60 protein-coding genes and 2 tRNA genes are annotated in these 52873 nt (G+C 68.8%); 32 read left to right on the plus strand and 30 right to left on the minus strand.

What is annotated here, in order from left to right; translation table 11 throughout:
- Positions 1-566: 566 nt before the first annotated feature.
- From A33M_RS05270 to moaA, 13 genes are all read left to right on the plus strand, one after another.
- Positions 567-1169, plus strand: a complete 603-nt coding sequence (locus A33M_RS05270; protein WP_008384306.1) for a 4Fe-4S dicluster domain-containing protein — start codon at positions 567-569, stop codon at positions 1167-1169.
- Positions 1166-3184, plus strand: coding sequence for a hydrogenase 4 subunit B (gene hyfB, locus A33M_RS05275; RefSeq protein WP_008384308.1), 2019 nt, complete (start codon positions 1166-1168; stop codon positions 3182-3184). The genes A33M_RS05270 and hyfB overlap by 4 nt, the downstream gene beginning before the upstream one ends.
- A gap of 10 nt (positions 3185-3194) precedes the next feature.
- Positions 3195-4133 carry a respiratory chain complex I subunit 1 family protein gene (locus A33M_RS05280; protein ID WP_008384309.1) on the plus strand — a complete coding sequence of 313 codons (939 nt, stop codon included), beginning with the start codon at positions 3195-3197 and terminating at the stop codon, positions 4131-4133.
- Positions 4134-4150: 17 nt separating this feature from the next.
- The gene (locus A33M_RS05285; protein WP_008384310.1) at positions 4151-5590 is read left to right on the plus strand and encodes a hydrogenase 4 subunit D; all 1440 of its coding nucleotides are present in this window, start codon (positions 4151-4153) and stop codon (positions 5588-5590) included.
- Between the two features lie 10 nt (positions 5591-5600).
- The gene (gene hyfE / locus A33M_RS05290; RefSeq protein WP_008384311.1) at positions 5601-6254 is read left to right on the plus strand and encodes a hydrogenase 4 membrane subunit; all 654 of its coding nucleotides are present in this window, start codon (positions 5601-5603) and stop codon (positions 6252-6254) included.
- A gap of 5 nt (positions 6255-6259) precedes the next feature.
- Positions 6260-7819, plus strand: a complete 1560-nt coding sequence (locus tag A33M_RS05295) for a hydrogenase 4 subunit F (protein ID WP_040619434.1) — start codon at positions 6260-6262, stop codon at positions 7817-7819.
- A gap of 18 nt (positions 7820-7837) precedes the next feature.
- Positions 7838-9565: a hydrogenase large subunit gene (locus A33M_RS05300; RefSeq protein WP_008384313.1), complete on the plus strand. Its 1728-nt coding sequence runs from the start codon at positions 7838-7840 to the stop codon at positions 9563-9565.
- A gap of 13 nt (positions 9566-9578) precedes the next feature.
- Positions 9579-10127 (plus strand): formate hydrogenlyase complex iron-sulfur subunit, encoded by a 549-nt coding sequence (locus A33M_RS05305; RefSeq protein WP_008384314.1) that lies wholly within the window; start codon positions 9579-9581, stop codon positions 10125-10127.
- A gap of 56 nt (positions 10128-10183) precedes the next feature.
- Entirely contained in the window at positions 10184-10909 is a 726-nt protein-coding gene (locus tag A33M_RS05310; RefSeq protein WP_040619435.1) for an NADH-quinone oxidoreductase subunit B family protein, read from the plus strand.
- Entirely contained in the window at positions 10906-11316 is a 411-nt protein-coding gene (locus A33M_RS05315; RefSeq protein WP_008384316.1) for a formate hydrogenlyase maturation HycH family protein, read from the plus strand. Before A33M_RS05310 ends, A33M_RS05315 begins: the two co-directional genes overlap by 4 nt.
- Entirely contained in the window at positions 11313-11771 is a 459-nt protein-coding gene (hycI, locus tag A33M_RS05320) for a hydrogenase maturation peptidase HycI (protein WP_040619411.1), read from the plus strand. The genes A33M_RS05315 and hycI overlap by 4 nt, the downstream gene beginning before the upstream one ends.
- Before the next feature lie 87 nt (positions 11772-11858).
- On the plus strand, positions 11859-12776 hold the full coding sequence (locus A33M_RS05325; RefSeq protein WP_008384319.1) for a formate/nitrite transporter family protein: 918 nt from the start codon (positions 11859-11861) through the stop codon (positions 12774-12776).
- 77 nt (positions 12777-12853) lie between these two features.
- Complete coding sequence (gene moaA, locus A33M_RS05330; protein ID WP_008384321.1) at positions 12854-13876, plus strand: GTP 3',8-cyclase MoaA; 1023 nt, start codon at positions 12854-12856, stop codon at positions 13874-13876.
- A 373-nt stretch (positions 13877-14249) separates the two neighbouring features.
- Here moaA and fdhD read toward each other — a convergent pair whose 3' ends face one another.
- Both fdhD and A33M_RS25345 read right to left on the minus strand, forming a co-directional pair.
- On the minus strand, positions 14250-15107 hold the full coding sequence (fdhD, locus tag A33M_RS05335) for a formate dehydrogenase accessory sulfurtransferase FdhD (protein WP_008384324.1): 858 nt from the start codon (positions 15105-15107) through the stop codon (positions 14250-14252).
- Positions 15108-15201: 94 nt separating this feature from the next.
- Positions 15202-15519 (minus strand): hypothetical protein, encoded by a 318-nt coding sequence (locus A33M_RS25345; protein ID WP_443212575.1) that lies wholly within the window; start codon positions 15517-15519, stop codon positions 15202-15204.
- Between the two features lie 12 nt (positions 15520-15531).
- Between A33M_RS25345 and hypB the strand changes: the two genes are divergently transcribed.
- Entirely contained in the window at positions 15532-16218 is a 687-nt protein-coding gene (gene hypB, locus A33M_RS05340; RefSeq protein ID WP_443212577.1) for a hydrogenase nickel incorporation protein HypB, read from the plus strand.
- A gap of 52 nt (positions 16219-16270) precedes the next feature.
- Here the strand turns inward: hypB and A33M_RS05345 are convergent, their stop codons facing one another.
- The 6 genes from A33M_RS05345 to A33M_RS05370 all read right to left on the minus strand — a co-directional run bounded on the left by A33M_RS05345 (position 16271) and on the right by A33M_RS05370 (position 20362).
- On the minus strand, positions 16271-17086 hold the full coding sequence (locus A33M_RS05345) for a di-trans,poly-cis-decaprenylcistransferase (protein ID WP_008384328.1): 816 nt from the start codon (positions 17084-17086) through the stop codon (positions 16271-16273).
- A 77-nt stretch (positions 17087-17163) separates the two neighbouring features.
- A complete protein-coding gene (locus A33M_RS05350; protein WP_008384330.1) occupies positions 17164-17583 on the minus strand; it encodes a transcriptional regulator in 420 nt (139 codons plus the stop codon).
- Positions 17570-18193, minus strand: coding sequence for a hypothetical protein (locus A33M_RS05355; protein WP_008384331.1), 624 nt, complete (start codon positions 18191-18193; stop codon positions 17570-17572). Before A33M_RS05355 ends, A33M_RS05350 begins: the two co-directional genes overlap by 14 nt.
- A gap of 239 nt (positions 18194-18432) precedes the next feature.
- Positions 18433-18507 (minus strand) — tRNA-Val (locus A33M_RS05360).
- A 121-nt stretch (positions 18508-18628) separates the two neighbouring features.
- Positions 18629-19204 carry a hypothetical protein gene (locus tag A33M_RS05365; RefSeq protein WP_008384333.1) on the minus strand — a complete coding sequence of 192 codons (576 nt, stop codon included), beginning with the start codon at positions 19202-19204 and terminating at the stop codon, positions 18629-18631.
- Between the two features lie 333 nt (positions 19205-19537).
- Positions 19538-20362, minus strand: a complete 825-nt coding sequence (locus A33M_RS05370) for an HAD-IA family hydrolase (protein ID WP_202801798.1) — start codon at positions 20360-20362, stop codon at positions 19538-19540.
- Between the two features lie 168 nt (positions 20363-20530).
- Here A33M_RS05370 and rpiA point away from each other — a divergent pair, with 168 nt between their 5' ends.
- The 3 genes from rpiA to gor are packed head-to-tail and all read left to right on the plus strand — an operon-like array spanning position 20531 to position 23190.
- On the plus strand, positions 20531-21226 hold the full coding sequence (rpiA, locus tag A33M_RS05375; protein WP_040619446.1) for a ribose-5-phosphate isomerase RpiA: 696 nt from the start codon (positions 20531-20533) through the stop codon (positions 21224-21226).
- Between the two features lie 60 nt (positions 21227-21286).
- Positions 21287-21796, plus strand: coding sequence for a DUF2059 domain-containing protein (locus tag A33M_RS05380; protein WP_040619416.1), 510 nt, complete (start codon positions 21287-21289; stop codon positions 21794-21796).
- Positions 21793-23190 carry a glutathione-disulfide reductase gene (gor, locus tag A33M_RS05385; RefSeq protein ID WP_008384340.1) on the plus strand — a complete coding sequence of 466 codons (1398 nt, stop codon included), beginning with the start codon at positions 21793-21795 and terminating at the stop codon, positions 23188-23190. The genes A33M_RS05380 and gor overlap by 4 nt, the downstream gene beginning before the upstream one ends.
- Before the next feature lie 60 nt (positions 23191-23250).
- Here gor and A33M_RS23680 read toward each other — a convergent pair whose 3' ends face one another.
- Positions 23251-23439 carry a hypothetical protein gene (locus A33M_RS23680; RefSeq protein ID WP_008384342.1) on the minus strand — a complete coding sequence of 63 codons (189 nt, stop codon included), beginning with the start codon at positions 23437-23439 and terminating at the stop codon, positions 23251-23253.
- Here A33M_RS23680 and A33M_RS05390 point away from each other — a divergent pair.
- From A33M_RS05390 to A33M_RS05400, 3 genes are all read left to right on the plus strand, one after another.
- Positions 23438-23704 (plus strand): type II toxin-antitoxin system VapB family antitoxin, encoded by a 267-nt coding sequence (locus A33M_RS05390; protein ID WP_008384345.1) that lies wholly within the window; start codon positions 23438-23440, stop codon positions 23702-23704. The two genes, A33M_RS23680 and A33M_RS05390, sit on opposite strands and share 2 nt — an antisense overlap.
- Positions 23701-24123: a type II toxin-antitoxin system VapC family toxin gene (locus A33M_RS05395; RefSeq protein ID WP_008384346.1), complete on the plus strand. Its 423-nt coding sequence runs from the start codon at positions 23701-23703 to the stop codon at positions 24121-24123. Before A33M_RS05390 ends, A33M_RS05395 begins: the two co-directional genes overlap by 4 nt.
- Positions 24124-24333: 210 nt before the next feature.
- The gene (locus A33M_RS05400) at positions 24334-25722 is read left to right on the plus strand and encodes a class II 3-deoxy-7-phosphoheptulonate synthase (protein WP_008384349.1); all 1389 of its coding nucleotides are present in this window, start codon (positions 24334-24336) and stop codon (positions 25720-25722) included.
- 91 nt (positions 25723-25813) lie between these two features.
- Here A33M_RS05400 and A33M_RS23685 read toward each other — a convergent pair whose 3' ends face one another.
- Positions 25814-26374 carry a hypothetical protein gene (locus A33M_RS23685; protein ID WP_157223343.1) on the minus strand — a complete coding sequence of 187 codons (561 nt, stop codon included), beginning with the start codon at positions 26372-26374 and terminating at the stop codon, positions 25814-25816.
- Positions 26375-26444: 70 nt separating this feature from the next.
- On the opposite strand from A33M_RS23685, the gene A33M_RS23690 reads away from it, so the two are divergent.
- On the plus strand, positions 26445-27389 hold the full coding sequence (locus A33M_RS23690; RefSeq protein ID WP_157223344.1) for a hypothetical protein: 945 nt from the start codon (positions 26445-26447) through the stop codon (positions 27387-27389).
- Positions 27390-27563: 174 nt separating this feature from the next.
- Here the strand turns inward: A33M_RS23690 and A33M_RS05410 are convergent, their stop codons facing one another.
- Positions 27564-28034 carry an HU family DNA-binding protein gene (locus A33M_RS05410; RefSeq protein WP_337460000.1) on the minus strand — a complete coding sequence of 157 codons (471 nt, stop codon included), beginning with the start codon at positions 28032-28034 and terminating at the stop codon, positions 27564-27566.
- Positions 28035-28081: 47 nt separating this feature from the next.
- Between A33M_RS05410 and A33M_RS05415 the strand changes: the two genes are divergently transcribed.
- A tRNA-Asp gene (locus A33M_RS05415) sits at positions 28082-28158 on the plus strand.
- Between the two features lie 73 nt (positions 28159-28231).
- Here the strand turns inward: A33M_RS05415 and A33M_RS05420 are convergent.
- The 8 genes from A33M_RS05420 to A33M_RS05440 all read right to left on the minus strand — a co-directional run bounded on the left by A33M_RS05420 (position 28232) and on the right by A33M_RS05440 (position 32654).
- The gene (locus tag A33M_RS05420; protein ID WP_008384355.1) at positions 28232-29398 is read right to left on the minus strand and encodes a site-specific integrase; all 1167 of its coding nucleotides are present in this window, start codon (positions 29396-29398) and stop codon (positions 28232-28234) included.
- Entirely contained in the window at positions 29395-29676 is a 282-nt protein-coding gene (locus A33M_RS05425) for a hypothetical protein (protein ID WP_040619417.1), read from the minus strand. Before A33M_RS05425 ends, A33M_RS05420 begins: the two co-directional genes overlap by 4 nt.
- Before the next feature lie 258 nt (positions 29677-29934).
- A complete protein-coding gene (locus A33M_RS23695; RefSeq protein ID WP_157223345.1) occupies positions 29935-30141 on the minus strand; it encodes a hypothetical protein in 207 nt (68 codons plus the stop codon).
- On the minus strand, positions 30138-30563 hold the full coding sequence (locus A33M_RS05430; protein WP_040619418.1) for a hypothetical protein: 426 nt from the start codon (positions 30561-30563) through the stop codon (positions 30138-30140). Before A33M_RS05430 ends, A33M_RS23695 begins: the two co-directional genes overlap by 4 nt.
- Positions 30564-30951: 388 nt before the next feature.
- On the minus strand, positions 30952-31632 hold the full coding sequence (locus A33M_RS05435; RefSeq protein WP_157223346.1) for a hypothetical protein: 681 nt from the start codon (positions 31630-31632) through the stop codon (positions 30952-30954).
- An 88-nt stretch (positions 31633-31720) separates the two neighbouring features.
- Positions 31721-31867, minus strand: coding sequence for a hypothetical protein (locus A33M_RS23700; RefSeq protein ID WP_157223347.1), 147 nt, complete (start codon positions 31865-31867; stop codon positions 31721-31723).
- Complete coding sequence (locus tag A33M_RS23705; RefSeq protein WP_008384367.1) at positions 31864-32088, minus strand: hypothetical protein; 225 nt, start codon at positions 32086-32088, stop codon at positions 31864-31866. Before A33M_RS23705 ends, A33M_RS23700 begins: the two co-directional genes overlap by 4 nt.
- Positions 32085-32654 (minus strand): hypothetical protein, encoded by a 570-nt coding sequence (locus A33M_RS05440; RefSeq protein ID WP_157223348.1) that lies wholly within the window; start codon positions 32652-32654, stop codon positions 32085-32087. Before A33M_RS05440 ends, A33M_RS23705 begins: the two co-directional genes overlap by 4 nt.
- A 677-nt stretch (positions 32655-33331) precedes the next feature.
- Between A33M_RS05440 and A33M_RS25210 the strand changes: the two genes are divergently transcribed.
- The 5 genes from A33M_RS25210 (at position 33332) to A33M_RS05465 (ending at position 37187) form a co-directional block, all read left to right on the plus strand.
- A complete protein-coding gene (locus A33M_RS25210) occupies positions 33332-33454 on the plus strand; it encodes a hypothetical protein (protein ID WP_008384370.1) in 123 nt (40 codons plus the stop codon).
- A 414-nt stretch (positions 33455-33868) separates the two neighbouring features.
- Positions 33869-34486, plus strand: a complete 618-nt coding sequence (locus A33M_RS22765; RefSeq protein ID WP_083850322.1) for a BRCT domain-containing protein — start codon at positions 33869-33871, stop codon at positions 34484-34486.
- A 619-nt stretch (positions 34487-35105) separates the two neighbouring features.
- A complete protein-coding gene (locus A33M_RS23715; protein ID WP_040619425.1) occupies positions 35106-35822 on the plus strand; it encodes a hypothetical protein in 717 nt (238 codons plus the stop codon).
- Complete coding sequence (locus tag A33M_RS05460) at positions 35819-36427, plus strand: type II toxin-antitoxin system VapC family toxin (RefSeq protein ID WP_040619426.1); 609 nt, start codon at positions 35819-35821, stop codon at positions 36425-36427. The genes A33M_RS23715 and A33M_RS05460 overlap by 4 nt, the downstream gene beginning before the upstream one ends.
- A 538-nt stretch (positions 36428-36965) precedes the next feature.
- Complete coding sequence (locus A33M_RS05465) at positions 36966-37187, plus strand: hypothetical protein (RefSeq protein ID WP_008384375.1); 222 nt, start codon at positions 36966-36968, stop codon at positions 37185-37187.
- A 206-nt stretch (positions 37188-37393) separates the two neighbouring features.
- Here A33M_RS05465 and A33M_RS05470 read toward each other — a convergent pair whose 3' ends face one another.
- The 10 genes from A33M_RS05470 to A33M_RS05520 form a co-directional block, all read right to left on the minus strand.
- A complete protein-coding gene (locus tag A33M_RS05470) occupies positions 37394-37612 on the minus strand; it encodes a hypothetical protein (protein WP_008384378.1) in 219 nt (72 codons plus the stop codon).
- Between the two features lie 353 nt (positions 37613-37965).
- Positions 37966-38604 (minus strand): hypothetical protein, encoded by a 639-nt coding sequence (locus tag A33M_RS05475; RefSeq protein WP_008384379.1) that lies wholly within the window; start codon positions 38602-38604, stop codon positions 37966-37968.
- A gap of 151 nt (positions 38605-38755) precedes the next feature.
- A complete protein-coding gene (locus tag A33M_RS05480; protein ID WP_008384381.1) occupies positions 38756-39076 on the minus strand; it encodes a helix-turn-helix domain-containing protein in 321 nt (106 codons plus the stop codon).
- 11 nt (positions 39077-39087) lie between these two features.
- Positions 39088-41214 carry a phage terminase large subunit family protein gene (locus A33M_RS05485; protein ID WP_008384383.1) on the minus strand — a complete coding sequence of 709 codons (2127 nt, stop codon included), beginning with the start codon at positions 41212-41214 and terminating at the stop codon, positions 39088-39090.
- Entirely contained in the window at positions 41211-41813 is a 603-nt protein-coding gene (locus A33M_RS05490) for a hypothetical protein (RefSeq protein ID WP_008384385.1), read from the minus strand. Before A33M_RS05490 ends, A33M_RS05485 begins: the two co-directional genes overlap by 4 nt.
- Before the next feature lie 12 nt (positions 41814-41825).
- A complete protein-coding gene (locus tag A33M_RS23720; RefSeq protein ID WP_157223349.1) occupies positions 41826-43247 on the minus strand; it encodes a hypothetical protein in 1422 nt (473 codons plus the stop codon).
- Positions 43228-43581, minus strand: coding sequence for a hypothetical protein (locus tag A33M_RS22770; protein ID WP_083850324.1), 354 nt, complete (start codon positions 43579-43581; stop codon positions 43228-43230). The genes A33M_RS23720 and A33M_RS22770 overlap by 20 nt, the downstream gene beginning before the upstream one ends.
- 271 nt (positions 43582-43852) lie before the next feature.
- Positions 43853-44611, minus strand: a complete 759-nt coding sequence (locus A33M_RS05510; protein WP_040619431.1) for an ABC transporter ATP-binding protein — start codon at positions 44609-44611, stop codon at positions 43853-43855.
- A gap of 4 nt (positions 44612-44615) precedes the next feature.
- A complete protein-coding gene (locus A33M_RS05515; protein WP_202801799.1) occupies positions 44616-45422 on the minus strand; it encodes an ABC transporter permease in 807 nt (268 codons plus the stop codon).
- The gene (locus tag A33M_RS05520; RefSeq protein WP_008384391.1) at positions 45419-46444 is read right to left on the minus strand and encodes an ABC transporter substrate-binding protein; all 1026 of its coding nucleotides are present in this window, start codon (positions 46442-46444) and stop codon (positions 45419-45421) included. The genes A33M_RS05515 and A33M_RS05520 overlap by 4 nt, the downstream gene beginning before the upstream one ends.
- 220 nt (positions 46445-46664) lie before the next feature.
- On the opposite strand from A33M_RS05520, the gene A33M_RS05525 reads away from it, so the two are divergent.
- The 4 genes from A33M_RS05525 to A33M_RS05540 all read left to right on the plus strand — a co-directional run bounded on the left by A33M_RS05525 (position 46665) and on the right by A33M_RS05540 (position 49455).
- Positions 46665-47270 carry a riboflavin synthase gene (locus tag A33M_RS05525; RefSeq protein WP_008384394.1) on the plus strand — a complete coding sequence of 202 codons (606 nt, stop codon included), beginning with the start codon at positions 46665-46667 and terminating at the stop codon, positions 47268-47270.
- 67 nt (positions 47271-47337) lie between these two features.
- Positions 47338-47844 carry a 6,7-dimethyl-8-ribityllumazine synthase gene (gene ribH / locus A33M_RS05530; RefSeq protein WP_052026858.1) on the plus strand — a complete coding sequence of 169 codons (507 nt, stop codon included), beginning with the start codon at positions 47338-47340 and terminating at the stop codon, positions 47842-47844.
- Positions 47841-48350: a transcription antitermination factor NusB gene (nusB, locus tag A33M_RS05535; protein ID WP_008384398.1), complete on the plus strand. Its 510-nt coding sequence runs from the start codon at positions 47841-47843 to the stop codon at positions 48348-48350. The genes ribH and nusB overlap by 4 nt, the downstream gene beginning before the upstream one ends.
- A 289-nt stretch (positions 48351-48639) precedes the next feature.
- Positions 48640-49455, plus strand: a complete 816-nt coding sequence (locus A33M_RS05540) for a TetR/AcrR family transcriptional regulator (protein ID WP_008384399.1) — start codon at positions 48640-48642, stop codon at positions 49453-49455.
- A 101-nt stretch (positions 49456-49556) separates the two neighbouring features.
- Here A33M_RS05540 and phbB read toward each other — a convergent pair whose 3' ends face one another.
- Positions 49557-50291 carry an acetoacetyl-CoA reductase gene (phbB, locus tag A33M_RS05545; protein WP_008384401.1) on the minus strand — a complete coding sequence of 245 codons (735 nt, stop codon included), beginning with the start codon at positions 50289-50291 and terminating at the stop codon, positions 49557-49559.
- 501 nt (positions 50292-50792) lie between these two features.
- On the opposite strand from phbB, the gene A33M_RS05550 reads away from it, so the two are divergent.
- A complete protein-coding gene (locus A33M_RS05550; RefSeq protein WP_052026860.1) occupies positions 50793-52802 on the plus strand; it encodes a methyl-accepting chemotaxis protein in 2010 nt (669 codons plus the stop codon).
- Positions 52803-52873 lie beyond the last annotated feature (71 nt).

Raw genomic sequence — 52873 nt, forward strand, 5'->3', positions numbered from 1 at the left:
CCCGCGCGCGCGCGGCAGCCCATACGGCGGGGCGCACCGCGCGGGGCGCCGCCGCCGGGCTCGCACGCCGCCCGGACGGGCGACGGCGCTCGGTCGGGACAGGGCGGACAGGCCCGCCGCACCGCGCTTCCCGCTCGGGAGCGGGCGCAGGCGCACGCGCCGTCCGGCCGTCACCAGCCTTCGCATCTCGCATTCAAAGCGCACCTCGACCCGGTCAGGAGCAGCTCGGCCTGGTCCCTGATCGAGTTTGGTTATCGGTCAATCCAAAGAAGCTATTAGTATTGGCGGGTTTCCTGTGGGCGGAGACTGGAGCAAACCATAAGTCGGCTCCATTCGTATCAGTCCGTATTCCCTGAATTCGATTTCTGCAAATACAGTCGCGCCGCGTCACGAAGGGCGTGGATACGGACAAAGGCTCGATAATACGATCGATAGACTTGGCTTATTAAACCATTTCTATCGTGCGATCGGTTCCAGTTATCGCCGCCCGAGCCCGCCTCCCCGCCGACGCCCAGATCGACACCACGGTCCCGCCGCCCCCCGCGGCGGGTGTTGGAGAGAGGGACATGAACCGCTTCGTCATCGCGGAACCCGGACGATGCATCGGCTGCAACACCTGCATGGCGGCGTGCACTGCCGTGCATCGGGGGCAGGGCCTTCAGGCCCATCCGCGCCTGACGGTGACGCGCACGGCCGATGCCACCGCGCCGATCGTGTGTCGGCACTGCGAGGATGCGCCGTGCGCCCGGGTCTGCCCGGTCGACGCCATCACGCTTTCGGGCGACGCCGTGCTGCTCGACGAGAAGCTGTGCATCGGCTGCAAGATGTGCGCGCTCGCCTGCCCGTTCGGCGCCATCGCGCCGTCCGGCACGCCGATCACCGGCGTCGCCGGAACCGGCGTCGTCCACCCCACCCGCGCCGCCGCGCTCGACCCGCTGCTCGCCTGGGACATCGGCGTGAAGTCGGTCGCCGTGAAGTGCGACCTGTGCGGCTTCCAGGAGAGCGGCCCCGAATGCGTCCGCGTCTGTCCGACCACCGCGCTCGCGGTGGTGGACGGCGACACGCTGCGCCGCGTCGGTGACGACAAGCGCTTCGTCACGGCGGTCGTCGCCACCGTCACCGATCGGCCGCTGGCCGGTCGCTCGCTCGCCTCGGGAGAGACCGCATGACCACGCCCCTCGAGCTTCTGGCCCTGTCGGTCGCGCTGTCGGGCGTCGCGGCACTGGCCGGGCTTCTGCTCGCCCGCAACGAGACGCTGGCGATCTGGTCCGCCGGCCTCGGCGGGCTTCTCGCCGGCATCGCCGGCGTCGCTGCCGGCCTTCTCGCGCTCGGCACCGAGCCGTCGGTGTTCAACGTCGCCGGGCCGTACCCGTTCGCTCATTTCGTGCTGCGGCTCGATCCGCTCGCCGGCCTGATGGTGGCGGTGATCTCGTTCGTCTCCGCGGTCTCCTCGGTGTTCTCGCTCGCTTACGTGCGCGAGTATGCCGGCCGCGGCGTCGGCGCGATGGGCTTCTTCCTGAACCTGTTCGTCGGCTCGATGATGCTCGTCGTCGTCGCCGACAACGGCTTCTGGTTCCTCGTCTTCTTCGAGATGATGTCGCTCGCCTCCTACTTCGTCGTGATCTTCGATCAGGACGAGGAGGCGGTCTCCGCCGGCTTCGTCTACTTCCTGGTCGCGCACGCCGGCTCGGTCGCCATCATGGCGGCCTTCTATCTGATGGCGAACGTCGCCGGCAGCTTCGACTTCGCGGCCTTCCGCGCCGCGCATCCCTCGCCGCTGATCGCCTCGATCGTCTTCCTGCTCGGGCTCGGCGGCTTCGGCGCCAAGGCCGGCATGATCCCGCTGCACGTCTGGCTGCCGCGCGCGCATCCGGCGGCGCCCTCGCACGCCTCGGCGCTGATGTCGGGCGTGATGATCAAGATCGGCGTGTTCGGCATCGTCAAGGTCGGCATCGACCTGCTCGGCGGCGGCGTGCTGTGGTGGGGCGTGCTGGTGCTCGCGCTCGGCGCCGTCTCCTCGGTGCTGGGCGTGATCTACGCGCTCGCCGAGCACGACATCAAGAAGCTGCTCGCCTACCACTCGGTCGAGAACATCGGCATCATTTTGCTCGGCGTCGGCACCGGCATGATCGGTCTCGCCACCGAGCAGCCGCTGGTGGCGGTGCTCGGCCTGATGGCCGGCCTCTATCACCTGGTCAATCACGCGGTGTTCAAGGGCCTCCTCTTCCTGGGGGCGGGCTCGGTGATCTTCCGCATGCACACCAAGGACATGGAGGAGATGGGCGGGCTCGCGCGGACGATGCCGTGGACCTCGCTGTGCTTCCTGATCGGCGCGCTGGCGATCTCGGCGATCCCGCCGCTCAACGGCTTCGTCTCCGAGTGGTTCACCTATCAGGCGCTGTTCGCCGCCGCCCTCGACGGCACCTTCCTCGCAAAGCTCGCCACCCCGATCGCCGCCACCATGCTGGCGCTCACCGGCGCGCTCGCGGTGATGTGCTTCGTCAAGGCGTATGGCGTGATCTTCTCCGGTGCGCCGCGCAGCGAGCACGCCCGCCACGCCCGCGAGGTGCCGGCGCCGATGGTGATCGGCATGGTGATCCTGGCGATCGCCTGCGTCGGGCTCGGCCTCGCCGCGCCGGTGATCGCGCCGGTGATCGGCGGCATCGCCGCGGCGACGCTGCATGCGCCGGTCGCGGTGCTGGCCGACGGCGCGCTGGTGCTGCCGGGGGCGGGCGCCCGCACGGTGCTCTCGACGCCGTTGCTGGCGCTCATGCTGGTCGCGCTCGCCGCGCTGCCGATCGTGCTGATGGCGGTGTTCACCGGCGCTCGCCGGGGTGGCCGTCGCACCGCGGCCCCGTGGGCCTGCGGCTATCTCCCCGACGGCCACATGGCGGTCTCCGCCGGCAGTTTCGCCCAGCCGATCCGCATGTTCTTCCGTCCGCTCTATGCGGTGCGCAAGGACGTGGCGGTGGTGTCGACCGCGATCTCGCACCGCTTCGCGGCGCTGGTCGCCCAGACCCGGCGCAGCGAGCCGATGTTCGACCGCACGCTGGTCACCCCGGTGATCGAGGCGGTGACCGGCATCGGCCGCCGCACCCAGGTGCTGCAGAACGGCGATTTCCGCATCTACTGCCTCTACATCGTCGCGGCGCTGGTCGCCCTCCTGCTCGTGACCCTTCGCTAGGAGCCTCGTCGTGCCCAGCCTGAGCCAGTTTCTCCTCGCCGTTCTCCAGGCCGTGCTGTTCCTTGCGGCGGCACCGCTTCTGTCCGGCTTCATGCGCGTGATCCGCGCGAAGATGCACACCCGGCACGGGCCGGGCGTGCTGCAGGACTACCGCGACATCATCAAGCTGATGAAGCGGCAGGACCTGCGTCCGCCGGCGTCCGGCTTCGTGTTCCGGCTGGTGCCGGTGATCCTGCCGGCGACGCTGATGGTGATCGCCATGGGCATCCCGGTGGTCGGCCGCACCGCGCCGGTCACGGCCTTCTCCGACCTGATCACGGTGATCTATCTGTTCGCCCTGGTGCGGTTCTTCTTCTCGCTGTCCGGCCTCGACTCCGGCTCGTCCTTTGCCGGCATCGGCGCCAGCCGCGAGCTGACGCTCGGCGTGCTGGTCGAGCCGGTGATGTTGCTCTCGCTGATGGTCGCGGCGCTGCTCGCCGGCTCCACCGATCTCGGCGCGATCGGCACCGCGGTCGGCACCCTGCAGATGAGCTCGCTCGCCGCCACGGTGATGGCCGGCGTCGCCTTCGCCTTCGCCGTCTATGTCGAGCTCGGCAAGCTGCCCTACGACATGGCCGAGGCCGAGCAGGAGCTGCAGGAAGGCCCGCTCACCGAATATTCCGGGCCGTCGCTGGCGATGATCAAGGTGTCGCTCGCGCTCAAGCAGCTTCTGGTGGTCGCCTGGTTCATCGCGGTCTTTCTGCCGTTCGGCAAGGCGACCTCGATGGCGCCGCTCGCGCTCGCCGGCAGCTTCCTTCTGTTCGTTCTCGAGATGGTGGCGATCTTCGTCGTCGTCGGCATCGTCGAGAACAGCGTCGCCCGCACCCGCTTCCGCCTCACGCCGCGCCACTCCTGGCTCGGCGTCGGCATCGCGTCGCTCGCCTTCGTCTTCTATCTCGCCGGCTTGTGAGCGACAGGAGAATCCCGATGCTCGACCTCGCCCTCGCAACAATCCTGCTGCCGGTCGCCGGTGCCGTGCTGGTGGCGGTCTCGCCCCAGCCCTGGGCCAAGCGGATCTGCCAAGTCTTCTCCGGCCTCGCCGTGGTGACCGTGCTCCTGCTCACCTGGCAGTTCTCCGCCGCCGGCAAGGTGCCGGTCCAGGCGACCCTGATCGCCTTCGGCGACACCGCCATCCTCGGCTTCACCGTCGACACCGTCTCGGTGCTGGTGGCGATCGCCGTGGTGTCGATCGGCTTCCTGATCGCGATCTATTCCGGCGCCTATCTCGGTGCCGGAAACCGCGAGCACCCCGATATCGGCCGGCGGCGCTTCTACGCCTTCCTCGCGCTGTTCATCGGCGCGATGGCCGGCGTCGTCTTCACCGACACGCTGATCGGCCAGCTGGTGTTCTTCGAGATCACCGGCGCCTGCTCGTGGGCTCTGATCGGCTACTACGAGAAGCCGAAGTCGCTCTACTCCGCCGCCAAGGCGCTGATCATCACCCACATCGCCTCGCTCGGCCTCTATGTCGCGGCGAGCGTGCTCTTCCTCGACACCCACACCTTCTCGCTGTCGGCGATCGCCAATCTCGACGACACCGGCAAGACGATCGTGCTGATCGCCATCATGGTGGCGGCCTGGGGCAAGTCGGCGCAGCTGCCGTTCCACATGTGGCTGCCCGACGCGATGGAGGCGCCGACCCCGATCAGCGCCTATCTGCACGCCGCCTCCATGGTGAAGGTCGGCGTCTATATCGTCGCCCGCTCGCTGATGGCCTCGGGTGGCGCGCCGGAGATCGTCGGCTGGGTCGGCGTCGTGATGGCGGTGATCACCCTGGTGTTCGGCTTCCTGATGTATCTGCCGCAGGCCGATCTCAAGCGCCTGCTCGCCTACTCGACCATCACCCAGCTCGCCTACATCTTCCTCGCGCTGTCGCTGTCGGTGTTCGGCTCGAAGCTCGCCTTCAACGGCGCGATCGCCCACGTGTTCAACCACGCCTTCGCCAAGACGCTGTTCTTCCTGGTGGCCGGCGCGTTGAGCTACACCACCGGCACCCGCATGCTGCCGGTGCTGCGCGGCGTGCTCTCCAAGGCGCCGCTGATCGGCGTCGCCTTCGCGGTCGCCGCGCTCGCCATCACCGGCGTGCCGCCCTTCAACGGCTTCTTCTCGAAGTTCGCGATCTTCGCCGGCGGCTTCTCGGTGTCGCAGGCCCACCCGCTGCTCTACGTGCTGGTCGGCATCGCGCTGCTCGAGTCGGTCGGCAGCTTCGCCTGGTTCCTGAAATGGGTCGGCTGGACGGTGCCGGGCCGCCCGACCGATCCGGTCGCCGCCGCCGCGCCGCTGCCCGCCGCCATGGGCTTCGTGCTGGTCGTGCTCGTGATCATGTCGGTCTGCTCGAGCTTCATCGCCGCGGCCTGGCTCGGCTGAGGGGGAAAGGATGTCCGGAATTCATCTCGTCAACGGGCTCGCGGGGCTCCTGATCGTCACCTCCCTCCTGGTGGTGACGGCCCGCAAGCCGGCGCACTCGGCGATGTTCTACGCCGCCCAGTCGTTCGTGCTGGTGCTGGTCTTCCTGGCGCTCGCGGGCGTCACCGGATCGCATGAGCTCTACACCTGGTCGGCCACCGCCTTCTTCACCAAGGTGATCCTGGTGCCGGTGATCATGAGCCGCCTGTTCGGCCGGCTCGAGGATCAGAAGCTCGGCACCGGTGAGCGCATCTCGCCCGCCCTCTCGGTGATCCTCGCCGCGGTCGTGGTGGTGCTGTGCTTCGTCGTGGTGTCGGGGGTCGCGCTGCCGACCGCGGAAGCGGTCAAGCCGGCGCTCGCCATCTCGCTCGCGCACTTCTTCCTCGGGCTCGCCTGCATCGTCACGCAGCGGAACATTCTCAAGCAGGTGTTCGGCTACTGCCTGATGGAGAACGGCTCGCATCTCACGCTGGCGCTGCTGGCCGCGAACGCTCCCGAGCTGGTCGAGGTCGGCATCGCCACCGACGCCATCTTCGCGGTGGTGGTGATGGCGGTGCTCGGCATGCAGATCCATCGCACGCTGGGGACGCTCGACGCCGACCAGCTCACGACACTCAAGGGATGACCGCCATGTCTTCCGTCCTGCCCATTCTCCTGCTGCTCGGGCCGCTGGTCGGATCGCTCGCGATCTTCGCCTTGCCGGTCGGCAAGGAGGCGTCCCGCACGGTCGAGATCGTCCATGTCGCGGCCATCGGCTTCCTTCTGGTGATGGCGCTCGCCGTCGGCGGCGTCACGCTGGCGAGCGGCCCGGTCGGTGCATTCGGCCAGTGGGTCTATGTCGATCCGCTCGCGGCGATCTTCGTCGGCCTGGTCGGCGTGGTCGGCTTCCTCACCGGGCTCTACTCGCTCGGCTACATCCGCCACGACGTGGAGCACGGCGAGCTCACGCCGTTCCGCCACAAGCTCTATTACGGCTTCTTCAACCTCTTCCTCTTCACCATGCTGCTCGCCGTCACCGCGAACAACATCGTGATGATGTGGGTGGCGGTCGAGGCGACCACGCTCGGCTCGGCCTTCCTGGTCGGCATCTACGGCAAGCGCTCCTCGCTCGAGGCGGCCTGGAAGTACGTGATCATCTGCACGGTCGGCGTCGCCTTCGGCCTCTACGGCACGGTGCTCACCTTCTCGAACGGCTCGGAAGTGCTCGCCGACCCGCACGGCGCGATCCTGTGGACCACGCTGTTCGCCAACGCCAAGGCGCTCGACCCGATGCTGGTCAAGATCGCCTTCGTGTTCGTGCTGATCGGCTTCGGCACCAAGGCCGGCATCTTCCCGATGCACGCCTGGCTGCCCGACGCCCACTCCGAGGCGCCGAGCCCGGTGTCGGCACTGCTCTCGGGCGTGCTGCTCAAGTGCGCGCTGTTCGTGATCATCCGCTACTATGCGATCACCATGCAGGCGGTCGGCCCGGAATTCCCGCAGACGCTGCTCCTCCTGCTCGGCTTCCTGTCGGTCGCGGTCTCGGCCTTCCTGTTCTTCGTTCAGCAGGATCTCAAGCGTAAGCTCGCTTATTCGAGCGTCGAGCACATCGGCCTGATCCTGCTCGGCCTCGGCTTCGGCGGCCCGCTCGGGCTCGGCGCGGCGCTGCTGCACGCCGTCAATCACTCGTTCGCCAAGGCGCTTCTGTTCTGCGGCTCCGGCAACGTCCTGATGAAGTACGGCAGTCGTGACCTCGGCACGGTGAAGGGCCTTTTGCGGGTCGCGCCGGTGTCGGGCGTCCTGATGATGGCGGGCGCGCTCGCGCTCGCCGGCTTCCCGCCCTTCAACGTGTTCGTCAGCGAGTTCATGGTGTTCAACGCCGGCCTCGGCTCGGGCTGGATCTGGCTGACGATCGGCGCCGCGCTGCTGCTCACGGTCACCATCGCCGGCTTCGTCCAGATCATCTCCGGCTCGGTGCTGGGCAAGGCGCCGGAGACGATGCGCAAGGGCGATCTCGGCTTTGCGACGCTCGCGCCGATGGGGCTCCTGATGGCGCTCGTCCTGATCTTCGGCTTCGCGGTGCCGCAGCCGGTCACCACGCTGATCGGCCGCGCGGCGAGCGTGGTCGCCGGCGGGCCCGCCACCGCCCTGGAGCCTCCCACGCCCATCTACGGCATCGCGCCGCAGCTGCAGCTCGAAGCCCGCCGCTGAGTCGCACGGAGAAACATCATGCACGCTCCTTTGACAAAGCCGGACACGACCCGGATCGGCTCGGCGACCATCGCAGAGCTCCGCCGCAAGCTGCCGCACGCGGTGCTCGACGAGAGCTGGCAGACGCCGACCCAGGCGACCATCACGGTGAAACTCGACGATCTGCCGAACGTCGTCTCGACGCTCTATCACGAGCACGACGGCTGGCTGTCGGTGATGGCCGGCAACGACGAGCGCTCGATCAACGGCAACTTCGCGCTCTACTACGCGCTCTCGATGGAGGGCGCGGAAAAATCCTTCATCGTGGTGCGTGCAGAGGTGCCGGCCGCGACCGAGGAGTTCCCCTCGGTCACGCCGCTGGTGCCGGCGGCCGTGTGGCACGAGCGCGAGGTGCGCGACATGTTCGGCCTCAGGCCCGTCGGGCTGCCGGACGAGCGCCGCCTGGTGCTGCCGGACGATTGGCCGGAGCATCTGCACCCGCTGCGCAAGGACGCGATGGACTATCGCCTGCGTCCCGAGCCGACCGGCGACGACGAGACCTATCGCTTCGTCAACGACGCCGAGAGCGAGACCACCGTGGTGCCGCTCGGCCCCTTGCACATCACCTCCGACGAGCCGGGTCACTTCCGCCTGTTCGTCGACGGTGAGGACATCATCGATGCCGACTACCGGATGTTCTACGTGCACCGTGGCATGGAGAAGGTCGCCGAGACCCGGATGGGCTACAACGAGGTGACCTTCCTCGCCGACCGCGTGTGCGGCATCTGCGGTTACGCGCACTCGGTCGCCTACACCACCTCGATCGAGAACGCGCTCGGCGTTCAGGTGCCGGAGCGGGCGCAGGCGATCCGCGCGATTCTGCTCGAGACCGAGCGGATGCACAGCCATCTGCTCAATCTCGGCCTCGCCTGTCACTTCGTCGGCTTCGACACCGGCTTCATGCAGTTCTTCCGCGTCCGTGAGAAGGCGATGACGCTCGCCGAGCTGCTCACGGGCTCGCGCAAGACTTATGCGCTCAACCTGATCGGCGGCGTGCGACGTGACATTCTCGGCGAGCAGAAGGCCGAGACGCTGCGCATCGTCTCCGAGCTGCGCGAGGAGGTGACACGCCTCGTCGAGATGCTGCTCGCCACCCCGAACCTCGAGGGTCGCGTGAAAGGCGTCGGCCTGCTCGATCCGCAGATCGCCCGCGAATATTCGCCGGTCGGGCCGTGCGTGCGCGGCAGTGGCCACAAGCGCGACACCCGCGTCGATCATCCCTTCGCCGGCTACGGCCGGACGACGTTTCCGGTGCACACGGGTGAAGGCTGCGACGTGCTCTCGCGCACGCTGGTGCGGGTCGGCGAGTTCTTCGACAGCCTGTCGATCATCGAGCAGATTCTCGCCGACGCGCCCGGTGGTCCGGTGCTGACGGAAGACTTCACCTATCGGCCGCACAAGTTCGCGCTCGGTTTCACCGAGGCGCCGCGCGGCGAGGACGTGCACTGGTCGATGACCGGCGACAACCAAAAACTCTTTCGCTGGCGCTGCCGGGCCTCGACCTATGCCAACTGGCCGGTGCTGCGCTGGATGCTGCGTGGAAACACGGTGTCGGACGCGCCGCTGATCGTCGCCTCGATCGACCCCTGCTACTCCTGCACCGATCGCGTCACCGTGGTCGACGTGAAAAAGGCCGTCAGCAAGACCGTCCCCTACAAGGAGATGGAACGCTACTGCCGCGAGCGCACCAATTCGCCGCTGAAGTGAGGAGACCGCTTCGATGTTCAAGCTTCTGAAGGAAGTGCTCCGCACCGGCGAGGCGACGGTGAAGTACCCGTTCGCGCCGGTCGAGGTCGCGAAGGATTTTCGCGGCAAGCCGGAGCACGTTCCGGAAAACTGCATCGCCTGCGCCGCCTGCACGGTCGCGTGCCCGGCGAACGCACTCGGCATGCAGACCGACCTCTCCGCCGGCACCCGCATTTGGTCGATCGACTACGGCCGCTGCGTGTTCTGCGGCCGCTGCGAGGAGGTGTGCCCGACCGATGCGATCCGCCTCTCGACCGACTTCGAGCTGGCGGTCGCCGACAAGGCGGACCTGCGCCGCACCGCGGTGTTCCGCCTCGCGTCTTGCGTTTGCTGCGGCAAGCCGTTCGCGCCGGAGAAGGAGGTCGCCTACGTCGCCGAGCTGCTCGAGGCGACTGCCCCGACAAAAGCCGACGCCGAGCGGCGCCGTCAGCTGGTCGCCACCTGTCCGGCCTGCAAGCGCGCGAACGACGTCGTGCAGATCGACACCGCCGACGTCGCGCGCACCATGGAGACCGTCCGATGACCCGCCACATCACCGAGACCGACGTCCGCGCCGCCGGCCCGTTCGCCAAGGTCGACATGCCGGCCGACATCGCGCGGATGAAGGCGTCGCTGCTGAAGGACATCCGCCGCTCGGCCTATGTATACCGAGTCGACTGTGGCGGCTGTAACGCCTGCGAGATCGAGATCTTCGCCTCGATCACCCCGGTGTTCGACGCCGAGCGGTTCGGCATCAAGGTGGTCGCTTCGCCGCGCCACGCCGACATTCTGCTGTTCACCGGCGCGGTCACCCGCGCGATGCGGATGCCGGCGATGCGCGCCTACGAGGCCGCGCCCGACCCGAAAATCGTCGTCTCCTACGGCGCCTGCGGCGTCTCGGGCGGCATCTTTCACGACCTCTATTGCACCTGGGGCGGCACCGACAAGATCGTGCCGGTCGACGTCTACATCCCCGGCTGCCCGCCGACCCCGGCCGCGACCGTGTACGGCTTCGCCGTCGCGCTCGGACTGTTGGGTCAGAAGCTGAAGGCGGAGACTCACGTCCAGGCGGACGGCGAGCGCGTGCCGCTCGCGCATCCGTCGATCCCCTACGACCTGCGCGTTCACATCGAGCGCGAGGCGCGCCGCATGGCCGGCTATCGCCAGGGTGGCGATATCGCCGAGCGCTTTCTGGTGATGCTCGAGCAGCCCGGCATCGTGCCGCTGACCGACCGCTTGGCGAAGTTCGTCGCCGCCGAGCAGGACCCGCGGACCGCCGAAATTCTCGCCCGGCTCGGCGAGGTGGTGACGGGGGCGATCGCATGACCCGGCTCGGCGAGGTGGTGTTCTATCGGCTCGACGCAAAAATCCTCGAGCGCGAGAGCGACGTTCCGCAGAACGCCCGCGAGGTCGTCTACTACTCGCTGGCCATCGGTCACCATGTCGGTGTGTTCGACTGCTTCAAGCCGATCCTGCGCTGCTCCGGCGCGTTCTACGAGAAGCTGGTCGCGGCGCTGCCCGAGGGCGACGCCCGCCGCAAGCTCGACGGCATCCGCCGGTTCGGCGAGATCACCATCGACAAGACCCACACGAGACTGCTCGGCAGCGCGATCGCGAAAGTGCGCGACGACGTGAGCGAGGAGGAGGCGGCGTGGCTCGATGGGTTGACCGCCTCGCTCGCCGCGATCGAGCGCGAGCCGGCGATCTATCTGATGGGACGGAGGCGGTTGTGAGCGGTGTGGTCTTCACGGTCGGCAACGTGCTGATGGGCGACGACGGGGCGGGCCCGCTGCTCGCCGAGCTTTTGGAGGCGGAAGGCGCCGACGGCTGGACGGTGATCGACGGCGGCTCGGCGCCGGAGAACGTGATGCACGCGGTTCGCCGCGGGGCGCCCGAGCGCGTCGTGCTGGTCGATGCCGCCGACATGCAGCTTCCGGCCGGCGAGGTGAGGCGGATCGACAAGGCGCAGGTCGCGGAGGCGTTCCTGATCACGACGCATGCGATCCCGCTCGACTTCCTGGTCGCCTCGCTCGAGGAGACGATTCCGGAGGTGACCTTCGTCGGCATCCAGCCGGAGCGGGTCGAGTTCTTCGCGACGATGACGCCGGCGGTGCGCACCGCCGTCACCGATCTCCACGCGCGGTTCCGCGACGGGCGCGGCGTCGCCGACATCCCCGCGATCGCCTGATCGTTTCGAGTTCCACCACGTCGACGAGCCCCCGGCGCCGGCGCATCCCACCACCTCGAGAGTTCGCAGAATTTCAGGAGACATCCGATGGGAGCGAACGAAGCCGCGAAGACCGACATTTTCGGGTCGGAAGCCTATTCGCCTGCCGAGATTCAGGACAAGGTCGAGAAGCTCGGCGTCAAGAAGGCACGCATGCCGTTCGTTGCGAGCTTCATGCTGTCGATGGTCGCCGGCGGGTCGATCGGCCTCGGCGCGATGTTCTACACCCTCGTCGCCGCCGACACGACGCTCGGCTTCGCCATCGCCAAGGTTTTGGGCGGCGTGGTGTTCTCCCTCGGTCTGGCGATCGTGATGATCGGCGGCGCCGAGCTGTTCACCGGCAACTGCCTGATCGTGATGGCGTGGTGGAACCGCCAGATTCGCACCGGCGAGGTGATCAAGAACTGGACCACCGTGTGGGTGGGCAACCTGGTCGGCGCGCTCGGCCTCGTCTTTCTCATCTACATGTCTCATCACGTCGAGACCAATGGCGGCATCATCGCGGCCGCCGCGCTGAAGATCGCGGTCGCAAAAATCCAGCCGGACATGGTGACGATCTTCTTCAAGGGCATTCTCTGCAATCTGCTGGTCTGCCTCGCGGTGTGGCTCGCTTATGCCGGCCGCTCGGTGGCCGACAAGATGGCGGGCATGATCCTGCCGGTCGCCGCCTTCGTCGCCGCCGGCTTCGAGCACTGCGTCGCCAACATGTACTTCCTGCCGCTCGCCTGGGTGCTGGCGCACACCGGCCACGTGCCGCAGGGCATGGACGTGTCGATGATCACGCTCGCGGGCATCGCCCACAACATCGTTCCGGCGACGCTCGGCAACATCGTCGGCGGCGCCGGCTTCGTCGGCTTCGTCTACTGGGCGATCTATCGCAAGGGCCTCGGCGGCATCACTCCGCTGCCGGTCCGCTCCGCGCCGGCCGGCGCCGAGCCGCAGGGCGCGCGCGCCGTCGCCCGCTGACCTCCGTACGCATGGCGGCGTCTCCCACGGGAGGCGCCGTCACCGGAGCCGCCCCCTTTTTGCGAAAGACCTCCGATATGTTCATCGATCACCCCGTCGCCGCCCGGCCCGCCCTCGTCGACACCTTTGGCCGCCACATCGCATATCTGCGCGTCTCGGTGACCGATCGTTGCAACTATCGCTGCACCTATTGCCTCGGCGAGCACCCGGTGTTCGTGCCCAAGCGCGAGGTTCTGAGCCTCGACGAGCTGGACCGGCTGTGCTCGGCCTTCGTGCGCTGCGGCGTGCGGCGCATCCGTCTCACCGGCGGCGAGCCGCTGACGAGGCGCAACATCGTCTCGCTCGTGCGCGGCCTCGCCCGGCACATCGAGACGGGTGCGCTCGACGAGATCACGATGACGACCAACGGCTCGCTGCTCGGCCGTCATGCGAAGGAGCTCGCGGACGCCGGCATGCGCCGGATCAACGTGTCGCTCGACACGCTCGACCCGGAAACGTTCTCCCACATCACCCGCGGCGGCGACCTGACGGAGGTGTTGGACGGCATTGATCTCGCTCGCGACGCGGGCCTCGCGATCAAGCTCAACACCGTCGTGCAGGGCGGCATGAACGACCGCGCGATCCCCGATCTGATGACCTACGCCCACGCACGCGGCATGGATCTGTCGCTGATCGAGACGATGCCGGTGGGTGACGCCGTCGGCGACCGCGCCGCCGGCTTCGTGCCGCTCGATCGCATCCGCGACGTCCTGGACCGCAATTTCACGCTGGTCGATCTGCCCAACCGCTCGGGCGGCCCGGCGCGCTATGTGCGCGTCGCCGAGACCGGCGGACGGGTCGGCTTCATCACGCCGATGAGCCACAATTTCTGCGCCGACTGCAACCGCGTGCGCGTCACCTGCACCGGCAGGCTGGTGCTGTGCCTCGGCCGGATCGGGTCGGTCGATCTGCGCGGTGCGCTGCGCGCGAGCGAGGGCGACGACGATCTGATGGCGGCGATTCACGACGCGGTCGCGCAGAAGCCGCAGGAGCACTCGTTCGCGGTCGATCAGCTCGGCCACCCGGCGATTGCGCGCGGCATGAACGCGACGGGCGGGTGAGGACTCGTCCTCCTGATCCCAGGCGACTGGATTTACGTTTTCGTTTTCGACGGTCGACCCGGAAGATCGACAGAGACACCGTCCGTCACCTCTCCCCGCGTGCGGGCCAGAGCATGCAAACATCGCCTCGCATGCATGTGTCCGTCATGCGCGGCTCGACCCGCGCATCCATCAGAAATCGAAGAACAATTTCTCATTCAGTGTGATGGATCGCCGGGTCGAAGCCCGGCGATGACGGCAGAGGTTTTGGCGAGCTCCACCTTTCTCATCGAAACACCGCACTTTCTGCCCTTGGATGCATCCTGTAGCGCGATCGGGGAGAGGTCGGCGAGCGAAGCTCGCCGGGTGAGGGGGAGCGCGAGCGGATCTCGTCTCAGCGGTTGCCGAGATCCGTGCCGGCGATCCGCTGCGGGTTTGCATACACGGTGAAGCGCGAGCCGCGCACAAAGCCCAGAAGCGCGACGTTCGCCTTGGCGGCGAGGCCGATCGCCAGCGAGGTCGGTGCCGAGACGGCGGCGATCAGCCCGATGCCGGCGGCGGCCGTCTTGTGCACCATCTCGTAGGAGCAGCGGCTCGACACCAGCACGAAGCCGGTCGTCTGGTCGACGCCGAGGCCCGGCAGCGCGCCGATCAGCTTGTCGAGCGCATTGTGCCGGCCGACATCCTCGCGAAGCGCCAGAATGCCACCGTCGCGATCGGCGAAGGCGGCGGCGTGCACCGCACCGACCTCTCTGTTCAGCGTCTGCCGCGCCGGCATGTCCGCCATCGCCCGCCGCACCGCGGCGGGCTCGAGCACGAGGTCGGTGCCGACGCGCGCCACCGGCCGCAACGCTTCGGAGAACTGATCGACACCGCACAGCCCGCAGCCGGTGCGGCCGGCGAGCGCGCGCTTGCGGGCGCCGAGCGCCAGCGCCCAGTCGCGTCCGATCTTTGCGCGCACCTCGATGCCGCGCTCCACCGGCACCACGTCGATCGCCTCGATGTCGGCGAGCGCGCCGACCACGCCTTCGGTCAGCGAAAAACCGCGGGCGAAGTCTTCGAGATCGGCGGGGGTCGCCAGCATCACCGCGAAGGGTGTGTCGTTGTAGATCAGCGCGACCGGCACCTCTTCCGCCACCGTCTCGTGACGACGGTCGGCCGTCTCCTCCGTGATCAGCCAGCAGTCGTCGATCCGGCGGCTGCCGGACGAAGGGGCTTCGGGTGCGACGGTGGTCTTGGGCGCGGGCGACATCGGCGGGTCCGAGCGGGCATGAGGCGTTCGTCTACAAGATCGTGAGACGGGGACGACAAATCAATAGGTACATGTGCTGAAGAGCGTCGTGAAATCACGCGCTATAACAAGGAGATGTTCGATAATTGCAGGATATCGGCCGATCGGGAAAGCCGATCGCCGATGCCTCCGGCACGGGCGGCCGCGGCGTGCTACTGCGGCACACATCGTGTCGGGAGAGGGCACGACGGATGTGTCGTGTCACGCATGCGGAGGGTTTTTTCTCATGTGCTCGGTGTGTGGATGCGGAACGGCGACGCCGGAAGGCGCAGCGGGGCAAGGCGCCCATCATCATCATCACGATCATGATCATGATCACGACCACGACCACGATCATGATCACGTGCACGGCCATCATCATGATCACGAGCATGCCGGGCTCGGCGTGAACGCCGATGCGTCGATCGTCCGCATCGAGCGCGATATCCTCTCCAAGAACGACGCCTATGCAGTGGAGAACCGCAAACGGCTCGCCGCGGGGGGCGTGCTGGCGCTCAATCTCGTGTCGAGCCCCGGCTCCGGCAAGACGACGCTTTTGGTGCGATTGATCCAGGATCTCGCGGGCAGCCTTCCGGTCGCGGTGATCGAAGGTGATCAGCAGACGTCGAACGACGCCACCCGCATCCGTGCGACCGGCGTCTCCGCCGTGCAGATCAACACCGGCAAGGGGTGTCACCTCGACGCCCACATGGTCGGCCACGCACTGGAGGAATTGCCGCTGCCGCGCGGCGGCGTGCTGTTCATCGAGAATGTCGGCAATCTGGTGTGTCCGGCGGCGTTCGATCTCGGCGAGGCCCACAAGGTGGTGGTGCTGTCGGTGACCGAAGGCGAGGACAAGCCGCTCAAATATCCCGACATGTTCGCGGCCTCCGACCTGATGCTGATCAACAAGTCGGATCTGCTGCCGCACGTCGAGTTCGACGTCGCGGCTTGTGTTACAAACGCGTTGCGCGTGAATCCGCGGCTGAGGACGCTGGTCGTCTCGGCCCGCACCGGCGAGGGGCTTTCGGCGTTTCGCGCCTGGCTCGACGCGGCGATCGGCATGGCCGCGGCGACCGCCGCGGCGCGCTGATCCGGGTTCGGGTCGGGCTTGCGCGGCGGCTGGTCGTCGCGCTGCCCGGTCGTCAGGCGGCGCTCGGCACCGCCGGTCGGGCGGCCGGGACGAGGGCGGGTGCGGCCGGGCTCGTGGTGGCCGGGCCGACATCGCCGAACCGGCGCTGCCGCCGCGAGAACTCGCTCACCGCCGCGGCGAGGTCGTCGGCGGAAAAGTCCGGCCACATGCGGTCGACGAACAACAGCTCCGCATAGGCGCATTCCCACAACAGAAAGTCCGAGAGGCGCTGCTCGCCGCCGGTGCGGATCATCAGGTCGACGTCGCCGCCGCCGCTTGCGGCGTCGCTCGCAGCGTCGGTGGCGCCGAGCGCCCCGCCGAGCAGCGCGGCAAACGTCTCGCGGGTGAGCGTGCGGCCGGCGGCGGCGCGAGCGGCGGCGAGGATCGCGTCGCGCGCCGAATAGTCGAGCGCGATGCGCAGATGCAGCTGCGTGCCCGCCGCGGTCGCCTGCTCGGCAGCGGCGATCGACGCGGCGAGCCCGCCCGGCAAACGGTCGCGCCGGCCGATCACCGTCAGTCGCACGCCGGCCTCGGCGAGCTTTGCCGTCTCCGCCCTGAGATAGTGGCGCAAGAGCCGCATCAGCGCGCCGACCTCGGCCGAAGGCCGCCGCCAGTTGTCGGAGGAGAAGGCGAACAGCGTCAAGACCGCGATGCCGAGCTTCGGCGCGGCCTCGATGGTGCGGCGGACGGCGTCGGCGCCGGCGCGGTGGCCGGCCGGGCGCGGCAGCCCGCGGGCGGTCGCCCAGCGGCCGTTGCCGTCCATCACGATGGCGACGTGGCGCGGAGCGGCGCAGGGGAGGGCACTCTGCGGGGGAACGTCGGTCGGCATGACGAATCCTCGGAATTCGGCGGCGGTTGTGCGGGGTTGTCGGGAAAGGGTTGGTGAACAGGAATGAAGGGGCGCGCTCAGGCAGGCGCCGGGTCGTCGGCGAGCTTCGTGCGGGCGGCGATGCCGGAACCAGCGCCCGAGCCGGCTCCCGCGGTGGCGCTGGCGGCGTCGCGCACCACCTGCTCGAGCACGGCGAGATAATCGAGAAAGCGGCGGCGGCCGCTCGGCGTGATGCGGCACACGGTCTGCGGCCGGTTGCCCTCGTAGCCCTTGAGGATCTCCACCAGCCCCGCTTCCGACAGCACCTGCAGATGGCGGCTCAAATTGCCGTCGGTGAGGCCGCACAGCCGCTTGAGGTCGGCGAAGACCAAGCCCTTCGGGTGGGCGATCAGCGAGGTGAGGATGCCGAGCCGCGCCTTCTCGTGAATGACGCGGTCGAGGCCCTCATAGGCGAAGCGGCCGGGCTCGCCGTCGCCCTCGCGCTCAGGCGTCGTCATGCGCGCCTCCGAGAGCCCGGTGAAGAATCGCGGCGAACAGAAGCTGGCCGAGGCCGAACGGCACGCCCATCGTCCAGGGCGACAGGTCGCGCGCCTCGGCCGACACGCCGAGCACCACGAGACCGCACAGGATGTACCACCCGCCGGTGAGGGTGGTCGCCCGCGGCAGCGCCCGGTTGGACGACACGATGCCGAGCCCGAACAGCAGCTGCCACAGGCCGGGCAGCAGCCATAACGCGTCCGGAGCAGCATGCAGCAGCACCAGCGGCAAGACCGCGCCGACGATCGCCGCCGGGGCGAACTGGGCGAAGGCCGCGTGGATCATCTCGTCGGCGAGGCGCGAATGCAGGCGGCGCGAGCGGGTGACGGTTTCCGCCCCGGCGAGCGCCATGCCGAGCGCGGCCGCGCCGATCCAGATCGCGAGAAAGATCTCGGGCGCCGCCATCGGGTCGGGCAGCCAGGCGGCCTGCGCGACCGCCGCGGCGACCGCCAAAAACCCGGTCAGCGCGAGCGTGGTCGGCCCGTAGCCGCGGAAATCGCTGCCGCGGGCGATCTGCGTCTTGATCGCGTCGATGTCGGCCAGCGCCTTTTCGAGCTCGAGATCGGTCATGCGCCCCCGCGCGCCCTGTTCGGGCGACGATCGTCCTCACTGACTTTGCGGCGCAAAGTATACGCCGATGCAAACCGTCCGCAAGCGCTTGCCGGCGAGGTCGTGTGTCGAAAGGAAGGGTGATCCGATCCGGCGTCCGAGTAAAACGGCGCGAACGGCAGCAGCACGTCCCGCAGCCCCGGTCGAGGTGAGGGACGAAAGCCGAGATTTCCTGCGATTTCAGATGCGTTCGGTCGGGATGGTGGGCGATGAAGGGATCGAACCTTCGACCTCTCCCGTGTGAAGGGAACGCTCTCCCGCTGAGCTAATCGCCCGAACCGATGCGGCGAAGTAAAGCGCCGGCACGAACCTGTCAAGCGCGGTGCGGCCGGGTCCGTCGTGGATCGGCGGCCGGTGCCGCGCCGGCCGCACGAAACCGCGATTGCGGCGCGGTCGTCAGCGCGCGAGCGGCGTCGCCGGCACCACGCTGGACGGCGGCGGGGCGGCCGGCTCCTCCGAGGCGGCGGGCTCGCTCCCCGATTCGGGCGCGACGATCGTCGGCGTGCCGGACGGCATGCTCGGCGCCGGCGCCGGGGTGGAGCGGGCGGCCGACGGCGCGGTGCGGCGATGCACGGCCGGACGGCGCCGCGTCGGGGCGGCCTCCGGCACCGGCTGCAGCTCGACATAGACCGGGTTCGGCTCGAGGCGCGCGGCGCCGGCGAATTCCTGGTTCTGCTGAGAGGGATCCGGCCGGATCACCCTGACCGGCACGGTCTGCGGCTCGTGGCCGGCGAGCGAGAAGGCGACGGTGACGTCGGCCGTCAGCGGCACCTCGAGCGCGCAGGGCGTCTTGCAGCTCGCCCCGGTCGAGAGTTTCGCATCGGCGCCCGGCGGGTCGCTCTCGAGGTTGAGCGCGACGCTCGCGGGCTCGCCGCGAAAGCTCGGGAATTGCAGGCTCGGCAGCGATTCGCAGCCGGCGAGCCACAGGCCGCAGCCCGCGACGGTGAGAACGCGATGAACTACGCTGGTCATGACACGGCGCCCCTACGCCGAAAAACGGCGCTCACGCCGAACGCACGGCGTCCCCCGCGCCCCTCTCGCACCATACGGAGCCACCGGGTTCCGCGCAACTGGAGCGGGCGATCGTTCCGTCCGGCTGTGGCGCCGGCGCCGCAGAGCAGCGGCCCCGCCTTTCGGCGGATTAGCGATTCATCAATGATTGCGGACGGTTGCGAAGCGATGCGTAAACCGTTCATCAACCATGTCGGCGAATGGCTTTTCGCCCGACGGCCCGGATTTTCGCTCGTCCGCGAACCGAGCGGTCGCGGTCAAATCATTGAATAGAAGAATAATTCCTGGTGGACGTCAGCGGTCCGCCGAAAAGCTTGCGCCGATCAGCTCGTGCACCGCATCGAACAGCGCGTCGTAACTGCCGATCACCCGGTCGGGATCGAGCGCCGTCACCGGCACGTCGGTATAGCCGAAATCGACCGCCACCACCGGGATGCCGGCGGATTTCGCGGTGGCGATGTCGGTGCCGGAATCGCCGACCATCACCGCGCTCGCAGGCGACCCGCCGGCCGCCGCGATGGTGCGCAGGAGCACGCGGGGATCGGGCTTCATCACGCCGAACGTGTCCTGGCCGCAGATCACCGAGAAGCGCGGCGCCAGCGCCAGCTCGTTCAGGAGCTTCACCGAGAGATATTCGAGCTTGTTGGTGCACACCGCGAACCGGCAGCCGGCGGCGGCGAGCCGGTCGAGCGCGCTTTCGAGCCCCGGAAACGGCCGCGACAGCTGCGAGATGCGGGCGGCATAGGCCTCGACATAGTCGGCATAGAGCCGGTCGACGTCGGCGCCTTTGCTCGGCAGGCCGTGGGCCGACAGCCCGCGCTCGATCAAGAGGCGGGCGCCGCCGCCGATGAAGCGCCGCGCCTCCTCGAACGGCACCGGCGAAATCCCTTCGCGGGCGAACAGGGCGTTCAGGGTGTCGATCAGGTCGGGGGCGGTGTCGACCAGCGTGCCGTCGAGGTCGAACACGACGGTGGGGGCGGGGGTGGGCTGGTGCATGGCGGCGACCTCGTTCTCGGCCCCCGCGCTGGACCCGTCACCCGGACGGATCACGACGACGCGGGCGTCCTCCGGGTCGAACCGGGCGAGCACCGCGAGACTGGAGGCATCCGGTCGGGCCATAGCGGCGCCGGCGTGCGGATGCAAGCCCGGCACGTGCACGGGAGAGACGTGCAGGCGTGGGTGCAGGAGTGGCGCACGGGCGGCGGCGCACGAGCACCCTAGGCTCGCGCCCGGATCGAGGCTACATAGCGGTCGGGTTCATCATTGGCGGTCAATCGGTTTTTCATCATGGACGCTGACGGACTGAAGCGCGAGGCGGCGGCCCGCGCCCTGGAGTTCGTGACCACCGGCATGCGGCTGGGGCTCGGCACCGGCTCGACCGCGAAGCATTTCGTCGCGCTGCTCGGCGAGCGGGTGCGGGACGGCCTCGACGTGGTCGGCGTGCCGACCTCGGAGACCACCCGGCTCGACGCCGAGGCGGCCGGCATCCCGCTCGTCACGCTGGAGGAGGTCGACGCGCTCGACCTCACGGTCGACGGCGCCGACGAGATCGCGCCGGACCTCTCGGTCATCAAGGGCGGCGGCGGCGCGCTGCTGCGCGAAAAGATCGTCGCCGCGGCGTCGGCGCGGATGGTCGTGATCGCCGACGAATCGAAATGGGTGCCGACGCTCGGCCGCTTCCCGCTGCCCGTGGAGGTGGTGCCGTTCGGTCTCGGCGCCACCCGGCGGGCGATCGAGGCGGCGATCGCGGAGGCCGGCTGCGCCGGCCCGGTGGCGCTCCGCCAGACCCGAGAGGGTCATGCTTTCGTCACGGACGGCGGGCACCTGATTCTCGATCTCGCGCTCGGCCGGATCGCCGAGCCCGCCCGTCTCGCGGAAAAGCTCGCCGCCATCCCCGGCGTCGTCGAGCACGGCCTGTTCATCGGGCTGGTCCGCACCGCCATCATCGCCGGCTCGTCCGGCCTCCGCCTCGAAGAGGCGTGACGCCGCCGGTCGGCGTCACCCGGTTCCTCGGCCACACGGTCCTCGCTAGGGAGTTCTCACATGCCGGTCCCCTCGCTGCTTCGCGCTGCCGCCGTCGGGGCGCTCATGCTCGCCACCGCCGGGCTCGTCCAGGCGCAGGCGCAAGCGCAGCCCTCCGCCTCCGCCGTCGCCGCGGCCCGCGAGCTGATCACCATCAAGGGCGGTGACGCCGTGTTCGACCCGATCATCGGCGGCGTGATCGAGACGGTGAAGAATTTGTTCGTCCCGACCAACCCGAACCTCTCCAAGGAGCTGGACGAGGTCGCCGAGCACCTCAAGAAGCAGTACGCCGCCAAGCAGGACGAGCTGATGAACGAGGTGGCGCGGATCTATGCGGAGAAATTCTCCGAGGCCGAGCTGAAGGACCTCGTGAAGTTCTACAAGTCGCCGCTCGGCCACAAGATGGCGACCACCGAGCCGGAGGTGATCGACGCCAGCATGAAGCGCGCCCAGCTGTGGGCCGACGCCTTCTCGGGCGACGTGATGTCCCGCTTCCGCGAGGAGATGAAGAAGAAGGGCCACGACCTGTGAGCGGCGCCGCGGACCGCGACGTCGACCTGTTCGTCATCGGTGCCGGCTCCGGCGGCGTGCGCGCCGCCCGGGTCGCCAGCGGCCACGGCGCGCGCGTCGTGATCGCCGAGGAGTACCGGGTCGGCGGCACCTGCGTGATCCGCGGCTGCGTGCCGAAGAAGCTTTTGGTCTATGCCGCGCATTACGGCCACGACTTCGTCGACGCCGAGGGGTTCGGCTGGACGGTGCCGACCCCTTCCTTCGACTGGGCGACGCTGATCGCCAACAAGGACCGCGAGATCGCCCGGCTCGAGGCGGCCTATCTCTCGACGCTCGACAAGGCGGGCGTCGAGGTGGTGCGAAGCCGCGCGGTGCTGGAGGACGCCAACACCGTGCGCGTGGTCGCGACCGGCGAGCGCATCCGGGCGAAGCACATTCTGATCGCCACCGGCGCCACGCCGGACGCCGGGCCGAAAATCCCCGGCATCGAGCACGTGATCTCCTCCAACGAGGCGCTGCATCTCGCGGAGCTGCCGAACCGCATCGTGGTGCAGGGCGGCAGCTATATCGCGGTCGAGTTCGCCTGCATCTTTTCCGGGCTCGGCTCCAAGGTGACGCTGGTCTATCGCGGCGACAACATCCTTCGCGGGTTCGACGACGACGTGCGCCACCATCTGCGCATGCAGCTCGAGAAGCGCGGCATCCACGTGATCACCGGCAACACGGTGACGGCGGTGGAGGAGAGCGCCAAGCAGTATGTCGTGTGCCTCTCGGGCGGCATGAAGGTCGCCGCCGACCAGGTGATGTTCGCGATCGGCCGGCCGCCCAACGTGAAGGGCCTCGGGCTCGAGGCGGTGGGCGTGAAAATCGCCGACAATGGCGGCATCGCGGTGGACGAGTATTCGCAAACGTCGGTGCCGTCGATTTTTGCGGTCGGCGACGTCACCAACCGGGTGAACCTCACGCCGGTGGCGATCCGCGAGGGGCAGGCGTTTGCCGAGACGGTGTTCGGCGGCACGCCGACGACCGTCGACCACGAAAAGATCCCGACCGCGGTGTTCAGCGAGCCGGAGGTCGGCACGATCGGCCTGACCGAGGCCGACGCGGTGAAAAAACTCGGCGACGTCGACGTCTACCGGACGATGTTCCGGCCGATGAAGGCGACCCTGTCCGGCCGCGACACCACCATGCTGATCAAGCTGTTGGTGGACGCCGCGAGCGACCGCGTGGTCGGCGCGCACATCGTCGGCGAGGGGGCGGGCGAGATGATTCAGCTGATCGCCGTCGCCATGCGGATGGGCGCGAAAAAGGCCGACTTCGACGCCACCATGGCGGTCCACCCGACCTCCGCCGAGGAACTGGTGACGCTGCGCAACCCCACCACCCGCCACCGCCGCGACAAGGCGGCGGAGTAGGGACGCTTGCCGGAGGGGCCAGTCCTTGGGGGACCTGTCCCCAGGGGTTCGGGATCTCGATCACGGCACGCCGCCACCTCGCCCCGCTTGCGGGGAGAGGTCGGCGTCCGAGCGGATGCGAGGATGCCGGGTGAGGGGGGCGTTCGGCCACTCCACCCGCGCCCGCTCGCCACGATTGATGGTGGTCGAGACGCTGCCTATCTCGATATGGTCGAGGCGCGAGGGCGCAACCCAGGGGAAGCCGCTCATGAGCCTTCACATCGACAGCGAGGAAGTGGACCGGCTGGCCGAGGAGCTGTCTCGCCTCACGGGCGAGAGCCCGGCCGCCGCGGTCGCGACCGCGCTGCGCGAGCGCTTGGACCGCGTGCAGGCCGGCGAGCGACGGCCGGACGACCGCGGGCTTTCCGAGCGACTGCTCGCCATCGGCCGGGAAACCGCTCCGCTGTGGAAGGAGCCGTATCGGTCGATGGATCACGGCGATCTCCTTTACGACGACGACGGATTGCCCAAGTGATCCTCGACACCTCGGCTCTGATCGCGATCCTGAAGGGCGAGCCCGACGCGAAACGCTTCACGGACGCAATCGAGGCCGCTTCGATCAGACGACTGTCGGCCGCGACCTATCTGGAGGTGGCCATCGTCGCCGATCGCAACGGAAATCCGCTGATTGCGCTGCGGCTCGACGAGATGCTTCGGGAAGCCGCGGTGACGATCGAGCCGGTCACCCCGGAGCAGGCGCGGATCGCCCGGCAGGCGTATCGGGATTTCGGCAAGGGCAGCGGCCATCCGGCGCGGCTCAATTTCGGCGATTGCTTCGGCTATGCCCTCGCCCGCGCCACCGGCGAGCCGCTTTTGTTCAAGGGCGACGACTTTTCCCACACCGACCTGACGCCGGCCATTTCGGGTTCGGGTCGGGGTTCGGGCGAGCCGTAGGGCGGCCGCCCCGGTCCGCCCAGCGCATCCCCTGCACACCCCGGCCGCACGCCCGCCATCCCGCCGAATCGCCCGCAAAACCTCGGTGCTGGCCTCGCGGCGTCCCGGTCGTGTATAAGGCCCACGCGCGGCAGGAGGCCCCCAGGACACCATCTGGATCGACGGACCGCCGGGGACGACACCCGGCCCGCGCGGAAAGGACGAAAGCACATGCCCGAGCGTTGGACGCCCGACAGCTGGCGCGCGAAGCCGATTCAGCAGGTTCCGGACTATCCGGACCTCGATGCCCTCGGAGTCGTCGAGAAGCAGCTTTCGAGCTTTCCACCGCTGGTTTTTGCAGGCGAGGCACGCAGCCTGAAGCGGCATCTCGCCCGCGTGGCCGCCGGCGAGTGCTTCCTGCTGCAAGGTGGCGACTGTGCCGAGAGCTTCGCCGAGCACGGACCCGACAACATCCGCGACTTCTTCCGCGTCTTCCTGCAGATGGCGGTGGTGCTGACCTATGCCGCCGCCTCGCCGGTGGTGAAGGTCGGCCGCATCGCCGGGCAGTTCGCCAAGCCGCGCTCCTCGCCGATGGAGACCCGCAGCGGCGTCTCGCTGCCGAGCTATCGCGGCGACATCGTCAACGACAACGAGTTCACCTCGGCCGGCCGTATCCCCGATCCGCGCCGCCAGCTCGAGGCGTACCGCCAGTCGGCGGCGACGCTGAACCTGTTGCGCGCCTTCGCGCAGGGCGGCTACGCCAATCTCGCCAGCGTGCATCAGTGGATGCTCGGCTTCCTGAAGGATTCGCCGCAGTCGCGCCGCTACATGGAGCTGGCCGACCGGATCTTCGAGGCGCTCGGCTTCATGCAGGCGTGCGGGCTTGACCTCGAGCGCCATCCCGAGCTGCGCACCACCGAGCTCTACACCAGCCACGAGGCCTTGCTGCTCGGCTACGAGCAGGCGCTGACCCGCGTCGATTCGACCACCGGCGACTGGTACTGCACCTCCGGCCACATGCTGTGGATCGGCGACCGCACCCGCCAGCTCGACCACGCCCATGTCGAGTTTCTGCGCGGCATCAAGAACCCGATCGGGCTCAAATGCGGACCGTCGCTGAAGCCCGACGACCTGATGCGGCTGATCGAGATTCTCGATCCCGACGACGAGCCGGGCCGCCTCACGCTGATCGCCCGCATGGGCGCCGACAAGGTGATGGATTGTCTGCCGCCGCTGGTGCGGGCGGTGAAGCGCGAGAAGCGCCGGGTGATCTGGTCGTGCGACCCGATGCACGGCAACACCATCTCGACCGCCAGCGGCTTCAAGACCCGGCCGTTCGACCGCATCCTCGACGAGGTGAAGGGCTTTTTTGCCGTCCATGCGGCGGAGGGCACGATCGCCGGCGGCGTGCATCTCGAGATGACCGGGCAGAACGTCACCGAATGCACCGGCGGCGCCCGCGCGATTACCGACCAGGACCTCGACAGCCGCTATCACACCTTCTGCGATCCGCGGCTCAATGCCGAGCAGTCGATCGACCTCGCCTTCTTGCTGGCCGAGCAGCTCAAGCAGCTGCGCACCGCCAAGGCGCAGCCGCTGCCGGCGGTCGCCGGGCTCTGACGTCCGGCTTTTTCTCGAAGGAGGCGGTCCGGTGCGTGCCGGGCCGCCTTTTTGTTTTCGCCGCCCGTGCGAAGCCGGAAAACACCGTTCGTTAACCTCGCGCGGCGTCGGCAGCGGGCTTTTTGCCGGGCGGCAAAAACGGAAAACGCATCGATAACGACTCCCCTCGCATTGTCCGGATCGAGCGGGCGAGGGAGAGACGCGTGAAGAGCAACGGACGCCTCCTCGGCACCACCGTGGTGGTTCTGCTGGCTTCGGGGTGCGTCGCGCAGGCGGCCGAATGGCCGCGGCTGCCCTCCGAGCCGACCCGCGAGGCGACCGTGTGGGATCCCGGTCCGCGCTGGCCGACCCTTCCCGACGCGGCCACGGCATCGCCGGCCCGGACGGTCGTGAGTCGGTCGGCCAAGCCGACGAAGCCTGCGAGATCCAAGCCTTTACCCGTCGTCCAAAAGCCGGCCACGATCCCCGCGCGGGCCACCACTTCGAAAGCCATTGCCGAAGAGCGAACCGAGGTCGCGGCGCTGCCGCCGCCGATCGGCGATTTCGGGCCGCAATGGCCGCGCCTGGACTCTTCGCCCGCCGTCACCGGTGCGCTGGGCGAGCAACGTCCGGCGCTCCAAAAACCCGCCACCACGGCGGTCGCGTCGCCCACGGCCGCGCAAGCCGCCGCTCAGGCCTCGGCGTGGCCGCCCGCCTCGGCGATTCGCTTCCCAAAGATTCCGATGGGCGAGACCACCGGCACCGTCGCCGCGCGCTGGCCGGCGCTGCCGATGGTTCCGGCGCTGCCGCCGCTCGGGCCGTTCGCGGTCGAGGTCGGCGGGCGCTACTGGTACTCGCGCGGCAGCACCGCGTTCGGCTTCGCCAATGGCGATCCGTTCTCCGGCAACCCCACCTCGACGCTCGACTGGAACGACACCACCGGCCATTCCGGCGAGGTTTTTGCGCGCATCGACCACCGGCCGAGCGGGGTGTTCGTGAAGGGCTTTCTCGGTGGCGGCGCGCTCGACGGCGGCACCATCGTCGACCGCGATTTTTACGCCGGGCAGGTCAAATTCTCGGACACCTCGAGCCGCATCGGCGGTGACGATTTCTGGTACGGCATGATCGATGTCGGCTGGGCCTACCGGGTGCCGTCGCTCGGCTTCCGGGTCGGCGGCTTCGTCGGCTATCACTACTGGCGGGAGAAGATGACGGCCTACGGGCTGCGCTGCAACGCCGACGACGTCGGCGGCTGGTTCTGCCCGACCGGATCCGTGCCATATCCCGATTCGACCGCCGTCGGCGCCTACGAGCCGACCTGGCACGCGATGCGCCTCGGCCTCGATGCGCAGTGGCGGTTCATGCCGCGCTGGACGGTGTCGGGGGAGGTGGCCTATGTGCCGATCGCCCACCTCGAGAACGCGGACAGCCACCTGATGCGCGCCGATCTCGGGCCGTCACCCAACATCGTGTCCAAATCCTCGCGCGGCTACGGCGTCGAGGCGGAGGTGTTGGTGAGCTATGCGGTGACGCCGAACCTCGAGCTGGGGGCGGGCGGCCGCGTCTGGGCGCTGAACACCGACGAAGGCGACGTGAAGTTCGGCCCGCTGTTCGCGACGCCGCTCGAGCTGACGAAATTCGAGCAGGTGCGCTACGGCCTGCTGGTGCAGGCGAAAGGCCGGTTCTGACCGGCCCCTCCTTCTCGTGATCCACGCGTCGCCGAATCGATCGTCCGGCGCGTGGTCCTCGCTCGTCGTGGCCGGATTTTTCACCGGCCGTCCGGAGCGGGCTGCCGCAAAGCCGGCGCTCCGAACGCCCGGCCACACGGGCCGGGCACGACGACGAAGGTCTTTTCTCCGCGATCAGATCGCGTCCTTGAGCTCCTTGGCGGCGCGGAAGGCGACCTTCTTCGACGCCTTGATCTTGATCGGCTCGCCGGTGGCCGGATTGCGGCCCATGCGGGCGGCCCGCTTCTTGACCTGGAGGATGCCGAGACCACCGATACGCAGGCGGTCGCCCTTCTTCAGGTGCTTCACCATGAGCCCGACGACCTCGCTGAGGATCGCCTCCGACTCCTTCTTGGCGAGCTCGTGATTGGTCGCGATGGTCGCGGCGATGTGCTTGAGCGTGACGGTCGCGGTCGGCGTCGCTGCCTTGGCCATCTCGAATTCCTCCTCTGTGGACGGATGGACGCTGAAACTGCCCGTCACATAGACGATTCTCGGTTCTTGGCTAGCGGCAAAACGCGGAAACGCCCATGTTTTGTGGGTTTCCAGCCTCTCGGGTGTCGTTTCGGCCCGTCGCGCAGGGCTTTTTCGGACCTCGTCGAGCACGCTTGACTTCCCCGGTCGGACCCCCTATTCGAACGGCTCCGAAGTTCGGGGGCGTAGCTCAGTTGGTTAGAGCGCCGGCCTGTCACGCCGGAGGTCGCGGGTTCGAGCCCCGTCGCTCCCGCCAGTCTTTTCAGAGACTTGGCATTCCCTTCCGGACTTCGTTCCAACTTCCCGGTCCGTCGCGTTCCAACTTTTCTTCATCGTTCGTTCTCCCGAAGCTTGCGGCGGCCGGCTCGGCGCGCGTCCGTGACACTGCGCAGCGTTGCGACGTTCACCGGCACGTAGGTGGCGAACAGCGCGTTCGAAGCTGACAGGGTGTTGCCCATGGCGTGTGCCACGGCCTCGGCCTTGGCGCCGCCGGCGATGGCTTCCACGGCGCCGGAGCGCCGGAAGTCGTGGCCGATGGTTCGGCGCTCGCCCCGGCCGAATTCGGCGGCTCGCACGTCCCGGAAGTCGTCGCCGAGCGTGTCCTTGGAGTAGGGCGCGCCGGAGCGGTTTCGGAAAATGTACGCATCACCGTGCAGGTCGACCCCGAGTCGTTCCAGGTATGCCGTCAGCACGGCCAGGGCGCGCCCACTGAGGACGCCGCCGACCGGTTTGCCTGTCTTGCCGCGCTCGGTGAAGAACGCCTCCCCAGCGGCCCCGCGGGCGAGCTGTGAGGCTCTCAAAGCCCGCACGTCGCCCGGGCTCATCTGCGTGTCCCACGCCACGGCGACGACGGCCGCGAGCCCGCGATAACCGAGTCGCGATGCCCGTTTCGCGACGCGCGAGACCTCGCCTTCGGACCAAGTCAACGAGCGGCCCGCCGCCGAGCGATTGCGAACGCCGAGCGAGGGGTCCGCATCCCGGACGCAGTAGCCGAGGGCCGCCGAAACCTTCCACAGCGCTCGCCAGATTTTCAGGCAGCGGTGCGCCTCGCGAAGCGAGACGGTGTCCTCGATCGCCCGGCGCCAAGCCGAGACGTGCTCGAGCGAGACGGTCCGCGGGTCGCAATCGCCGAACACTGGCTTGATCCGCCGCCAGCCTCGCCACCAGTCCTCGCGGGTCCGGGGCGCCTTCGACCGCCACTCGTCGGTCCGGCGATAGCGGCGGAATGCCTCGCCGAGCGACCGCGGCGGGTAGACGGTCAGCTCTTCCACGCGATCGGGCGACAGGTTGTCCGCCGACACCATGGCGGGCGAGGGCGCCTCGCCGCGGCGGGTGGTATCCCATCGGGCATTCCACTGCTCGGCAGTCGTCCATGCGTCCGGACCGTCCGGTCCGCAGGGGACCGCGTAAAAGCCGAGCCGCTTCATCTTGGCGGTCGGCTCCCAAAAGCCCTTTCCGCGCTTGATGCGGTAGTGCCGGATTTTCACCTTCGTCATGGTGCACCGCCTCGGCGCAGCCCGGCAATGCGCTCGTGCGCGACCGCGCCGGCGTCACGCGCCTGGACAGCCGCCCCGCCGCCGAAGAGGTGAGGGTGTCGCGCGTCGCACCAGCGGTCGACGGCTGAGAGGTCGACATTGCCCGTGTCGGGATCGGGTCGGGGAAAACCGCGGGCGATCAAGGACGGCAGCATCGCGGCGAACCGCTCCGCCGTGACGCCGAGGCGCCGGGCGGTGACCTCCGGCGGCACATCGCGGGGTTCGACGCGGAAGCGCATGGACCGCCTCTCATCTCGCTTTCGCACGGTGACACGTCGAGCGCTTCGCTCCGCTCTTACCGGCGGTCGCTCGTTTCTTCGGACGGAGAAGCTTGGAGAGGCGCGCAGTGACGTGACCGGTCACCTCGGCGCCAGTCGTCATGTGCGACGTGATGCCCGGCGCCGCCCGCACGCCCTCTGCAGCTCGTGTGTGTCTCTCCATCTGCTCGGCTCTCCATCGACCGACAGCGCCGCCTGGATTTGCGCGCCGCCTGCCCGTCAAAGCAGCCGTGGCGCGGTCGGATCGTCGATCGTGGTCGGCTCGATCTGCAGCCGGCCTTGTGCGGGATAGAGCGTCAGCTTGCCGCCGGCGATCTCGATCCGCTCGACCGCGACACCTGATTTGGCCGTTGCCCGCAACGCACGGGATAGGTCGCCCTCCCGGAAGGTGGAGGGCCCACGCGGAACACGATTCGTCTGGTTCATCGGTCCTGCTCCTCTGCCTCAAAGAGATCGATATTCAGCTCCGCTGCACGCCGTTGTACGGTCCGGAACGCCTGCGTGATGTTGGCAACGAACAGGCGACCGAAGTTGCCTTCCGGCCAGTCGAGGACCAATGCCTGTTCGGCAATATCCCGTGCGATCGCGGTGAGGGTGTCGAACACCACGACCGGCGCGGCGAGGTCTTCGCGTGCCGCTACGCCGATCCACACATCGCTCGCGAGATCGCTGGTCGGGAGCAAGGCCGACAGCCCTGCCGCGGTGGCGCGCACTTCGCCGGGAGCCTCTCCCGTCACGTATCTGAGTGGGCCGCGGTTGATGCACGCCTCGTTGTCCCGCAGCACCTTGGCGGCCAAGTCGACCGGCATCCCGCCGGCGACGAGTTCCGAGAAAACGACGAGGAGCACGGCCCTTGCCGGTGAGTAGCCGATCCGCGCCCATCTCGCGCTAGAAGGGGGCAGAGGAAACGGCAAAGCTCGCTTCTGTTGCAGCCCTGTGAGGCGCCCCAGCGAAAACCCCGCCAAACTCAAAAACGCGTCCCGTTTCACAGGCGCACCGGATCGAATGAAAATGTGAGTTAGCGACTCACTAATTATCAAGTTCCCTGTTTCGCGTCAAATGTGGCAGTACCGCCGCCCTGTCAGGCCTGACGAGCGAGAGGTGGCAGGCCCAGCAATTCAGACCGCCGGCGCGGGCCCGCACCGGCTGCAGCGCGCTTCGGGCGCGGCCCCGTGTTGGTCCGGAGATCCTGCGGTCGGCCCGGAAGCGCGGCGCGCGACGCGACGAGGATCGCGATCAGCGTTCAACCTGGTCGAGGTCCTCGGCTGTCTCAGGCGCACCAGAAGTGCGACGCGCCGGAGCGATCTCGTCCAGCTCGAGCCACAGTCCTTTCGCCACGGCGATGCTCTGCCGGAGATCGTCCGCCACCCGGACAAACGCTCGGCGATCGTTCTCGTCGCGGAGGTCGCTGGCCATCATCGCCACGACACGTGCGTAGTCGTCGATTGCGTGAAGCCGCTCTTCCAGCTTGAATGCGATGCGGGACGCACTGCACTCCCCGTCGGCGACCGCCGCGGCGGCGTTCTCCGCCGGCGCTGCGGCCCGGCGAGATTGGCGGCCGGGTTCCCCCAAATTCATCTTTGCCACCTGGTCGACGAGCATTCGGAACACCTTCGGATGCCAATCCAATGGCTCGACCGGCCCTTCGAGTCCGGCGAGAAGCTGCAGCTCGAACGCCGTTGCGCGAAGCCAAACCAGGAGGCCCGGAACGCCTTTCGGCGGGGTTGCCAAAATCGCCCTGGTGATGTCGCTGACTTGCTCCATCGCGTCATCGTACACATCGTCGGCGGCAGTCGCCGCAATCGCAGCCCGCCGCATCAGCTCGTCGCCGAGGGCGAGCAGCACGGATTCGGGCGCCTCGTCGACAGTCGTTGCCCTGCCCGTGTCGTGCATCGACCCGTCAAGCATTGCCTGCATCGTCTACCCCTTGCGGTCGTGAATGAGCCATACCGAGCCGATCAGATCTCGGCGGCCCTCGGTGCCTTCGGCGTCTTCGTTGTTCTGGTCATCGTTCTGCGTTCCTTCCGCGCGTGGTGATCCGGCGAAAGCCGCAATGCGGCGACGCGAAGGCGTTGGCCCGGCCGATCGCAAAGCCGACCAGCGCGGAAAGGATCGCGGCGAGCACCGCGATCGGGACGAGCGGCTCGATCATGTTGGCCACCAGCGCCAGCGGTCGCCGGACCTGCGGTGCGTCCCGACGACCTTGCCGCTGACGTCCTTCACCTCGCACCAATCGGCCGTTTTTCTGTACGCTTCGGCCCGTGCGCGCGCGTCACGGATCGACCCGAACTCGGCTTTCGGGCCGCGCGAGCAGGAGGCGCCACCGATCTCGGCGGAGTACTGCGCGCGCCGTCGCGACGAGTCGCTGCTCATCGCCCCACCTGCATCGCCTCGGCCGCAGCGGCGATGCGGGAGAGCAGAGCTTCTGTCCACTCCGGCTCGAAGCCGCTCTCGGCTTCGGCTGCGATCGCCAATCGGGCGAGCGCAGCAAGCCCGGCCGGTGTCTTCGGCGCCGTGTCGAGCACGGCCCACGCCTCGGTGGCGTCGCGCTCGGCCAGCGCTGCGGCGATCGCTTCGTCGGACATGCCGGCGAGGTGCTGCCGGACGTCGCCGCGCTCGCGCCGCCATTCGCGGTGACGCGAGACGGCCACATGGATTGGATCGACGGAGGGCGCCTCCGGCTCGCCCGGGCCGGCGACCGCCGGAGGCTCGTCGGCCGGCAGCATCCGGGCCAGCCACTCGTGCAGCCGGGCGACGCGCTGCTCGACCTCGTCGTGCTTCGCCATATCGTCGCCGGCAGCAACCGCCTCGGCCGGAGCGTCGGCAAGACGCCGCTCACAGTAGCACCGCGGCGATCGGCCGGGACGAGCGCGAGCCACTCGCAGGCCACGCGACGGAGGGCTGGAGCCCAGCCGGCCGCCGACGAGCTGGCGAACCACCAGATGACCCCGTTCGGCAGCACGAGGCCGAGGTCGGCGGAGCTCAGCTCCCGGCCGCGGCGGCGCGAGGTCGAGTAGGTTGCGCTGAGCACCACGGTCGCGATCGGCAGGTCGACCGTGCCTCCGACCGCCAGCCATTCACCCTTGTAGTCCCGTCCATCCGCGGCGTTCGCAGCGACCTCGTTGAGGGCCTTGGCCCAATCCTTGTCACGTGTGTCACCGGGGATTTTCACGTCCACGCGATTGGAGAAGTCGAGGGGGCCGGCATCGGCTGCGCCGCCGAGATTCAGAGTCGCGGCGTTCATCACTCGCCCTCCTCGCTCGGCGCCGCGTCGCCGAACCGGGCTGCGGTCTGCCGCGGCCGCCGGCGTGCCGGAGTGGGCGGCCAGCCGGATCGCCCAGAACGAGCCGGGCGGAAGCATGGGCGGCTGCCAGTCGGGCGGGAGGAGGACGTCTGGACAAGCGGCTTCGTTCGGGCGAGAAGCCCGTCAGCCGTCGGCATGGGTTAGCTCCGTGTTAATGGCGAGGGCCGCGGCGGTGTTCGCAGCACCGTTGCGGCCCGACAAATTTTCCCGTACAGGTTATTCATGGTGCGGTCAATATCCGGTACAGAAAAAAGAGGGCGCGGCCGCCCGAAGACGGACCCGACGTCTATTCACCTGTCGGTGCAGCCGGACATGCTTGCCGCCCTCGACGCCTGGATCGCCGAGCATGCCGAGCCGCGGCCATCGCGGCCCGAGGCGATCCGCCGCCTTCTGGAAAAAGCTCTCGCCAAGCCGCCACGGCCCGCCAAGCGGTAACCCTCGCGCCCTCTGTCGCAGCCACGCGAATTTGCGTCCGTCTCGGCGCTGCGCCGGCCCGCGGTGCGCAGCCGAGGCCGATCGCTCGCACACCCAACGTCCGATTCCGGACGGCGCATCGATGGATGAGGGAGCCCCACGGGCCGGCCACGCCGGGGCGAGCCGTGTCGTCTCGACCAAGCTCGTGCGATGCCCCCGCGACCGATCAAGAGTAACGAGCCCCGACCGACCGTGACACTCCGGGGAATTTCCCCGGAGTGTCACGCGTGATCAGCCCTGGCACTTGGTCGAGCCGCCGACGAGCACCGCGGCGAGGCGCCGGCCCGCCTACAAGCAATACCTATACCAATTTTCGAAGTTGCGCCTATGATCGCATCCTCTGCAGGTTGTCGGAACGCACAGAGGGAGACGCCGATGGCGGACGTCAAGGGCGATCAATTCTATAATCGCGTCGGCAGGGATCGAATCGAGTGCCGACAGATTGACGAACTAATCGGACTTGCAAGGGGCATCGCAGCCGACGGATTGATCAATCAAGCCGAGGTCCAGTTCCTACAAAAGTGGCTAGCAGCAAATGTAGAGATTAGCGATCAGCCCCTCATTCAAACGCTATACAGGCGCGTGAATGAAGTCCTTTCTGATGGTATTCTCGACGAAAATGAGAAGTCAGAGCTATTCGATTGCCTCGCCACTTTTGCCGATATCGGCCTCGAGCTAGGGGAGGTTCTCAAGCCGTCATCGCTCCCCCTCTGCAATCCGGCGCCAGACCTGACCTTTCCTGGTCGTCGCTATTGTTTCACCGGTACTTTCACCTTGGGGCAACGTCGAGCCTGCGAGCAAGCGGTCATTGACCGCGGAGCGCAGACCGGCAGTCAAACGCAAAAAACCAACGTGCTGGTGATTGGGTCGTATGTCACCGAGTCATGGAAACATGCCTGCTTTGGGAACAAGATTCTGCAGGCCTGCGAATGGCGCGATCGTGGTTTACCTATCTGCATTGTCTCAGAAGCGCATTGGCGCGGTTTCCTTTAACCGTCCGGTCGGCACCACCGGCGAGCATCGCAACGTCTCGGCGAGTCGCCCGGCGAGCGCCACCAGCTCGACGCGGCCGGCGAGCACCAGGCGGTAGCCCGAGCGGCCGGCGGCAGTCTCGCGGCGCGCCACCAGCGCCGGCCCGGAGGCCGCGGGCTCGACCGCCGGCCGACCGCCGGCACCATGGACGCGAATGCCTCGGCGAGCCGTCCGGCGAGCGCAACCAGCTCGGCGAGGCCCGCGAGCACGAGGAAGAGCCGGCCCGGCCACGGCCTCGGCACGCCGGCGGAGATTAGGTGCTCTCCTCGCTTCGGCACCACGGCGAGGCGCCCGCGCGATCGGCTGGCCGACGCCACTGCGAGACGGTGCAGCCACCAGCGAGACCGGCAGGCACGCTCCAGCGCATCGGCCGCACGGCCGAGGCCGGCACCAGGCGCGAGCACCGCAAGCGGCAATAGACCGAAAACGTGTGCCGAGGCGGAACCGGGTTCATAGATTCGTCCTTGCCCGATGGCCAGCCCGATTTCGCGCCTTGCCGCACGAACCGGCTCGGCAGCGACGACGCAACCTCTCGTGAAGCGCTCGCTGGTACGGTACTATGCAAGCCGGAGCAGCCGAGATGACCGCCGCCGAGTACACATTCCGAATAGAGGATTTCCGACCCGACACGCTCCCGATGGGGCGCCTTGCCGAGTACCTTGGCGATTTTGCCAAGTTGCTTGGATCTCCCGACTACGTCCATTTCGCGCGGATCGAGGAAGGGAGCACCCGCTTGGTTGCTGCTGTGGCTCAACAAGCCCGGCCGCAGGTCTCGCCGCGCGTGCGGGCGGCGGCTCTGGGGAACGGCCCACCCGACGCGGTGTCCGCATGGCGCCGATTGAACAAACGCCTCACCGAAGACGCCACCTGCGCATCGCTTGCGATGCCGGGCGGTGAGGTAATCCCATTTCCGGGATCGCCGCGGCCTGATCAGCCTATCGGGCCATTACGTCAGCCAACCTCAATTCAGGGGCGGCTTGTTCGGATCGAAGGCTATGGCGAGAGCGTATCCGTCGGAATCGAGGATGGGAGCGGCATCGCGCGGCGAATTGTCATCGATGCCGAACTGGCCAAGCGATTGGCCTCGCACTTCCACCGCTTCGTCCGTCTGTCCGGAACCGGTCGGTGGCGGCGCACTGCGGACGGACGATGGAGCCTCGAGCAACTGGACGCCGAGGCGTTCCACCCGCTGGACGACGAACCGATCGGGGACGTCGTCCGGCGAGCCGGCAAGATGATCCCAGAGGGCGGAGCGGAACGGGCGATCTCACTCATCAGGGATCTCCGTCGCACATGATCGTCGTCGACGCGAATTTTCTCGTCGTGATGCTCGACCCCATCGCGATGCCGCACATCGTCAAGGGACGGGAGCGTATCGAGCTTTTCGTCGCTGATCTGTCCCGAAACCGCGAAGAGGTGATGATTCCGGCTCCGGTGATCGCGGAAATCGTCGCAGGGCGGGTGGACCAAGTCGACGAAATTATAGAATCGCTTCGGCGCAACAGAGCATTCAATGTCCAGCCATTCGACGAAGTGGTAGCGATCGAGGCCGGTTTACTGATCCGTGCCGCTGTCGCCCGCACGCCACCGGGACAACGCGCGCCCGGCTGGAAGGTCGCCATGAAGTTCGACGCGATGGTCGCGGCGACCGCCAAGGTATGGAATGCTAGGGCCGTGTGCACCGACGACGGCGGCATTGCTAAGTACCTCGCTGGCACAGAGATCGAAGTCATCAAGATTGCTGACCTTCCACTGCCGCCAGAAGACGCACAAGGGTGCCTTGCGCTCGACCCGCCGCCGGCAGATGTGTCGGCGACTAAATCGCTTCACCGTAACGCCGACCTGTCCGATCTGCCCCCCGGAGAGGACGGAGAGTCCCTCCGCGATCCGCTGGACCTGTAACGACAGCGACAGCGCGTCTGCGAGGCGCCGGCCAGCGGCGAGCTATAGGACGGCGGCTTGGTCGACCCGCCGCACGGCGAACACCACCAGCACCAGCTCGGAAGCCGAGGGCTCGACCGTCCGGTCAACGCCGGCACCAGGACGCGAGCGCCTCGGCGAGGCGCACGGCGCGGCCATCAGCTCGGCGAGGCCGGCCAGCACCAGGCGGCAGCCCGAGCGGCCGGCGCGACGCCGCGGCCAGCGGTCAGCACAGCCGTCTGGTCGAGCGACCGACGATCAGCGCGAGCACCGCGGCGCCGCGCCCGAACAGAAACGGCCGGCACCGTGAGGCGCCGACCGTTGCCGTTCCGCTGGCTCATCCGCAATCGGAGGACTGGTCGCGTCGTGATCAGCTCGTTGGCGACACCGCCGTCCGTGCGATGCGTACAACATCCGTGATCACGTTCATCATCCTGATCCGCGCAGCCTCGCCGGACAGGCGCCGCGCATCCTGGGTCGCCTGCCCGATTGTTGCGGCGCGCGTGTCGAGGCGGCCCGCGTGGTGATCATGTCACGATCGACCGCTGCGGCGCGCGCGTGCCACATCGAGGGCGAGTGCCGTCGTCGCCAGAAGATCGAGCAGCTAAGCGCGGCTCGCATCAGTCGCGATCCCGGCGACGCGGTCGCGCCACTCGCGGCCGGCGAGATCGGCGGAGCTACCTGTCGGTTCAACATCGCAAACCCGGTGATCTGTCATCGCGCCTCACAGCTCATGATCTGATCGAGGTGCGCCCGGGGCGGCATGTCCGAACGCCCCGGGCGCGGAAAGGTCGCGGCTGGTTTCATGAAGCACGCGACCTCCACACGACGTGCGCCCGGGGCGAGCGGACAAAGACTCTCGCTCCGGGCGCGGTGCGCGGTCACGTCGCTCGCCGTGACGGCGCAGCGGGCGGCCGGTTCGCGGCGGGCCGGGCCGCCAGATCGGCGTCAGGTCTGCGACGCGGGAAGCCGAATGCGCTCGGTCGCGAGCCCCTCCATGTAGCTGGAATACCGGTCCGCGTCGGCGAACTCGCGCTGCAGCGCGGCCGAGGCGTGCCAGCGCTCGCGCCAGACCGCCGGCCGCTGCGACGGGGGCATGTCGAGCGACTTCACGGCGGCGAGGGCGTCGCGGTTCGTGACGGTCGGAAGGGCGAGCGGGCGAGACATGTCGGAACCTCCGGTGTTCTGGACGGTGGACGCAGGTGGCGCCGCGGCGGTCCGCCGGGCCGGGGCCGCCGGCCTCGCGACGGTGGACGGAGCCGCAGTACGAGCCGCCGGAGCCGCCGGCTTCGCGGGAGCGACCGCCGCAGTGCGAGCCGCCGGAGTCGGCTTGCGGGCGGGGCCAGCCGGCGTAGTGCGCGTGGCGGCCGGCATCGCCTTCGCGGGGACGGGACGGCGGGCAGGCGACGATGCCGCCGCCGGCAGTGGCTTCGCCGGCGGCACATCAACCGGCCGGACGCCGAGCGCGCGTGGCACCTGATCCGGCGCCAGCCCGGCGAGATAGACGTTGACGAGCATACTCACGACGAGGCCCCCGTACGCGGCAGCTTGATGGATTCGAGCAGCGCGAGCTTGGACCCGCTGCCGATGTACTCGCGCGGGTAATAGCCGGGTAATTTCGCGTTCGCGAGGCCGGCAACCTGGTGCCCGAACTGAGCCGCGGCGCCCTCGCCGTCGCGCGCACCGATCAGGTCCTGCAAGCTCGGCTCGATCAGGTCGTGCCGATCCGCATCGCCGAGCACCCGGCTGGTGTCGTGCCACGCGCGATCGAGATCACGATAGGAGACGAGTGCTGCCGCAAGCGCCGCAGCGGCCTCGTGGATGTCGAGCAGCACCCGCCGCAGCTCGGCCCGGCGACCGCGGTTCTCGGCCGCGAGACGCTCCAAGCCGGCCATTCGCTCGCGTGCCTCGGCCTCGGCAATGCGGGCGGTGTATTCCTCGACCGCCGCGCACGCGCGCTCCACGTCGCGATTCGCGATCGTGATCTTCGCTTCGACCCCCGCGACCTGGTCGTCGGTGCCGTCGAGCAGAAGCCGGCGGCGCTCGGCCTCCAGCTCGGCCACCGTCGCTTCGAGGTCGCGAACGCTGATCTTCGTGACAGCGTTGCGCAGCTCGGCCGCGGTCAGGTTCGATTTTTTCAACAGCCCGAGGAATGACATCCGATCTCGCTCCGGTTCGACCTGATCACGATGCGGATCGCACCTCGAGTCGGCAAGGCGCCAAACCGGGCAGAAGTGGGCAGAACCGGGGATCATCCAAAGCCGGGCGGGCACATCAGTCCGGGGAAATTCCCCGAAGCGACGATCGTGATCACTCGTCCGCGATCCCTCGGTAGATGCGACCATCGCGGAAGGCGGCATATCGTAGCATGTCGACCTTCCACCGACCGCCGACCTTGTGGCCGATCTCATGCTGATCGCACCAGCGTTTCAAGGTGTCCACGCTGTGCCCGGTCCGGCGCGCTGCATCCTTGATCGGAACGAGGTGCGACCGGGAGGTTTCCGGCACGTCGAGACGCGCGCGAAGCTCGACCACCTCGGCCGCCAACGCATCGTAACCGGATTGGAGCGCCGCCAGTCTGGCCGACAGCTCGGCGATGGTCGGCGCCTTGATGCTTTGTTCGTTTGCCACGTCCGCGCTCCTCAGTCGTACCGATCGCCGATCCCGCGTGAGAGCACACGGCGGCCGCGCACTGGCGTCGGCGCGAGCGGCACGAGCGGCTTCGACGGGCGGGTCGGCGCAGCCGGAGCCGGTGCCGAGAACAGGTCCTCGGCCGGCGGCTCGCTGCCCCACGCATCGGCCGCGCGCTCGGCCCATTGTGCCGGCGTCCACCCGTCCACCTTCATCAACCAAGCGAGCGCCCGCGAGCCGACCGCGATGTCGAGCGCCTCGTTCGCCCGGCCCGGCATCTTCCGCCATTCACGCTGATCGCCCGGCCGCTCGAGCAGCGCGCGCCGCGCCTTGCCCTTGGCCTGTGCTTTCGGGTCGTACAAAATCTCGGCCGTGAGCTGCTTCGCGTAGTCCTCGCCGATCCAGCCCGGGAGATGCAGCGTGCCGCGGCCGAACCGGCCGTCCGCGTCCGGCCCGGCCGCGAGCTGACGAAGCCCCTGGTACACGGTCGACTTCAAGGCGAAGGTGCCGATGAAGTGCAGCCGGACCGCGCGGGCGCGAAGCTTCGTGCCGAGGTGATTGTTGAGCGGTACGTTCTTGACGTTGCACGGCAGCGCGTCCCGGGCGCGGACGCCGGCCGCGCCGCGGCAGACCCGCAGATTGTGCCGGCCGAGCGCGCGCTGGTAGATCAGCGGCGAGACGTAACCGGTATCGATGCCCCAAGCGCTCACCGGCAACGTCACGCCGTTCGCGGTCGGCCAGCTCGCGGCGAGCAGCGCGTCCACTTCCTGCCATGCCTCGTCGGTCTCGGCCGGGTGCGGAATCACGCCGCAGTCGATGAGCCATCCCTGGCACTCGGCGCCCCACGCCCAGATGCCCCATTCGAGTCGGTCGCCCTGCACGTCGATGAAGCCCGTGAGCAGGCACGCCGGCCACGGCACCGTGCCGCGCAGCCACTCGGCCCGCGCCTCGAGGAGCTTCTGCCAGTCCGGGGCGTCGGCGCTCGGATCGTAGGGCCGGCCGAGGTCCTGTTGCGAGAAGACTTTTAGCTTGATCGGGTTGCCGCGCGCGTCCTCGCCGCGCGACCAGATGTCCGACCAGCTCTCGAAATTCGAGTAGCCCGACCACCACGAATAGGACGGGTGCCAATCGCGGCACCGGCCCTCGCACGGCGCGCACTCCCACTGTGCGAGGTCGGCCGGCTTGATCACGCCGGGCACCGGTGGATCGCGCTCGGCGACCCGTGTCGCGATCCAGCGCCCTCGGGCGAGCATATCGGCACGGTGCACCTGGTCGATCAGCGACCCGCAGTCCGGGCAGGCGAAGGTGACGCGCTGGTTCGTCGACTCGGACGGCGGCTGCATCCGCTCGTAGTCGAGCGGCGCGAAGCTGCCGCACTCCGGACATGGGAGATAAGCGCGGCGCTGGTCGCCGGCCTCGTACAGCTCCGTGATGCGGCAGTCGCCGAGCAGGCCCGGCGTGCTGCTCACATAGGTCTTGGCGAGGTCGCCCCACGACTTCTGACGCGCCTGCGCCTGTGCGATCGGCGAGCCGCGGCCGTCCACGTCGATTGGATACTCGCTGATCTCGTCCATCGCGAGGTAGCGGATCGAGATGCCCTGCAGGCCCTTCGAGGAGGAGGCCGTGACGATCTGGGCGAAGCCGCCGGCGAAGCGCTTGAAGCTCGTCGTGCTTGCGGCTTCGTCGCGGCTGTTCTCGGGCTTCACGCGGTGGCGTATCTGCGGCGACGCATCGATCGTCGGCTGCAGCTTGACCCGGTTGAATTTCACGGCCTCGTCGAGCGACGGCAGCACGACCAGCATCGGCCCGGGTGCGCGGTCGACGATGTAGCCGAACCAGTTGACGATCACCTCGGTCTTGACGATCTGCGCCGAGCCCATGTTGACCACCAGTCGTGCGGGGTGGTCGGGGTGCAGGCAATCCATGATCTCGCGGGCGAGCGGCACGCGCGAGGTGAGCCATGGGCCGGGGAACCGCGAGCCCGACTCGGCGGAGACGACGCGGAAGCAATCGGCCCATTCCGAGACGGTCAGTTCTTGTTCCGGCCGGGCGGCCCGGGCGAGCGCAGCCGCGACGACATGCCGGCCGTTCGGCATCGACCGGAAGCGGGAGCGCAGCTCGGCGGCGAGTGTCGTCACGAGGCGCCCTCCGTCGCGGTCGCCGCCATGGTGCTCGGCGAGTTGGCATCGGAGGTCGTGCCGGCTTCGATTGCGGCGACCAGCTCGGCCATGGCGCGAGCGAATGCGTCCTGCCCCTTGTTCCCGAGCTGGCGGAGGAACGGCCGCACCAGGCGCGGCTCGACCCCGAGGCGCTGGCCGAGCTGCTCCGCAGTGTCGTTGATCGCAAGGTCGAAGGCGGCCCGCATCGCCGCGACGGCCGCGTGCGCCCCGTCGACCACCTCGGCCACCGAGGTGATGTGCCGTTCCTCGCGCGCCAGCTCGAGTTCCCGCAGTCGCGCCTCGGCGTCGACCTTGCGGGCCTGACTGTCGGACTTCGATCGCGCCGGGGCGAACGGCTTGGCGTCGCCGAGGCGGATGTTCTTCGCCCGATGCTCCCGCAGCACGTCGAACGACACCAGCGTCTCGCGCCCGCGCCGCACCGGTCCGAGCGCAGCGGCGTGGCTGCTCACGTAGCGCGACAGCGTCGACCGGTCGACCCGATCGCCGATCGCCGCGAGCCGCGCGGCCGCTTCGGTGAGGCTCACCAGGTCGTCGGGCTGATCCGTGCACGATTGCATGTAACCCGTTCCTCACGTGTACCTGTCGCGGCCCGGCGCCACTAAAAACTTCTCGGAGGTTTCCCGATCGCTTGCCTCTGCAACGTCAGAAGGACCCGCGACCACGCTGGCGGCTGCGATGCCTACGAGACGCCTCGCTCGGCAGCGCTGCGCATCGTGATCACTGCGGAGAATTTCCCCGCAGTGATCGGGCTCGCGCACCTTACAAGCCGAGGCGTCACCGCCCTGCGGCGTTACCTCACGCTCCGCACGTGGCCGCAGCGCGGCCACGTGGGAGGATGGCGTGGAGATCGGGAGGAAGCGGGAGGATGGATCGTCGACTTTAACCCCGGAACCAGCGTCGGATCGTGTGTTGTCTCGGCTGGCTGCAGGCGGCGCAGTTGCACCCCTCATCCTCGCCAGCTCCGCACCTGAGGACACGACAGAGGCGCCCGTAGTGGCGGGCGCCGTCGTCGGCCCGCAAGGTGCGGGTGAGACTCGCCCACGGCCCCCCATATTAGAACAAGAAACCTGCTGGCCTCGCACTTGTCTCACAGCTGATTTTGAGGCTTCATTCGTTTGAATTCGGGCCACCGCTCCCCCTTGTGGCGGAGGCGGGCGCTCGACATGCTCCCGTTCGCCGGCCGATCCTCCCTTCGCCTTCCGCCGACGATACCAAGTGGCACGGCTGATCCCCTCTGCCTCCCACGGCCGCCACGCTTCGGCCGATGGTGCCTCGTACTCGGCGCGCGACCGCGCACCACTGGCACGACGACGAGCGCGGTCAGTCTCGCGGCGCCTTTCCTTCCGCGCCTCGGTGCGCTGCGCCTTGTTCATGTCGACCGCGCCGATAGTCGTGATCGCGAGCTGCTTCCGTTCGGCAGCGGTGAGGTGAAGCCGCCACGCAAGAGTGTCGGCGGAGAATTTGATGGGGTTTGCGATGGATCGAATCGCCAGCGCAGTCGCCTCCGCGGTGGACAGCCACGGCGCCCAAAGCTGCGCCCACTGCACGATATGGCGTTCGGCGTCTGGCCCAAGATGGACGATGTGCTGCGCCACAATCTTCAGATCGTCGTGGCCCGCGTCGTCGTCGGGGAGTTCGGTGCCGTAGCGGAACCGGAACAAGCGTTCCAGCTCGCGCAAGCGGATGAGCGTAATAAGCCGGTTCCCGCCCGTCTCACCGGCGGCGGGCGACGCCTCCGGCTTCGTTGCGCTCGCGCACCAAGCATAACGCCGCGCGACCTCCCGATGGCCGGGCCGGTCCTTCGGTGAGCCGTCGCGGAACAGCTTCGTCGCCGCTGCCGCGATCGTTGCCGCTCGGGCACGAGCTCGACCGGTGCGCACAGCGTCCAACGCAGCCTTGGCGCGAGCGACCTCGCGCAGCTCGGCGACGAGGCGGCGCTCGACCAGATCGAGCCTGGCATAGTGTTCTTGTTCAGCGCGGGTCGACAGCATGGACAGCCATCGGCGCCAGGCGCACGCCGCGCCAGAGCACGATGCTCGATTTGTGGCTCCGGAGCCCCAGCGCATGCAGGCCGCGGGCGAGCGCCGTCGCGCTCAGTCGAGGCGCGCCGGTGCCGGTGGCCCATTCCAGATAGGCTGCGAGCAGCGCCGCAGCGCGCTCCGAACCGCCGGGCTCACGGACACAGCGAGCCCGCACGAACGCGGCGACCGCGTCGGCAGGTTCCGCGACCGCCGCACCGGCGAGGGCGTCCCGCAGGGCCGTCCCGAGTGCCGCGCCGAGTCGGCGCGCCGCCGCCTCCCGCTTCCGGGTGGACTGCTCGGCCATGTTCCCGAACGGGAGGGTAATCTCGACGGTGATGGTCAGGGCCGCGGACGTTCCGACTTCGGGCTTTCCCGGGCCGGATTTCGGGGGCCTCGAAGTCGGATAGAGCGTTGATCGATCGTGGTTTTTTTCAGGCCTGTCACGCCGGAGGTCGCGGGTTCGAGCCCCGTCGCTCCCGCCACTCGGACCGAGGATGTCTTTCCTGAAAATCAGCGCCGATCACGGCTCGCGCAAGCGGGCCGGCGGTGGGCCGTCGGGTCGTTGCGGCGTGCGCTCACGCCTCGATCGCGAGGGCGCCCGAAATCTCGGGACGGCCGAGCAGACGGCCGACCTCGGCCTGGACGAAGCCGTCGTCGCGCGCGGCAAACGGCCGGTCGAGGTCGTGAATCGCCGCGAGCCGCGCGGGCTTTTGCGTCAGCACGACGATCCGGTCGGCCAGCTTCACCGCTTCGGCGAGGTCGTGGGTCACCAGCACGGTGGCCGGCCCGCCGTCGTCGATCAGCCGACGCACCAGCGCCTGCATCGCCCGGCGCAGGCCGACATCGAGGCTGCCGAACGGCTCGTCGAGCAGCAAAAAGTCCGGGCGAATCGCCAGCGCGCGGGCGAGCGCCACCCGCTGCCGCATGCCACCCGACAGCGCTTCGGGATACTTGTCGCCGTCCGCCGCGGTGAGGCCCACCACGCCGAGCAGTTCTTCCGCCCGATTCCGTCGGTCGGGGCGGGTGGTCGAAAGGGCCTTCAGCCCGAAGGCGATGTTGTCGCGGGCGGTGCGCCAGGGCAGCAGGCAAGGATCCTGAAACACGAAGGCGGGCCGGACGAAGGGATGCGTCACCCGCCCGCCATCGGGCCGCAGCAGGCCGCCGAGAATCGCCAAAAGCGTGCTCTTGCCGCAGCCGGACTGCCCGACGATGCAGCCCACCTTTTGCTCTGCCGGCAGCGCGAAGGAGACGCCGCCGAGCACCGATTCGCGGCCGAAGGCGTGGGTGACGTTTTCGACGTGCAACGCGTCTGCTTCCGGTGGGGTGGTGGTCATCGCGTCACGACCCGGAGACGCCCGACCGGGGAGGGGACTTGTCGCCCCGCCACGGCTCGAGGTGCCGCCGCAAAGGCTCGAGCAGCAAAAATTCCAGGGCGAGGAGAAGGCCGACCAGCAGGAGGATCCAGGCCATCGCGCGGGCGGTGTCGACCTGGGCGCGGGCGGTGGCGAGCCCGTCGCCGATGCCGCCGGCCCCGCTGAACAGCTCGGTCATCACCGCGACCTTCAGGGCGAGCGCCAGCGCTGTGGCGAGCGCCGGAAACAGATGCGACAGCATGTGCGGCAGATAGAGGTCGGCGAGCAGCACCGTGCGCGGCACGCGGAACGCCGTCGCCATCCGCAACAGGCCGGGATCGAGGCTGCGCGCGCCTTCGGCCGCGGCGGCAAAGACGATCGGCGCACAGGTCACCCACACGGTGAACGGCACCGCGAGATCGGCGCCGAACCACAGAAGTGCCAGCACCACCCAGGCGACCGCCGGAATGCCGAGCATCAGCGTCGCGATCGGCCGCAGCACGGCACGCAAGGGCTCGAGGAGGCCGGCGAGGAGCCCGAGCGCGCCGCCGATCACCACTGCGGCGAGAAAGCCGGCCAAAGCCCCGCGCAGCGTTTGCAGCACCGCCGGCAGTGCGTCACCGCCGCGAACCATCTGCCACAGCGCGAGAAGCGTCTCGCCGGGGGAGGGCAGCACCACCGGGCCGTAGGCGGCGTGCCCGGCCTCCCACAGCGCCACCACCAGCACCAAGCCCGTGGCGACGCCCCAGCGGGGCTTCAGGAGACCGAAGAAATCCCGGCGGGGGCCGCTCACCCCGGCCCCCAGTAGAACGCATCGTCGGGCAGATTGCCGCCCAGAATCGCCGGCGACATCTCCATCAGGTCGGAGAAATAGCGCTCGAGATCGAGCCGCGCCTCGGCGGCCGAGACGACGTTCAGCCGGAAATGCGGGATCGAGCGGGCGACCACCGGCGCCGGCAGGTTCAGCCGCGCGGCGCCGAGCGCGCCGGCCTCGGACATGTGCGTCGCCACCCAGTGGGCGCTGTCCACACAGCCTCGGTGCACCGCCGCCACGATCTCCGGATGCGCCTGCAAAAAATCGTCGCGCACCGCGAGGCCGGCCTGCGGGATGCCGGCGGGGCGCCCGGTCAGCCGGCCATAGGCCTCGGTGACGTCGACCGCGCGATGGATCGGAAGCTTTTCCTTGGCGGCGCGGATTTCGGTGGCGGTCGCGGCGGGCTCGGGCAAAGCGGCGAGGTCGCCGCGCCCGGCGAGGAAGAGCTGCGCCGCTTCGGTCGAGGAGCCGACATATTGGAGCGTGACGTCCCTGTCGGGGTCGAGCCCGAGCCGCCGCAGCACCAGCCGCACGATCAGGTCCGGCGCGTCGTTGCGGAAGGCGACCAGCACCGTCTTTCCGGCGATGTCCTCGATCCGCCGCACGGTCTGGTCGCGGCTCATCAGATAGAGGAGCCCCCAGGTGAGGACGTTCACCTGGCGGATCGGCACGCCCCGGTTGCGCATGTTGGCGCAGGAATAGGTCGGCGCGACGAACAGCGTCATCGCCCCGGAGACGACGCCCGCCCGCATCTGGTCGGGGGTGCGCCAGATCGCCAGCTCCACCGTGTCGGCGAGCGGCGCGAGCGCCCCGGATTCCACCAGCCGGGCGAGCACCACCGAGGGCGTGGCCGGCACGCCGTGGAGAACCAGCCGTGCGAGCTTTTGTTGTCCCCTTCCGGCTTCGTCGGCACGGGCGAGCCCGGTCGGGCCGGCGGCCAGAAGGGCGGCCGAGAGGGCGGCGAACAGTGTCAGGGCGTCACGCCGGCGGAGATCGCGCAACAAAACCTCCCTGTGGTGATCCGGCCGGGCCACTGGCCGGACGCCTTTACCGAGTTACACCAGAGCGGCCCCTGCGGCGAGCCGGCGGCTCGCCGCCCCATCGTGCCCCCATGGTGCCCCCATCGTGCCGACATGGCCGAGGCCCTCACATGGCTCCCATATGGCCGCTCCGTGGCCGCGCATGTTGCCTTCCGCCGTCCGGCGTCCTAATCGAAGGGCCATGTTCACCGGCATCGTCACCGACATCGGCACCGTGGTCGCGGTCGCGCCCCGTGCGGAAAATCTGAGCCGCCTCACCATCGCGTGCGGCTACGACCGCGCCTCGATCGTCGACGGCGCGTCGATCGCCTGCTCCGGCACCTGCCTCACCGTGGTCGAGGCGGGCGTCACCGACGGGCGCACCTGGTTCGCGGTCGACGCCGCGGCGGAAACCATGCGGCTCACCACCGTCGGCACCTGGAGGGTGGGCACGACAATCAATCTCGAGCGCTCGCTGAAGATCGGCGACGAGCTCGGCGGCCACATCGTCACCGGCCATGTCGACGGCGTCGCGACGCTGATCGAGCGGGAGAATCTTCCCGAGATGGCGAAGATGGTCTTCCGCCTGCCGAAGCCGCTCGCCCGCTTCGTCGCCACCAAGGGCTCGATCACGGTCGCCGGTGTCTCGCTGACGGTCAACGCCGTCACGGCCGACACCGTCGAGGTGCTGATCATCCCGCACACGCTGCAGGTGACGACCCTCGGGCCGCTTTCGGTCGGCGAGGCGGTGAACATCGAGGTCGACCTGATGGCGCGTTACGCCGCGCGCCTCACCGAGACCGCTTGAGGCCGGATCGATGCGCTTGCGATCGCCCCGACCGGCTTGCTACTGACGGCGCGGATCGGGGAGCACCATGGCCGGACCCAGCACCATCGCCCGCACAGACGAGGATCCCCTGCCGGGGACCCGCGTGCTGATCGTCGAGGCGCGCTATTACGGAAAGATCGCCGACATGCTGCTGGAGGGCGCCCGCCGCGTCCTCGAGGCGCAGCAGGTCGAGTGGGACATCGTCAGCGTCACCGGATCGCTGGAGGTGCCGCAGGCGGTGGCGATCGCGCTGGAGGCGCCGGTCCACACCCGCCGGCTGCCGTTCGAGGCGATCGTCGCGCTCGGCTGCGTGATCCGCGGCGAGACCAGCCACTACGACATCGTCGCCGGCGAATCCGCCCGCGCACTGATGGATCTCGCCACCGCCCACCGGGTGCCGATCGGCAACGGCATCCTCACCACCGACACCGAGCAGCAGGCGATCGTGCGCGCCGCCCTCGACCGCGGCGACAAGGGCGGCGTCGCCGCCGCCGCCGCGCTCCAGCTCCTGCGCGTCAAGCGCCGGCTGCAGAATCCGCGGAGCCCGGCGTGACCCGCGACCCCAACGAGCCGCGCCGCCCGGAGCCGCGCGAGCCGCGCAAGGCCAATCGCCGCGGCGCCGCCCGCCTCGCCGCCGTGCAGGCGCTCTACCAGATGGACATCGCCGGCACCCCGCTGCACGAGATTCTCGCGCAGTTCGAGAGCCATTGGATGGGCCGCGAGGTCGAGGGCGAGCAGTACCTGCCGGCCGAGAGCGCCTTTTTTCGCGACATCGTCAACGGCGTGGTGGCCGGCCAGCGCAAGCTCGATCCGATGGTCGACGAGGCGCTCGCCGCCAGCTGGCCGCTCAAGCGGGTCGAGGCGATTCTCCGCTCGGTGATGCGCGCCGGCGCCTACGAGCTCGACAAGCGCGGCGACATCCCGGCCCGCGTGGTGGTGTCGGAATATGTCGACGTCGCCAACGCCTTCGTCGACCGCACCGAGACCGGCATGGTCAATGCGGTGCTCGACCAGCTGGCCCGCCGGCTGCGTGCCTCGGAATTCGACGCCGCCTCCTGACGGCGGCCGGTCCGGCGCCCGTCAAATCGTTCAAAACTAGCGCCACGTGCGAAACCGGCCGGCCCTCGGCCGGTTTTGTGGTGCGTCGGTGCTGCAGGCCGTCACCCGTCTGGACGCTGCCGTGACGTTGCCTGTCGAAAAAACTCAATCAGGAGGTGATAATCGGCCTCGGGTGCCGACGAGTTCCTTAAACACCGTGCATTCCGGACGACGGTATATTAATGCGTTCCGGCTACTATAATTGACGGTCCCACTGTAACGGCTTTTTAAACGTCCGCGGAATCAGGGAATGGCTCGGAGCTATCGGCTCAAGCAGCGTGCCGTCAGGCAGAACGAGACACGTCACAAGATCGTCACGGCGGCCGTCGATCTGTTCTGCGCGAACGGTCCGGCACGGACCAGCATCCTCGCCATCGCCGAGCGGGCGGGGGTGGAGCGGCCGACCGTCTATCGCCACTTTCCGACCCCCGAGATGCTGCATGCGGCCTGCTCGACGCGGTTCTGGACCGACAATCCGATGCCCGACCCGGAGCCGTGGTGCGCGATCGCCGATCCGGAGGCGCGGCTGCGCCACGGGTTGTCCGCGGTCTACGCCTTCTATGCGCGGGTCGAGCCGGCGCTGTGGAACATTCTTCGCGACCTGGAGGACCATCCGGAATGGCACCGGCTGTGCGCCGCGGCCGGTCAGTGGCAGCGGGTGAGCCGGGTGCTGGCGGCGCCGTTCGAGCACGACGGCACGCTGTGCCGCTGCATCGAGGCGAGCCTCGGCCTGGCGCTCGACTTCTTCTCCTGGCGGGGCCTGTGGCGGCGGGGCGCGCGCAACGAGGAGATCGTCGAGTTGATGACGCGGATGATCCTCGGCTGCACCGGCGACTGCGCGGAGGAGGGCGCCGCCGGCGGTCGTGGCACCGGTGATCGTGGCACCGGTGATCGTGGCGTCGACGATCTCGGCACCGGCGATCTCGGCACCGGCGATCTCGGCACCGGCGGGGAGGGGCACGGCAGCGGCCTGCGAGGCCGCCCGCTCACCTGGCGGGGGCCGCCGCCCGGCTGCGGCGACCGGCCGCCGACGCCGCCTTCGACACGGCGCGACGCGGACGAATGACGAGGCCCCGGCGCCGGGCGGCGCCGAGGCCTTTTTTGCCGGTGGTTGCTTCGTCGTCTCTCGGGCCTGTCGGGGCTGGCGCGGTCACGCGCCGGCCGGGCTCACATGTACTGGCCGCCGTTCGCCGCGATGTCGGTGCCGGTGATGTAGCCGGCATGGTCGGAGGCCAGGAAGACGATCAGGTCGGCGATCTCCTCCGGCGAGCCGAGCCGGCCGACCGGGATCAGCGGCAGGATCTTGGTGTCCATCACCTCCTTGGGCACCGACAGCACCATCTTGGTGCCGAGATAGCCCGGCGACACGGTGTTGACGGTGACGCCCTTGCGGCCGACCTCGAGCGCCAGCGACTTGGTGAAGCCGTACATGCCGGCCTTGGCGGCGGCGTAGTTCGACTGGCCGAACTGCCCTTTCGAGCCGTTCATCGACGACACGTTGACGATCCGGCCGAAGCCGCGCTCCAGCATGCCGTCGATCACCTGCTTGGTCATGTTGAAGACGGAGTAGAGGTTGGTGCGCAGCACGAGGTCCCACTGCTCCGGCGTCATCTTGCGGAACATGCTGTCGCGGGTGATGCCGGCATTGTTGATCAGGACGTCGACCGGGCCGATCTCGCTCGCCACGCGGGCGATGCATTCCTTGCACGACTCGTAGTCGGCGACGTCGACCTGGTAGGCCTTGAACTCGCGACCCGCCTGCTTCTGGGCGTCGAGCCACTCGTTCACCGACTTGTTGCCCGGGGAATGGGTCACGGCGACCCGATAGCCGGCGGCGTGCAGCTTCTCGCTGATCGACTCGCCGAGCCCGCCCATGCCTCCCGTGACGACTGCAACGCGCATCTCGATTCCTCCTCTACACTGCTTGTCTTCGGCGACGATCGTCCGCCCGACGCAGTCGGCGCGCACGTCGTGCCGCGGTTCGTTCGCTGGTCCACCTGAGGTGTTCGTGACGCCGGGGGTTCTCGGGTGGGATCCGTTCGTCGCGCATGGCGCGACGGCACGTCCGGCACCGGCCGTTTCGGCATGTTGCGGCGGCTCCCGGTTGAAATGCACACGAACACACCGATCTTGGGCGATCGTCGCGAGTACCGCAAGGTGCCGACACCCACTGCGACACCCTCGCCGGTAAAATATTCTGACCGACGCCCCTGGAACCGGTCCGCAATCGCCATGCAGTGGTGAGGGGGCTCGGGTGCTCGATCTGCTTTTCCCGCAGGGGTACGTTTACGACGCCTCGAGGACTCGCCGGCTATCACGGCAGGGGCTCGGCCCCCGCGCGGACGGGAACGCGGCGGCACGGCCCCTTGGAGGACGAGTGGAATGCGAGGATTTCGGTTGCGCGTGGGCGCGAAGCTGGCGCTCTCGGCGGCCATCGGCATCGTGCTGGTCGCCGTGCTGGTCGGTAACGTCTTTCTCGGTGGGCGCACCACCATCTCCGCGACCGAGACGGCCCTCGATCGCCAGCGTCTGATCCAGGAAGCCACTCGCGCGAAGGTCGAGTTCGAGCGCATGCGCGCGACCTTCCGGCGCATCAAGATGGCGCGCAGCGACGCCGAGGTCGACGCTGCCCTCGACGACTTCCGCAAGACCGCCGCCGAGGCCGGCGCGGACATCGCCCGGGTGCGCGGCGGCATGGTGATGCAGGAGAACCGCGACCGGCTGGAGAAGGCGCAGGCGCTGCTCGGCGACTACGACGCCGCGATCGAGACGCTCGCCACCCAGCAGAAGCAGATCTTCTCGCTGTGGAAGGACCGCGACGCGGTGCTCGGCGACTGGAACAAGGCGTTCGATGCGGTGCTCACGGCGCCGGTGCTGAAGCTCGAGCTGGACGGCACCCAGATCGCGTCGATCGTCCGCCGGGCCGACGCCATCTCGATGAAGGCGCGCATCATCTCGTGGCGCTACGACGCCACCGAGCTGCCCGACCAGGCCGCCCGCATCCCGCCGTTCCTGAAGAAGGCCGAGGAGGCGCTGGCCGAGGCTCGCAGCAAGGCGAGCGACCCGGCGCTCGGCGAGCTGATCGGCGCGCTCGACAAGACCCTCGGGCGCTTCAACGACGTGATCGCCCGCACCGTCGCCACCCGCGCCGCGCAGACCAAGGTGCTCGACGAGCGGCTCCACCCGATCGTCGGCCAGATCGAGGAGCAGGTGAACGGGGCGATCGATTCCGCCAGCGCCCTGGTGCGCACGGAGGCCGACGGCCTGATCGCCGACGTCGGCGGCTCGACCCGGCTCTCGGTCGTGCTCGGCCTCCTGGTGATCGCCGTGCTGATCGGCTCGGCGGTGGTCGGCGGCCTGATGGTCGGCAAGCCGATCCGCCGCATCGGCGAGGTCTTGCACGATTTGGCGGAGGGTGATCGGGAGGTCGAGATTCCCTACACCAAGCGCCACGACGAGGTCGGCGAGGCGGCGCGCGCGGCGCTCGCCTTCCGCGACAACCTCGCCTGCGTCGACCACCTCGAGGCCGACCGCAAGGCCGCCGAGGCCAAGGCCGCCGAGGACCGCCGCGAGGCGATGACCCGGCTCGCCGCCGACTTCGAGGCGGCGGTCGGGCGGATCGTCGAACGGGTGTCGTCGGCCTCCGGCGCGCTCGAGCAGGCGGCCGGCGCGATGGCCGGCACCGCCGAGACCACCCAGTCGCTCGCCGGCAGCGTCGCCGCCGCCTCCGAGCAGGCCTCGGCGAACGTCGCCTCCGTCGCCTCCTCCACCCAGGAGATGGCGAGCTCGGTCGGCGAGATCAGCCGGCAGGTGCAGGAGTCGAGCCGGATCGCCGCCCAGGCGGTGTCCGAAGCCCGCTCGACCGACGATCGCATCACCATGCTGTCGCAGTCGGCCGGCCGGATCGGCGACGTCGTCAAGCTGATCACCGCGATCGCCGAGCAGACCAACTTGTTGGCCTTGAACGCCACGATCGAAGCGGCCAGGGCCGGCGAGGCCGGCAAGGGCTTTGCCGTGGTGGCGCAGGAGGTGAAGGCGCTCGCCGCCCAGACCGGCAAGGCGACCGGCGACATCTCGGCGCAGATCACCGAGATGCAGTCGGCGACCCAGGACTCGGTGACGGCCATCAAGGAGATCGGCGGCACCATCGGGCAGATCGCCGAGATCTCGGCGGCGATCGCGGCCGCGGTCGAGGAGCAGGGCGCGGCGACCCACGAGATCGCCAGAAACGTGCAGCAGGCCGCCAAGGGCACCGACGAGGTCGCCCGCCACATCACCGACGTGAACCGCGGCGCGAGCGAGACCGGCCAGGCCTCCGGCGCGGTGCTCGACGCGGCCAAGGAGCTGTCGGCCGACGGCGTGAAGATGCGCGAGGAGGTCGCCAGGTTCTTGGCGGCGGTGCGCGCCGCCTGACGGCGGCTCATACCCGCGGCGGGAAACTATGACCTCATCCTGAGGGGCCGCGAAGCGGCCGTCTCGAAGGA

This window comes from Rhodovulum sp. PH10 (assembly GCF_000293785.1).
Taxonomy (GTDB): Bacteria; Pseudomonadota; Alphaproteobacteria; order Rhizobiales; family Xanthobacteraceae; genus Rhodoplanes.

Coding starts and splice junctions, on each gene's coding strand:
- A33M_RS05270 (WP_008384306.1), top strand. CDS start 567: ATGAACCGCTTCGTCATCGCGGAACCCGGACGATGCATCGGCTGCAAC.
- hyfB (WP_008384308.1), top strand. CDS start 1,166: ATGACCACGCCCCTCGAGCTTCTGGCCCTGTCGGTCGCGCTGTCGGGC.
- A33M_RS05285 (WP_008384310.1), top strand. CDS start 4,151: ATGCTCGACCTCGCCCTCGCAACAATCCTGCTGCCGGTCGCCGGTGCC.
- hyfE (WP_008384311.1), top strand. CDS start 5,601: ATGTCCGGAATTCATCTCGTCAACGGGCTCGCGGGGCTCCTGATCGTC.
- A33M_RS05295 (WP_040619434.1), top strand. CDS start 6,260: ATGTCTTCCGTCCTGCCCATTCTCCTGCTGCTCGGGCCGCTGGTCGGA.
- A33M_RS05300 (WP_008384313.1), top strand. CDS start 7,838: ATGCACGCTCCTTTGACAAAGCCGGACACGACCCGGATCGGCTCGGCG.
- A33M_RS05305 (WP_008384314.1), top strand. CDS start 9,579: ATGTTCAAGCTTCTGAAGGAAGTGCTCCGCACCGGCGAGGCGACGGTG.
- A33M_RS05310 (WP_040619435.1), top strand. CDS start 10,184: ATGCCGGCCGACATCGCGCGGATGAAGGCGTCGCTGCTGAAGGACATC.
- A33M_RS05315 (WP_008384316.1), top strand. CDS start 10,906: ATGACCCGGCTCGGCGAGGTGGTGTTCTATCGGCTCGACGCAAAAATC.
- A33M_RS05325 (WP_008384319.1), top strand. CDS start 11,859: ATGGGAGCGAACGAAGCCGCGAAGACCGACATTTTCGGGTCGGAAGCC.
- moaA (WP_008384321.1), top strand. CDS start 12,854: ATGTTCATCGATCACCCCGTCGCCGCCCGGCCCGCCCTCGTCGACACC.
- fdhD (WP_008384324.1), bottom strand. CDS start 15,107: ATGTCGCCCGCGCCCAAGACCACCGTCGCACCCGAAGCCCCTTCGTCC.
- A33M_RS25345 (WP_443212575.1), bottom strand. CDS start 15,519: ATGCTCGTGATCATGATGATGGCCGTGCACGTGATCATGATCGTGGTC.
- A33M_RS05345 (WP_008384328.1), bottom strand. CDS start 17,086: ATGCCGACCGACGTTCCCCCGCAGAGTGCCCTCCCCTGCGCCGCTCCG.
- A33M_RS05350 (WP_008384330.1), bottom strand. CDS start 17,583: ATGACGACGCCTGAGCGCGAGGGCGACGGCGAGCCCGGCCGCTTCGCC.
- A33M_RS05355 (WP_008384331.1), bottom strand. CDS start 18,193: ATGACCGATCTCGAGCTCGAAAAGGCGCTGGCCGACATCGACGCGATC.
- A33M_RS05365 (WP_008384333.1), bottom strand. CDS start 19,204: ATGACCAGCGTAGTTCATCGCGTTCTCACCGTCGCGGGCTGCGGCCTG.
- A33M_RS05370 (WP_202801798.1), bottom strand. CDS start 20,362: ATGGCCCGACCGGATGCCTCCAGTCTCGCGGTGCTCGCCCGGTTCGAC.
- rpiA (WP_040619446.1), top strand. CDS start 20,531: ATGGACGCTGACGGACTGAAGCGCGAGGCGGCGGCCCGCGCCCTGGAG.
- A33M_RS05380 (WP_040619416.1), top strand. CDS start 21,287: ATGCCGGTCCCCTCGCTGCTTCGCGCTGCCGCCGTCGGGGCGCTCATG.
- A33M_RS05390 (WP_008384345.1), top strand. CDS start 23,438: ATGAGCCTTCACATCGACAGCGAGGAAGTGGACCGGCTGGCCGAGGAG.
- A33M_RS23680 (WP_008384342.1), bottom strand. CDS start 23,439: ATGAGCGGCTTCCCCTGGGTTGCGCCCTCGCGCCTCGACCATATCGAG.
- A33M_RS05400 (WP_008384349.1), top strand. CDS start 24,334: ATGCCCGAGCGTTGGACGCCCGACAGCTGGCGCGCGAAGCCGATTCAG.
- A33M_RS23690 (WP_157223344.1), top strand. CDS start 26,445: ATGGGCGAGACCACCGGCACCGTCGCCGCGCGCTGGCCGGCGCTGCCG.
- A33M_RS05420 (WP_008384355.1), bottom strand. CDS start 29,398: ATGACGAAGGTGAAAATCCGGCACTACCGCATCAAGCGCGGAAAGGGC.
- A33M_RS05425 (WP_040619417.1), bottom strand. CDS start 29,676: ATGCGCTTCCGCGTCGAACCCCGCGATGTGCCGCCGGAGGTCACCGCC.
- A33M_RS23695 (WP_157223345.1), bottom strand. CDS start 30,141: ATGAACCAGACGAATCGTGTTCCGCGTGGGCCCTCCACCTTCCGGGAG.
- A33M_RS05435 (WP_157223346.1), bottom strand. CDS start 31,632: ATGCAGGCAATGCTTGACGGGTCGATGCACGACACGGGCAGGGCAACG.
- A33M_RS23700 (WP_157223347.1), bottom strand. CDS start 31,867: ATGATCGAGCCGCTCGTCCCGATCGCGGTGCTCGCCGCGATCCTTTCC.
- A33M_RS23705 (WP_008384367.1), bottom strand. CDS start 32,088: ATGAGCAGCGACTCGTCGCGACGGCGCGCGCAGTACTCCGCCGAGATC.
- A33M_RS25210 (WP_008384370.1), top strand. CDS start 33,332: ATGCTTGCCGCCCTCGACGCCTGGATCGCCGAGCATGCCGAGCCGCGG.
- A33M_RS22765 (WP_083850322.1), top strand. CDS start 33,869: ATGGCGGACGTCAAGGGCGATCAATTCTATAATCGCGTCGGCAGGGAT.
- A33M_RS23715 (WP_040619425.1), top strand. CDS start 35,106: ATGACCGCCGCCGAGTACACATTCCGAATAGAGGATTTCCGACCCGAC.
- A33M_RS05460 (WP_040619426.1), top strand. CDS start 35,819: ATGATCGTCGTCGACGCGAATTTTCTCGTCGTGATGCTCGACCCCATC.
- A33M_RS05470 (WP_008384378.1), bottom strand. CDS start 37,612: ATGTCTCGCCCGCTCGCCCTTCCGACCGTCACGAACCGCGACGCCCTC.
- A33M_RS05475 (WP_008384379.1), bottom strand. CDS start 38,604: ATGTCATTCCTCGGGCTGTTGAAAAAATCGAACCTGACCGCGGCCGAG.
- A33M_RS05490 (WP_008384385.1), bottom strand. CDS start 41,813: ATGCAATCGTGCACGGATCAGCCCGACGACCTGGTGAGCCTCACCGAA.
- A33M_RS23720 (WP_157223349.1), bottom strand. CDS start 43,247: ATGCTGTCGACCCGCGCTGAACAAGAACACTATGCCAGGCTCGATCTG.
- A33M_RS22770 (WP_083850324.1), bottom strand. CDS start 43,581: ATGGCCGAGCAGTCCACCCGGAAGCGGGAGGCGGCGGCGCGCCGACTC.
- A33M_RS05510 (WP_040619431.1), bottom strand. CDS start 44,611: ATGACCACCACCCCACCGGAAGCAGACGCGTTGCACGTCGAAAACGTC.
- A33M_RS05525 (WP_008384394.1), top strand. CDS start 46,665: ATGTTCACCGGCATCGTCACCGACATCGGCACCGTGGTCGCGGTCGCG.
- ribH (WP_052026858.1), top strand. CDS start 47,338: ATGGCCGGACCCAGCACCATCGCCCGCACAGACGAGGATCCCCTGCCG.
- A33M_RS05540 (WP_008384399.1), top strand. CDS start 48,640: ATGGCTCGGAGCTATCGGCTCAAGCAGCGTGCCGTCAGGCAGAACGAG.
- phbB (WP_008384401.1), bottom strand. CDS start 50,291: ATGCGCGTTGCAGTCGTCACGGGAGGCATGGGCGGGCTCGGCGAGTCG.